Origin of the sequence: Pseudomonas monteilii NBRC 103158 = DSM 14164 (genome assembly GCF_000730605.1) — a bacterium.
Classification (GTDB): Bacteria; Pseudomonadota; Gammaproteobacteria; order Pseudomonadales; family Pseudomonadaceae; genus Aquipseudomonas; species Aquipseudomonas monteilii.
On the sequence record NZ_BBIS01000015.1, the window covers coordinates 1 to 57671 of the forward strand.

Genomic DNA, 57671 nt, shown 5'->3' on the forward strand with positions numbered 1-57671 from the left:
GCGGGCGGCGCTCGATGCCACAGCCGCCATCCTGCTAAAGGCATGCACCAGAAAACACACCTAAACCCCTTGGCTACGCACCCACTCCAGCAACGACTGAAGTGGAAACGCCCCGGCCTGGCGGCTGACTTCGCGGCCGTTCTTGAACAGCAGCAGGCTGGGGATCGAGCGGATGCCCAGTTGCCCGGCGAGGTTGCGGTTGGCTTCGCTGTCGAGCTTGGCCAGGCGGCAACGGCCGGTCAGTTGGCGGGCGGCCTGTTCGAAGGTGGGGGCGAAGGATTTGCACGGGCCGCACCAGTCGGCCCAGATGTCGACCAGCAGCGGCAGGTCGCCTTTGATCTGGCTGGAATAGCTGGCTTCGGTGAGCTCGAAGGGGGTGCTCAGCAGCACATCCTGTTTGCAGCGGCCGCATTTCGGGGCGTCACCCAGGCGCTCGGCGGGCAGGCGGTTGAGGCCGTTGCAGTGGGGGCAGGGGATTACCAGTGGGTCGGACATATCAATTCCTTGTGTTGTTTTTGCCGGCCCTATCGCCGGCTGAGCAATCATCAATCAAGAAGAGCAGCTGATTTCCAGATGCTTGCCCCATTCCGGCGGTCGCTCAGCGTAGGCTTGCATGCCGGCTTGTTCCTCGAACGGCCTGGTCAGCACCTGATGCAACCGCCGCACTTCACTGTAATCCCCCGCTTCGGCCGCTTCGATGGCTCTCTGGGCCAGATAATTACGCAGCACATACAGCGGGTTCACCGCATGCATCCGTTCACGGCGCCCTTCGGCATTACCGGGTTCACGCTCACAGCGGGCCAGATAATCTGCGCCCCAGGCATCGAAAGCGGCCAGGTCGATAAAATCATCGCGCACTAGGTTCAGCGCCTCGGCAACCGGCTGTTCGCCCAGCTTTCGGAAGAACAGGCTGTAGTCCACACCACCCCGCTGCATGCACTGCAGCAGGCGCTCGACCAGCGCCATGTCGTCATCCTCGGCAGTGGTCAGGCCCAGGCGGCGGCGCATGAGGTCCAGATAATGGGCCTGGTACAGGGGCAAGAAAAGCCCCAGTGCCTCCTTCAGGGGCTCCACCTCGATCACCGTGGTCAGGGCCTGTGCCAGCGCGCTGAGGTTCCAGTGGGCGATGGGCACCTGGTTGGCGTAGCTGTAGCGGCCACGGTCGTCGGAGTGGTTGCAGATGAAGTTGGCGTCGAAGTCATCGAGGAAGGCGTAGGGGCCGAAGTCGAAGGTGATGCCCAGGATCGACATGTTGTCGGTGTTCATCACCCCGTGGCAGAAACCATAGGCCTGCCAGCGGGCGATCAGTTCGGCATTGCGCTCGACGATGGTGCGGAACATGGCCAGGTACGGTTGCTCGGCATCCTGGCATTCAGGGTAGTGCTGCTGCAGTACATGATCGATCAGCACGCGCTGCTGCTCAGGCTGTTTGGTGTAGTAGAAGTATTCGAAATGGCCGAAGCGCACATGGCTCTGCGCCAGGCGGGTGAGCATGGCAGCGCTTTCGCGGGTTTCGCGCCATACCGGGGTGCTGGAGCCGACCACGCACAGCGCACGGCTGGTGGCGATGCCAAGGGCGTGCAGGGCTTCGGAGGCCAGAAACTCGCGGATCGACGAGCGCAGCACAGCGCGGCCGTCGCCCATGCGCGAATACGGGGTCTGGCCGGCCCCCTTCAGGTGCAGGTCCCAGTGTTCGCCTTTGTCGTTGAGCACTTCAGCCAGCAGCAGGCCACGGCCATCGCCCAGGCGCGGGTTGTAGGAGCCGAACTGGTGGCCGGAATACACCATCGCGCGTGGGTCGGCTTCTTCCCACAGTTTGTGGCCGCTGAACAGCTCGGCGAACACCGGTAGGTCGGCCTGGGCGGGGTCGAGGTCGAGCAGCGCCATGGCCGACTCGCTCGCAACGACCAGGCGCGGGTCTGCGATGGGTTCTGGCAGGACCTGGGTAGAGAACGCATCGCCCAGGCGGGCGAAGCGGTTGTCGAAGGTGAGTTGGTCGAGGGCTTTCACGGGCTGCTCCTGAGATTCAGCACAGAATAAAGCATTCGAGCCCACTCAGGCCGGTGCAGTGCCATCCGGTTTGGGCTGCTCCATCGGAATCAGCTGCTGTTTGCCGCCGTTGGGGTCCATCAGGAATACCTCGACCTGGCGCACCGAGATCTTGATGTTGTGCGCCTTGAACTCGCGGCTGATGTAGCGGTTGATCTCGTCCAGCGTCGGGTTGCGGTCGCCCAGGTCGCGTACGTGCATGCGCAGTTCGTGGTCCAGCGAGCTTTCGCCGAAGTTGAGGAAGTACACGATCGGTTCAGGGTCCTTGAGCACCCGTGGGTTCTCATGCGCACCTTTGAGCAGCAGGTCACGTACCAGGTCCAGGTCGGAGCCGTAGTCGATGCCCAGTTTCAGCGTCACCCGGGTAACCGTGTCGGTCAGCGACCAGTTGATCAGCTGGCCGGTGATGAAGGTCTTGTTGGGGACAATGATGTCCTTGCGGTCGAAGTCGGTGATGGTGGTGGCGCGGATGCGGATCTTGCTGACCGTGCCGGACAGGTTGCCGATGGTGATGGTGTCGCCAATGCGCACCGGGCGCTCGAACAGGATCATGATGCCAGAGATGAAGTTGGCGAAGATTTCCTGCATGCCGAAGCCCAGGCCCACCGACAGTGCAGCCACCAGCCATTGCAGCTTGTCCCAGCTCACCCCCAGGGTGGACAGGGTGCTGACGATACCGACGCCGACGATGGTGTACGACAACAGCGTGGTGGTGGCGTAGGCGCTGCCCTGGGCCAGGTTCAGGCGTGACAGCACCAGCACTTCCAGCAGGCCCGGCAAGTTGCCGGCCAGGGCGAAGGTGATACCGACGATCACCAGCGCACCCAGCAGGTCGCCAAGGCTGATCGGTACCATGCTGGCGGCGGCGCCGGTGCCGCTGGTGTATTCGTAGAGGACGAAGTTGTTGAGGTAGGCGAACACTGAAATCAGGTCTGCCCACACCCAGTACAGGCCGGCGATGAAGCCGCCGAGCAGGGCCAGGCGAATCAGGCGCAGCGATTGCTGGTTGACCTGCTCGATGTCCAGCGTCGGCTCTTCGGTGATGACTTCGCCATCCAGCCCTTCCTTGGCCGCCGCCCGCTTGCTCAGCGCCCGCTGGTAGGCCAGGCGCCGTGCCGCGACCGACAGGCCACGCACGAATGCAGCCTCGATCACCAGCCAGAACAGCAGCAGGTACAGGGTGTAGATCAGCCGGTCGGTGAGTTTCAGTGCGGTGTAGTAGTAGCCGAAGCACACGGCGACGAACAGGGCGATGGGCAGGGCGGTGAAGGCCACGCCCACTGCCTTGCGGAACAGTGAAGTGTCGCGGTGTGCCGGGCTGCTGAGCAGCAGGCGGCTGAGCAGCCAGGCCATCAGTGCGTAGCACGTCAGCACCACGCCGATCCCCAGCACGTCGTCGGCCAGCGCCGAGGGCTGGTGCTCGGCCACCGCCACCACACCGACCAGCGCCAGCACCACGGTGCCCAGGCGGCGCACCCAGCCGCGCAGGAACTCGACCTGCGGCTTGTGCCAGCGGAAGTGGATTTCGGCCACGCCACCGGGGGCGAGGATGCGGTAGGCGGTGTAGAACACCAGCCAGGCCTGGGCCAGTTGCCAGAGGGCGGCGCCCAGGTTGGCGTTCTGCCCGCGGGCGTCGATCTGCAGGGCGTAGCTGCACAGCGCCAGGCCAAGGCTGACCGGCATTGCCAGCAGGATATTGATGAAGATTGCCTGGGGCGTGTGCCACTGGCTGTCACGGCGGAAGTGGCCGATGTCCTGGTGTACCTTGCCCAGCCGTTGGTACAGGTACTTGCGCCGCCATAGCAAGGCGCCAATCACCAGCAGCAATGGCAGGAACAGCAGCGGGCGCTGGCTGAGGCCGTCGGCCAGTTCTTTCAGGCCCGAGCCCCACGGCAGGTTGGCGACCTGGTCGGCCAGGCGCTCTGGCACATAGCTCAGCCAGTCCCAGTCCAGCGGCTTGTTGCTGGGGATCCAGAACATCTGCTCGTCGAGGGTGGTGCGCAGGCTCTGCGCGGTGCCCAGCAACTGCTTCTGATTGAGCTGCAGGGTGATCGATTCGTTCAGCAGCGCCGACAGCTCGCGGTTCAACCGCTCCAGCAGGTCGCTACGGTTGATGGCCACTTCCAGCAGGGCCTTGCGCAGTTGAGGCGTCACCTCTTCCTGCGGTTGGGCAGCCAGCAGCTTGTCGACGTAGGTGACCGGGCTGCTCATTTGCTCGCGCTGCTGGTTGACCTCGAACTGGTACAGGCGGGTGTCGGCGATCTGGTCGGCCAGGTCGCGGTCGACCTTCAGGTGCGGCAGGGTCTGCTTCTGCTTGTAGAGGATCTTGGACAGCAACAGGCTGCCCTTGAGCACGTTGATCTGCTCGTCCAGTGCCTGGTCGGCCTGGGTCAGGCTGTCCAGTTGCTGTTTGGTGCGCAGGTTCTGCTGGGTCAGTTCGTTCAGGCGGTCGGTACTTTTCAGCAGGTAGTCGGAAAGCTTGAGGTTAAGCGCGCTTTCGGTGGCCAGCAGGCTGCTGCCGCCGGCCTTCTGGGCTTCGATGGACTGCTGGGTAACCGCCTCCTGAGACTGGGCTAGGCGCTTGTCGTTGATCAGGGTCTGCAGGTCCTGGATTTCCTGCTCCAGGCGCGTAGCGCGTTCGATCAGCAGGTCGTGGCGGGCGTTGCCCAGGTCTTGCAGCAGGCTGTTGCCGGCCAGCTCCTGGCGGCGCAGCAGGGTCAGCGCATTGAGCGAGGCCAGCTCGGCATTGAGCTGGTTGCGCTGGTCGGCGTTGATGGATTTGCCGCCGTCCTTGCCGGTTTTCAGGATGTTGTTGATCTGCTGGGTACGGGCCTGGCTGTTGCTGATTTCGGCCTGGGCGCGTTCCGGGCGGGTTTGTGAATTGATGATCAGGCTGTTGGCTTCGGACAGCGCCTTTTGCAGCTCGCCCTGCTGGGTGTTGCGTTCGCTGAGCATTTGCTCAAGCTGCGGCACGCTCAGCGTGGCATAACGCTGGGCGACAGGCTGGGGCTTGCTTTCCTTGAGCCTGGCGAGCTCTTTCTGGCTGTCGCTGGTTTCTTTCGGGGCCCCGGCCAGCTGCTGCTTCAGCGCGGCAAGTTTCTTCTCGCTGTCTTCCTTGCTGGCGAGCTGGCTCAAGGTCTGTTCGAGCACCTGCTGCAGGGCCTTCTGGTCGGCCTCAGGCAGCTTGCGCTCAGCGATCTTGTCGAGGCTGTTCTGGATGCTGGCGGTGGTCGGCGCCTCTGCGGCAGTGGCCGCAAAGGAAAGGGACAGGCACAGCCCGAGCAGGGCTGTGCGAAGGTACACGCGCAGGGACATAGGCAGACTACTTGTGGATCCGGCAGAAACGAAGTTTAGAGGAACAATCCTGGTCCGGGTCGCGTTCCTTCGGGGAATCTGACGCCCACTTTCTGGATCTTGTTCCCGTCCATGGTCGCCACGGTCCAGATCGTGCCATGCCATTCGACCTGGTCACCTACTACTGGAGCGCCTCCGACCTTTTGTCGGATGAACTGCGCCAACGGCATTTTCGCGTCCAGGCCATCGAGTTTCAGGCCGTACAACGCTGCCACTGCGCCCAGTTCGGCATCGCCTTCGAGCACGAAATCGCCGAAGAAACGCAGGTCCAGGCCACGCTGTGGCGCCTGGCTGAACAGTTTGCCCAGGGCCGGCAGGTTGTGCTCGTGGCCGATCACGCAGAGCATGTCGCCTACTTCCAGCACGGTACTGCCCGACGGGTGCAGCAGTTGCTCGTTACGGAACAGGGCGGCGATCCGCGTGCCTTCGGGCATTTTCAGCTCGCGCAGGGCCGCGCCGATGCACCATTTTTCGGCACCCAGGCGGTACACGAACAGCTCCCACTCGCTGGTGATGTGCACTTCCAGGGCAGAGCGGGAAATCGGTGCCGGGTCTGGCGGTACGGTCACTTTCAGCAGCTTGGCCATCCACGGCAGGCTGGTGCCTTGCACCAGCAGCGACACCAGCACGATGAAGAACGCCAGGTTGAAGAACAGCTGGGCGTCCGGCAGGCCGGCCATCAGCGGGAACACCGCCAGAATGATCGGTACCGCGCCGCGCAGGCCGACCCAGGAAATGAAGCCTTTCTCGCGGCCATGGAAGGCCTTGAAGGGCAGCAAGGCAGCGACCACCGACAGCGGCCGCGCCACCAGGATCATCCACAGCGCCAGGCCCAGCGCCGGCAGGGCGATGGGCAGCAGGTCGTGCGGGGTGACCAGCAGCCCCAGCACCAGGAACATGCCGATCTGGGCCAGCCAGGCCATGCCGTCGAGCATGTGCAGGATGCCGTGGCGGCTGCGGATCGGCTTGTTGCCCAGCACCAGGCCGCACAGGTACACGGCGAGGAAGCCACTGCCGTGCAGGGCGTTGGTCAGCGAGAACACCACCAGGCCACCGGCCACCACCAGGATGGGGTACAGGCCGCCGGCCAGGTTGATGCGGTTGACCAGTTGCAGCATCAGCCAGCCACCGCCCAGCCCCAACAGGCCGCCAATGCCGAATTCGCGCAGTAGATGGCCCAGCAGGCTCCAGTGCAGGCCAGTCTGGCCGCTGGCGATCATGTCGATCAGGGTGACAGTGAGGAACACCGCCATCGGGTCGTTGCTGCCCGACTCGATTTCCAGCGTAGCGGTAACCCGCTCGTTCAGGCCTTTGCCGCCCAGCAGCGAGAACACCGCCGCAGCGTCGGTAGAGCCGACGATGGCGCCGATCAGCAGGCCCTGGATCAGGCTGAGGTTGAACAGCCAGGCGGCGACCAAGCCGGTGAGGGCGGTGGTGATCATTACCCCGACCGTGGCTAGCGACAGCGCCGGCCACAGTGCCACGCGAAAGCTTGCCACCCGTGTGCGCAGGCCACCGTCGAGCAGGATCACGGCCAGTGCCAGGTTGCCCACCAGGTAGGCGGTGGGGTAGTTGTTGAAGATGATGCCGCCACCATCCACACCGGCGACCATGCCGACGGCGAGGATGATGACCAGGATAGGGATGCCCAGGCGCGACGACAGCGAGCTGACCAGGATACTTGCACCCACCAGCAATGCGCCGATCAGGAACAGGCTATTGATGGTGCTTGCATCCAAAGGCAGGTACTCCGAAACAGCGGGGGAAGGGACGTGGTAGCGGATTTTTCAGCAAAAGCTAGCAGGTCGCGTGCCAATCGATTCTAACCTGAGGCTGATGCGGGCTGTAAAGCGATACCGCACTGTAGTTACGGCTTGCGGATGTAGTGGTGCCCCCCACAGTCAGGCAGCCGAGTAACATGAACGATAAACAACGCCTCCCTCTTGCCCAGGTGGCCCAGCGCCTGCTCGGGCAATTTCCAGATCTGCACGGCATGGCGCGCGAGGCGGCGGGCCATGTGCTGCGCCACCAGCTGGGATACTGGCTGGACCCGGACACGCTCTACTGGCATGAATTCAAGTCAACGGCCAACAGCTCCCGCAGCTACACCGGCTGGCGCCACCGTGGGCCGCCGCGGCGGTCGCTGAGCCTGACCGAGCTGGTTATCCAACGCTTCAGCCCTCAGCAGCAGACTGCTGCCGATGAGTTGAGTGTCTACGGCGGTTTCTACCGGGTGGATGCCAGCCATAGCGATTATGACGAGCGTAACGAAGTGCGGCTCGACCCGCAGGCGATGCTGAAGGCGTTCTGGCAAATGGATTTTGCGGGGCGCTACAGCGAGGCACTGAGCCGTTTTCGCGAGCAGCGTGGCGAAGATTACTGCGTACTGGCCCGCGCTCGCTTTCTTGCCGCTGTCGGTCAATCCGTGCTGAGCGAACCTGAGCGGCGTGAACTGCTGGCGGCAACACTCCGTGTGACGAAGCTGCCGAGTAGCCTGAAAGCCTTGCGCGAGGATTACCCTGCAAATGCCCGGGGTGGCTGGTGTGCGCTGTCCGGCCATGCCCCTGATGCCAAGCCACTGTTCCTGTACACGCTCAAGACCGGTAGAGCGTGCGCTTTTCTACCCGCTGCGCAGGATGTGCTGCTGGTATTTGGCGGCCGCCAGGCGTTACAGGCTTGGATTGCAGCGCATGCTTTTTCGAATGACACGCAGCGGCAAGCTGTTGTGGGTGACCTGTTCATTCGTGTTCGTGAGATGTTCATGGATGCGCTGGTCCATGAGGCCCACGAACGGCTGACCACCAATGCACAGCTGCGCAAGGCCGAATGGCTGGCTGGGTTGCAGGCTGCAAGCATGTTGATTGCGCCGATGGCGCCACTGGGTTGGCCAGTGATCCTGACGTCGCTCGGGCTTGGCACTGCGAGCCTGGCCCTGCACCTGGACCGTGCGCTCAATGGCAAGGCGGCCTGGCGCACGGCTGCCTGGTGGGCGGTGGTTGTGGATGTGCTGTTCATTCTGCTCGATGCGGCAATGCTGCGTGCCAGTGAGCTGTTCACCGATGCCCGCCTGCCGCCACGCGTGGCAGGCCAGGCGCAAACCGTCGTTGCCAAGGTGGACTGGGCGCGCTACATGGCACCGGCTGCAGACGAGTTGCTGGCCATGTCGGATCAGGCCTTGGCTCGCCAGGCCGCTTTGCTTGGAGCGGTGCCTTGGGCCGATCTCGACAGCGTAGGTGCCGGCGGTGCTTATCTCGATGCTTTCAGTGAGCCCTACCCGGTTTACCGCGATGAGCATGGCTTTGGCTCGGCCGCCATTGCCGAATACACCAGCTCGCCGGAGCGCTACAACAACTTGTGGCAAGGTTTGCCTTTGGAAGGCTCGCGTGCAGAGAGCATCCAGCGCAGCCACGACCTTGCACATGCGCTTGGGCAATTAGGCTTGAACAATCAAGTGCGGCTGTACCGTGCGGCGTCCGGCCTGCGTGGTTCTGGCATACCGACGACAGGCGAGGGTGCCCTTGCAGTGGGCGACGTGTTGGTGACCAGCGATTTCACGTCGTTCACAGAAAACCCTTATGCCCTGTGGGAGGTGTTCAACGACCCGCAGACCCAGGCGAGCGGCAAGGGGGCTTTTGGCGACAATGCGTTGGTGTATGTGCTGGAGCCGGGTGAGAACGTGCAGGCAATGCCGATCGGGCCGTTCTCAAGGCGTCCGGACGAGGCAGAGTCGCTGATGATGCCGGGGCGTTATTTGCAGGTTGAAAAGCTGACGCCGGTGAAGGGAGGCAATCATCGCTTCATGGAAGTGTGCCTGAAGGCACTGGCGCGGGCGCCGGAGGGGGCGAGGGTGCGTGAGATGCGCACGGGGGCCTTGTTCGACCGTCAGGTGATGGCTGAACGATTGGGTGTGGAGGATGACGGGTTGATGCGTACGTTTTTTGCGGTACCGACGTGACACATCTTTGATGTCAGCCAATCAAGTGATTTGGGGCTGCAAAGCAGCCCCATTAGTACTGCTGTCAGCCTTGCTTCACTTCACGCATCGGCTTGCCCTTCACCGGTGCATCGCCCGCCACGTAGTACTTGGCGGTGCTGCGCGGCAGCGGCTTGCGTCCACGGATCTTGTCCGAGATTTTCTCGGCGATCATGATCGTGGTGGCGTTGAGGTTGCCGGTGATGATCAGCGGCATGATCGACGCATCGACCACACGCAGGCCCTTCATGCCGTGCACACGGCCTTCGCCGTCGACCACTGCCATGTCATCGGTGCCCATCTTGCACGAGCAGGACGGGTGGAAGGCAGTTTCGGCGTGCTCGCGGATGAACTTGTCCAGTTCTTCGTCGGTTTGCACGTGGGCGCCCGGGCTGATTTCGCGGCCACGGTACGGGTCCAACGCCGGCTGGGCCATGATTTCACGGGTCAGGCGGATGCCGTCACGGAATTCCTGCCAGTCCTGCTCGGTGGACATGTAATTGAACAGGATGCTCGGGTGTTGGCGCGGGTCCTTCGATTTGACCTGGATGCGGCCGCGGGCAGGGGAGCGCATGGAACCCATGTGCGCCTGGAAACCGTGTTCCTTCACGCCATTGGAGCCGTTGTAGTTAATGGCCACTGGCAGGAAGTGGTACTGAATGTTCGGCCATTTGAATTCAGGGCGGGTACGGATGAAACCGCCAGCCTCGAACTGGTTGCTGGCGCCGATGCCGGTGCCGTTGAACATCCACTCGGCACCGATGGCCGGCTGGTTCCACCACAGCAGCGAGGGGTACAGCGACACCGGCTGGGTGCAGGCGTACTGCAGGTATAGCTCCAGGTGGTCCTGCAGGTTTTCGCCAACGCCCGGCAGGTCGTGCACCACCGGGATGTCGAGGCTTTCCAGCAGGGCACGCGGGCCGACGCCGGAACGTTGCAGCAGTTGCGGCGAAGCGATGGCGCCGGAGCTGACGATCACTTCCTTGCGCGCACGGGCTTCAACGCGCTCTTCGCTGTCGCCGACCAGGTAGGTCACGCCAACGGCGCGCTTGCCGTCGAACAGCACGCGGTCACTCAGGGCGTGGGTGACGATGGTCAGGTTCGGGCGCTTCTTGGCCTGGTCCAGGTAGCCACGGGCGGTGCTGGAACGGCGGCCGTTCTTGGTCACGGTACGGTCCATGGGACCGAAGCCTTCCTGCTGGTAGCCGTTGAGGTCTTCGGTGCGCGGGTAACCGGCCTGCACGCCGGCTTCGATCATGGCGTGGAACAGGGGGTTGTTGCCCGCTTTTGGCGTGGTCACGCTGACCGGGCCTTCGCCGCCGTGATAGTCGTTCGGGCCGATGTCGCGGGTTTCGGCTTTACGGAAGTACGGCAGGCAGTCCAGGTAGGTCCAGTCTTCCAGACCTGGCAGTTCTGCCCAGCCGTCGAAGTCCATGGCGTTACCGCGGATGTAGCACATGCCGTTGATCAGCGACGAGCCGCCCAGGCCCTTGCCGCGGCCACATTCCATGCGGCGGCCGTCCATGTACGGCTCCGGGTCGGTCTCGTAGGCCCAGTTGTAGCGGCGGCCCTGCAGCGGGAAAGCCAGTGCGGCTGGCATCTGGGTGCGGAAGTCGAAGCGGTAGTCGGGGCCACCGGCTTCCAGCAGCAGTACGGTAACGCCGGCGTCTTCGGTCAGGCGGGTCGCCAGGGTGTTACCGGCGGAGCCTGCGCCGACGATGATGTAATCGAATTCTTGGGACATGAAAGTACCCTCGTGTTGGCGGTGATCAGGGAGCGGGAACGCCCGTGCGCAGCGGCACGGGCGTGGCTGGACTGGGCCTTAGAAGACCGAGTTGTAGCCGCCCAACTCGACCTGGACCGACTTGATGCGGGTGTATTGAGCCAGCGAGCTGACGCCGTTCTCACGGCCGACGCCCGACTGCTTGTAGCCACCGACCGGCATTTCGGCCGGCGATTCGCCCCAGGCGTTGATCCAGCAGATACCGGCTTCCAGCTTGTGGATGATGCGGTGGGCGCGGGTGATGTCGTTGGTGCACACACCGGCGGCCAGGCCGTACTCGGTGTCGTTGGCACGACGGATCACTTCTTCTTCGGTTTCGTAGGTGAGGATGCTCATCACCGGGCCGAAGATTTCTTCCTTGACGATGGTCATGTCGTCGGTGCAGTCGGTGAACACGGTCGGGGCCACGAAGGCGCCCTTGGCGAAGTCACCGGCAGTCAGACGCTCGCCGCCGCACAGCACGCGGGCACCTTCTTCTTTGCCCTTGGCGATGTAGCCCAGCACGTTTTCCATGTGCGGGAAGCTGACCAGCGGGCCGAAGTTGGTGTTTTCGTCTTCTGGGTTGCCAACGCGAATGCGGGCAACGCGCTCGGCGATCTTGGCTTCGAAAGCCGCTTTCATCTGCGCAGGGATGAACACGCGGGTGCCGTTGGTGCACACCTGGCCCGAGCTGTAGAAGTTGGCCATCATGGCGATGTCGGCGGCCTTGTCCAGGTCGGCGTCGGCGCAGATGATCAGGGGCGACTTGCCGCCCAGTTCCATGGTCACTTCCTTCAGCGACGAGCTGGACGCGCTGGCCATGACCTTCTTGCCGGTGGTGGTGCCGCCGGTGAAGGACACTTTTTCAATGCGTGGGTGCTCAGTCAGCCAGGTGCCGACTTCGCGGCCGCTGCCGGTCAGGACGTTGAACACGCCGTTTGGCAGGCCGGCCTCGGTGTAGATCTCGGCCAGTTTCAGGGTGGTCAGCGAGGTGACTTCCGACGGCTTGAAGATCATCGCGTTGCCAGCGGCCAAGGCCGGGGCGGACTTCCACAGGGCGATCTGGATCGGGTAGTTCCAGGCACCGATACCCACGGTGACGCCCAGCGGCTCGCGACGGGTGTAGACGAAGGACGATTCGCGCAGCGGGATCTGCTCGCCTTCGATGGCCGGTACCAGGCCTGCGTAGTATTCCAGTACGTCGGCGCCGGTGACGATGTCGACATAGCGGGTTTCGGAGTACGACTTGCCGGTGTCCAGGGTTTCCAGCATGGCCAGCTCGTCGTTGCGCTCGCGCAGGATGTCGACGGCGCGGCGCAGGATGCGCGAACGCTGCATGGCAGTCATCGCTGCCCAGACTTTCTGGCCGCGCTCGGCGCTTTCCACAGCCTTCTCGACGTCAGCCTGGGTGGCACGCTGTACGTGGGCGAGGACTTCGCCGGTGGCCGGGTTGATGGCTTCGAAGGTGGCATCGCTGCCAGCGTCGACGTAAGCGCCATCAATGTAGAGTTTTTGCGTTCCGAAACGGGCCATAGTGTCCTCGCAAGTGCAGTGTGTGGTTTGGCTTGCGCGTCACGCTCCAGCCGGGTTGGCAAGGGCCGTGCGCGGTTGTTCAGCGGCCTGGTCGTTTGTACCCAGGGTGTGCTGTTTAGCCAGTTGTAGATCCATGTATTCGTAAGCAATCCGTATCGCCTGGTCGGTGTCGAATGCATCACCCGACAGGGCACCACGCAGCCACAGGCCATCGATCAAAGCTGCCAGGCCGCGGGCTGCCTTGCGCGCATGGTAGAGCGGCAAGGCGCGGCGGAACTGGCAGCACAGGTTGGAATACAAGCGGTGGTCGTTGATCCGCTGCAACCTGTGCAAATCGGGCTGGTGCATGCTGGAAGCCCAGAAGGCCAACCAGGTTTTCATTGCCGGGCCGTTCACCTGGCTGGCATCGAAGTTGCCCTCGATGATCACTTTCAGGTGGGCGCGCGGGCTGTCGTCCTTCAGGGCCTGGCGACGTGCTCGAACACCTTCGTTGAGCATGTTCATGATGTAGCCCATCGTCGCTGCAATCAGGCCGTTCTTGTCCCGAAAGTAGTGACTGATGATGCCGTTCGACACACCGGCCAAACGGGCAATCAGCGCAATGCTGGCGTCCCCCAGACCGACCTGATCGACCGCCTGTAACGTGGCTTCGATCAACTGCTGGCGGCGGATGGGTTGCATACCGACCTTGGGCATCTTGCTATCTCCTCAGGCCTGCGAGCAGACGACGGGCGGCTGACTCGGCGAAGGCCAGTCTATTTTGTTTTGATTGAACGTTCAATCAATAAAGAATAAGCTCTGCGACAATTTGTGCCATTGACAGTTTTTCAGGCGGTCGAGAAGGCACGAGTTGACACCCCAGGAAATCGCGTAACCCCCGGAATACAAGGCGTTGACGGGCATGAGCGATGCGAAATGCAGATTCTGCCGTACGGTCACTGGCCCTGCGACAGGCCCTTGGAGCGGGCGGGGTGATCTGTGACGAATGCGCGCACCTCTGCCGAGGTGTGGCTTTTTCAGCAGGCCACCTGTCTGTTTTTTTGCAACGTATCGATTCGGGATCACGGTTTCCAGGGTGCTTTTATAACACCTGATGCAGTGGGGATATTCCACCAATTGCTCGGGAAAGACTGATTAGCCTCCACAGCCGCACTGCCCGGAGCATTCGTGCAATGAGTTCTGCCTCACTTACCAAGCCCCCCGCCGAGAGGGTACGGGTCAACCGCGTGGTGTTCTTCACCTCCGCGCTGATGATCCTTGTTCTGACTGCCTTGCTGATCGCTGTACCCGAAACCGCCGGCCAGGTGCTGGGCGTGGCCCAGAAATGGCTGACGCGCACCTTTGGCTGGTACTACATGCTGGTGATTTGCGGTTACCTGCTGTTTGTCGTCTACCTGGCCTTCTCCGACTACGGCAGCCTCAAGCTGGGCGGCAAGGACGACCAGCCGGACTTCAGCTACGGCGCCTGGGCCGGCATGCTGTTCTCGTCCGGTATCGGTATTTCGCTGCTGTACTTCGGCGCGTCCGAACCGCTGGACCACTACTTCAACCCACCGGAAGGCACCCCGGCCAGCCTCGAAGCTGCGCGCCAGGGCCTGCAACTGACCTTCCTGCACTGGGGCCTGCACGGCTGGGCAATCTATGCCCTGGTCGGCCTGGCCGTGGGTTACTTCGCCTACCGCCACAACCAGCCGCTGGCACTGCGCTCGGCGCTGTACCCGCTGGTGGGTGAGCGTTGGGTCAAGGGCGCTGCCGGCAACGCCGTGGACATCTTCGGCATGTTCGTGACCCTGCTGGGCCTGGTGACCAACCTGGGGATCGGCTCGATGCAGGTGTCTTCCGGCCTGGAATACCTGTTTGGCATGGACCACAGCAAGACCAACCTGCTGGTGGTGATCCTGGTCATGGCCGGTGTGGCCACCGTGGCGGCGGTGTCGGGTGTGGAAAACGGCATTCGCCGCCTGTCCAACCTGAACATCATGCTGTTCAGCGGCCTGCTGATCTTCGTACTGCTGGGTGGTGAAACCCTGCACCTGCTCAACGGCTTCGTGCAGAACATCGGTGACTACCTGAACGGCATCGTGCTGAAAACCTTCGACCTGTATGTGTATGAAGGCGAGGCGGGCAAGTCCGAGCGCTGGCTGGGCCTGTGGACCGTGTTCTACTGGGCCTGGTGGATTTCCTGGGGCCCGTTCGTCGGCATGTTCATTGCCCGTATCTCCAAGGGCCGCACCGTGCGCCAACTGGTGATGGGCGTGCTGCTGATCCCGCTGGGCTTTACCCTGGCCTGGCTGTCGATCTTCGGCAACACCGCGCTGGACCTGGTGATCAACCAGGGCGCCGTGGAGCTGGGCAAGACTGCGCTGGAACAACCGTCGATGTCGATCTACCAGCTGCTGGAATACTTCCCGGCGGCCAAGATCGTGATCGGTGTAGCGGTGTTTGTGGGCTTTGTGCTGTTCCTCACCCCGGCCGACTCAGGCGCGGTGATGATGGCCAACCTGTCGTGCAAAGGCGGCAAGGTCGACGAAGACGCCCCGCACTGGATGGTGGTGTTCTGGTCGGTGGTTATCACCCTGGTCACCATCGGCCTGCTGTTTGCCGGTAACTTCGAAGCCATGCAGACCATGGTGGTGCTGGCGGGCCTGCCGTTCTCGGTGGTGCTGGTGCTGTTCATGTTCGGCCTGTACAAGGCCATGAAGCAGGACGTGGCGGTGGAAAGCGAGCGCGCCGAGCTGGCCGCCCGTGGCCGTCGCGGCTTCAGCGAGCGCCTCACCCAGCTGGAGCTGCAGCCGACCCAGGCCGTGGTGCAGCGCTTCATGGACAAGCAGGTTAGCCCGGCGCTGAAAGAAGCGGCCGCGCAACTGCAAACCCTGGGCTTCGAAGTGGAAACCCGTGTTGGCCAGTCGCGCAACATGATGGGCCTGCGGGTGATGATGGACGAGGGTAACCCGTTCGTTTACGAAGTCAGCCTGGACGGCTACATGGCCGCGCCGAGCGAGGCGCCGGTGGAAGGCGAGCCGGAAGTGCGCCAGCGCTTCTACCGTGCCGAGGTGTACTTGCACGACGGCAGCCAGGAGTACGACCTGATGGGCTTTGCGCCGGAGCAGATCGTGCGTGATGTGCTGGACCAGTTCGAAAGCCACCGCCAGCTGTTGGGGCGTGTGTATAGCTGATGGCTGTTGAGGTAAAAGAAAACCCGCTCACCTGAGCGGGTTTTTTATTGGGCCGCGTTGTAGCCCCTGCTTCTCAGCGATTGGTGTAGCGGCCATTCTTGCCATGCCCAGGCATCGCTTGGTTGCTTCGCAGAGCAATCATTTGGCTGAGCTTGATCAGTTCGATGCCTTGGCCTCTGAGCTGTGGCAGTGCCCGCTCCAGCACATCGAGAGTCTGAGGATAAGGGTGCCCGATCAACACAGCCGAACCCTGCTTGCGCGCCAGGGCGATGCCTTGCTGCAACTGCCCGCTGATGGCCTCGGTAGTGCGCACATCGTCGAGGAACACATCACGCGAAACGTGGGCCAGGCCGATGCGCTGGGCTTCGGCAGCCGCTACGGTGGCCGCGCTGGTGCGGCTGTCGACGAAGAACAGGTGACGTTGTTGCAACTCACCCATCAACCAGGCCATGGGCTCACGCTGGGCGGTCATCCGGCTGCCCATGTGGTTGTTGATGCCGGCGGCGAATGGCACCTTGGCCAAGGCTTCGTCCAACCTGCTGGCCAGGACCGGCAGCGGCAACTCGGGGTGCCAGGCATAGGGACCGGTCGCAGGGTCCATCGGCATGTGCAGGATCACCGTCTTGCCAGCTTTGTGTGCCTGACGAGCGAAATCGCTGGCATGCGGGGTGTCGGGCATGATTGCCATGGTCACCGGGCCGGGCAGGGCGAGGGTGCGGCTGTCCCGCTCGGTGCTCTGGCCCAGGTCGTCGATGATGATGCTCATGTAGGCCTTGTTGGCCGGTGCCGCTTGCGCGACCCCGGCCAACAGGCAGAACAACAGACACAGCAGATACCGCATAGGGTGAATCACTTGCCTGAGGTGATGTTCAGTCCTTTGAGCAGGCTCAGCGCCTGGCTCAACTGGAAGTCGTCATCCTGTGGGCGCTCTTTGCGCTTGCTGCTGCCGGTCGGGCGGTCGGCGCCGCCGTTGCCGTTGCCCAGGTGGCCCTGCAGGTCGGCTTCCTTGAAATTGTCGGTGTCGACTTCAGCGGTGAGCTTGGCCGGACGCACTTCGATATCGGGAACGATGCCCTGGGCCTGGATCGAGCGGCCATTGGGGGTGAAGTACAGCGCGGTGGTGAGTTTCAGGGCACGGTCGTTGGCCAGCGGCAACACGGTCTGCACCGAGCCTTTGCCGAAGCTGTCGGTACCCATCAGCACGGCGCGTTTCTGGTCCTGCAGGGCGCCGGCGACAATCTCGGAGGCCGAGGCACTGCCGCCGTTGATCAGCACTACCAGTGGCACGCCTTCGCTGGCGTCGGCCGGGTCGGCGGAGAAGCGCAGTTCGGAGTTGGCGATGCGGCCTTTGGTGTAGACGATCAAGCCCTTGGTCAGGAAGTGGTCGGCCACTTCCACCGCCGATTGCAGTACGCCGCCCGGGTTGTTGCGCAGGTCCAGCACGACGCCGCGCAGCTTCTTGCCGTTGTCCTTGCGCAGCTTGGCCAGGGCCTTGCCCACTTCGTCGCCGGTCTTGACCTGGAACTGGGTGATACGGATGTAGCCGTAGTCGTTTTCCAGCAGCTGGCTCTTCACGCTCTTGACCTGAATGACCGCGCGGGCCAGGGTCACGTCAAACGGGTTGCCGCCGTCGCGCACCAGGGTCAGGGTGATTTTTTCGCCAACCTTGCCGCGCATCTTGTCGACCGCTTCGGTCATGGTCTGGCCGCGGGTGGGGGCGCCGTTGATCTTGACGATCAGGTCGCCGGCCTGCACGCCAGCCCGGGAGGCCGGGGTGTCATCGATAGGCGAGACCACCTTGATGAAGCCGTCTTCCTGGCCCACTTCGATGCCCAGCCCGCCGAACTCGCCGCTGGTGCTTTCCTGCAGCTCCTGGAAGTCCTCGGGGCCGAGGTAGGCCGAGTGCGGGTCAAGGTTGCTGAGCATGCCTTTGATGGCGTTTTCCAGCAGAGTCTTGTCGTCCACTGGCTCTACATAGGCCGCCTTGATGCGGTCCATGACCTCGGCGAAGGTGCGCAGCTCTTCCAGCGGCAGTGGCGCCTTGGCCGTGACCTCGGTGGCAGGCACTGCGGCGGCCTTGGCCGGCTCGGCAGCGATGGCCAGGGGCGCACCGACCGCCAGGGCGATGGACAGGGCCAGCTGGGTGAGACGAGGCGAGTGCAGCATGTCGAACGAACTCCTGATCCTGTAAGCGCTCCCTGGGGAGCATCGGCGCAGCACTCAGGCTACGCCGTAGAAATTTGACTAGCCCCGGCACCATTGCGAAGGGTCGGTCGGCCGGCCCTGCTGGCGGATGGCGAAGTACAAGCCTGCCGCGTCCTGGCCGCCGCTGTCGCCAACGGTGGAAATGGCTTCACCGGCCTTGACGATATCACCGGCGCTCTTGAGCAGGCTCTGGTTGTGGCCGTACAGGCTCAGGTAACCGTTGCCATGGTCGAGAATGACCAGAAGCCCTGCACCGCGCAACCAGTCGGCGAACACTACACGCCCGCCGTGCACCGCACGTACCTGGGTGCCTGGGTTGGCGCTGATCATCACCCCGTCCCATTTGGCACGGGCATCGCTGCCGCGGGCATCCCCGAAGCGTGCCAGCAATCGACCGTTGACTGGCCAAGGAAGTTTTCCCCGTGCGGAAGAAAATGCACCGCCATAGCTTGCGCCGTCGGTGGAAACCATCGGGCCGAGCGTGGTACGGGCCTTTTTCGGTGGCTCCACGGGTTCCTTGGCTTGTTCGCGGGCGGCGGCGGCGGCCAGGGCTTCCTGCTGGCGGCGCTTTTCCGCTTCCTGCTGGGCCAGCAAGGCTTTCTTGCGCGCTTCCTCGGCTTCGCGGGCCTGACGGGCCAGGGTTTCCTCGATGGTCTTGAGGACTTTGGACAGGTCGGCCTGGTCCTGCTCGCGGGCCTGCAACTTCTGGTCGCGGTCCTTCATGTCGCCATTGAGCTTGGCCAGCACCTGCTGGCGCTTGCCGCGCTCGGCTTCCAAGGCCTGGCGGCGGCTGTCGAGGTCGGCGCGCTGGGCCAGCAACTGCTCCTGCTGGGTGGCAATTTCCTGCTCGACGTTGCCCAGCTGGCGCAGGGTCTCGTTGAAGGTGCGCAGTTGTTCCAGGCGCGCCTTGCTGATGTAGTCGTAGTAGGTGAGGGTGCGGGCGAACTTCTCAGGGTTCTGCTGGTTGAGCAGCAGCTTGAGGTATTCCTCGCGGCCGTTGTTCTGGTAGGCCGAGCGGGCCTGGATGGCGATCAGCCGTTGTTGTTCAACGCGGGCGCTCTGGAGTTTTTTTTTCTCGGTATCAAGGCGCTCCAGATCGCCCTCGGTCTTTTTTAGCTCTTGCTGCAGCGCCTCCACCTGTTTTTCGAGGTTGCCGATGTCGGTCTCGGTGGCTTTGAGGTCCTTTTGCACACCGGCCTTTTCTTCCTGGAGCTTGCCCAGCGTCTTCTTGAGCTCGGCAATGTCCTGGCGGGTGGCGTCCAGTTGCTGCTGGGTCTGCGCACGCTCATCGGCGAAGGCCGGGCTGAGCAGGCAAGACAGGGCTAGGAGAATCAGGGCGCGAAGCATGGGGTTTGGCGTACCAAGGATGGAGACTGGCCTAGTATGCCCGCCCGGGCGGGCAAAAAAAACGCCTCGCTGCGGGTGCAGAGGGGCGTTTGTCCGGAATTCATGTGCAAAGGGGCTGCTTTGCAGCCCCAACCCACCGAATCAGGCGTCAACCAGGATCGAGGTGCCGGTCATTTCCACCGGCTTCTCAAGCCCCAGTAGCTTCAGCATGGTCGGTGCCACGTCGGCCAGCACGCCGCCATCACGCACTTTCACGTTGCGCTTGCCCACATAGATGAACGGCACCGGCTCGGTGGTGTGCGCGGTGTGCGCCTGGCCGGTGCATTCGTCTTCCATTTGCTCGACGTTGCCGTGGTCGGCGGTGATCAGCGCTTCGCCGCCCACCTTGTCCAGCGCTTCAACGATGCGGCCGACGCAGCCGTCCAGGGCCTCGACGGCTTTCACGGCCGCCTCGAACACGCCCGTGTGGCCGACCATGTCGCCGTTGGCGTAGTTGACCACGATCACGTCATAGCGTTGCTGCTCGATGGCTTCGACGATGCGGTCGGTCACTTCCGGTGCGCTCATCTCCGGCTGCAGGTCGTAGGTAGCAACCTTCGGCGATGGAATGAGGATGCGTTCCTCGCCTTCGAACGGCTCTTCGCGGCCGCCGGAGAAGAAGAAGGTGACGTGAGCGTATTTCTCGGTTTCGGCGATGCGCAGCTGGGTCTTGCCGTTTTTCGCCAGGTACTCGCCCAGCACGTTGTGCAGGCTGGTCGGGGCGAAAGCCGCAGGGGCCGGGATTTTGGCCGAGTACTGGGTCAGGCCGATGTAGGCCGCCAGTTTTGGCAGGCGGGCACGCGGGAATTCGTTGAAGTCGGCTTCGACGAACACGCGCGACAGCTCGCGGGCACGGTCGGCGCGGAAGTTCATGAAGATCACGGCATCGCCGTCTTCGACCTTGACCGCTTCGCCAACGCGGGTGGCCTTGACGAACTCGTCGCTCTCGTCGCGTGCGTAGGCCGCTTCCAGCCCAGCCAGCGCGGTGTCGGCGGTGTATTCGGCGGCGCTGTCGACGATCAGGTTGTAGGCGGCGCTGACGCGGTCCCAGCGGTTGTCGCGGTCCATGGCGAAGTAGCGGCCGATCAGGCTCGCGATGCGGCCCTTGCCCAGTTTGGCGAAGGTGGCGTCGAGCAGTTCGATGGACGACTGCGCGCTGCGCGGCGGGGTGTCGCGGCCATCGAGGAAGGCGTGCAGGTAGATTTTTTCTGCACCGCGCTGCGCGGCCAGTTCGGCCATGGCCACCAGATGGTCCTGGTGGCTGTGTACGCCGCCATCGGACAGCAGGCCGAGGATGTGCACGGCCTTGCCGGCACTGGCGGCCTTGTCCACGGCGCCGGTGAGCACGGGGTTTTCGAAGAATTCGCCGTCACGGATGGCCTTGGTCACCCGGGTGAAGTCCTGGTACACGACGCGGCCGGCGCCGAGGTTCATGTGACCGACTTCGGAGTTGCCCATCTGCCCGTCCGGCAGGCCGACATCCATGCCCGAACCGGAAATGAGGCCGTGCGGCTGGCTGGCGCGCAGGCGGTCATAGACCGGTGTGTTGGCGGCGTAGATGGCGTTGTATTCGGGGCTTTCGCTGTGGCCGAAGCCATCCAGGATGATCAGGACCAGGGGTTTGGGCGTACTCGTCATCAATCAAACTCACGGTTGTTCAAAGATGATAAAGACACGCATTTTAGGGCAAATCCGCCACCAGCGGCGAATATTCGTCCTGTTGCCTGACCAGCGCGCCCGATGTAGCAACATGAAGGTACCTTTCCGGCCGGCCTGTCGGGCTTTGGTGGCACTGGGGGGCTGTGTATACTGGCCGGCATTTTCAATCGCCTGGAACACCGCTGATGGTTGCTCACCTGATTCAATTCGCGACAGATCACTACATCCTGGTTGCGATCTTCGTTGTTCTGCTGGTCCTGCTGCTGCTCAATGAAATCCGCCGTGGCGGCCAGAGCCTGAGCAACGGCCAGCTGACCGCCCTGGTCAATGCCGACAAGGGTCTGGTCGTCGACATCCGTACTGCCAAGGAATATGCCGCCGGCCACATCGTCGGTGCGATCAACATTCCGCAGGACAAGCTGGCCACCCGCATGAGCGAGCTGGACAAGCACAAAGAGAAGACCCTAATCGTCGTCGACGCAATGGGCCAGCAGTCCGGCACCCACTGCCGCGAACTGCTCAAGGCTGGCTACACCGCTGCCAAACTGAGCGGTGGCGTTTCCAGCTGGAAAGCCGATAACCTGCCCCTGGTGAAGTGATATGAAGCCCGTCATCGTCTATTCCAGCGACTACTGCCCCTACTGCATGCGCGCCAAGTACTTGCTTGAGAGCAAAGGCGTGGCCTTCGAGGAAATCAAGGTCGACGGCAAACCGCAGGTGCGCGCCGAGATGAGCCAGAAGGCCGGCCGTACGTCGGTGCCGCAGATCTGGATCGGCAGCACCCATGTCGGTGGATGCGATGACCTCTATGCCCTGGAGCGCGCCGGCAAGCTCGACGCGCTGCTGGCGGCCTGATTTGCACTGCATTCAAAAACATTAGGATAAGGATCTGCCATGACTGACCAACAGACCAACGGCGCTGCTGCAGAAGACAACAGCCCACAGTTTTCCCTGCAGCGCATCTACGTGCGCGATCTGTCGTTCGAAGCCCCGAAAAGCCCGCAGATCTTCCGCCAGAGCTGGGAGCCGAGCGTTGCGCTGGACCTGAACACCAAGCAGAAAGCCCTGGAAGGCGACTTCCACGAGGTGGTGCTGACCCTGTCGGTTACCGTCAAGAACGGTGACGAAGTAGCGTTCATCGCTGAAGTACAGCAGGCCGGTATCTTCCTGATCGCCAACCTGGATGCAGCTTCGATGAGCCACACCCTGGGTGCGTTCTGCCCGAACATCCTGTTCCCGTACGCCCGTGAAACCCTGGACAGCCTGGTGACCCGCGGTTCGTTCCCGGCCCTGATGCTGTCGCCGGTCAACTTCGACGCACTGTATGCGCAAGAACTGCAACGCATGCAGGAAGCGGGCGCTGCGCCGACTGTGCAGTAATCACTGCCGGTATCAAGAAAGCGCCTCTCGGGGCGCTTTTTTATTGCCTGTGCGGGCCTCTTCGCGGGGCAAGCCCGCTTCCACAATGGTTTGGCGTACACATTTAAATGTGGGAGCGGGCTTGCCCCGCGAAGAGGCCGTTCCTGCCCATGCATCAACTGCCGGCAAACGCATTCTGCCGCCACGCCTCATACACGGTCACCGCCACAGTGTTCGACAGGTTCAAGCTACGGCACCCAGGCCGCATTGGCAGGCGCAGGCGCTGCTCAGCCGGCAAGCTGTCCAGCACCTCGGCTGGCAACCCGCGGCTCTCTGGCCCGAACAGGAAGGCATCACCCGGTTGATAGGCCACTTCATGGAACGGGTGCGAGCCCTTGGTGGTAAAGGCGAACAGCCGTGGATTGCCCAGGCTTTCCAGGCATCCGGCCAGGCTCTCATGGCGCTTGAGCGTGGCATACTCGTGGTAGTCCAGCCCCGCACGGCGCAGGCGCTTGTCGTCCAGTTCGAAACTGATGGGTTCGATCAGGTGCAGGTGGCAGCCGCTGTTGGCGCACAGGCGAATGATGTTGCCGGTATTTGGCGGAATTTCTGGTTGAAAAAGGATGACGTGAAACATGCACGGCTCCAAGCGTGAAGATGACGGGCATTCTACCCCTGAACCGGACGTGCGTTCGAAGGCCTTCCCACGGATGATGCTGTCGCTGGCGATCGTTGGCGTCATGGTCGGGTTGATGATTGGCCGCCTGACAACGCCCGAAGAGCGGGTGTTGCAGCAGGTGGAGGTGGTGCAGGACGGCCTGGACCTTTGGTTCAATGAAGAACCGCAGCTGCACGGCGAGAACGTGGAAGGGACGGTTGCGTTGCTGTTCCAGGCCCAGGGCAAGGCCCAGCAAGGGCAATTGAGCCTGGCGGGGAAGCCAGTTAGCTGGCGGGTGCAGAAGAGCAAGGAAGGCTTGTTGCTGACAGTGGTGGCCGCGCGTCCCCTGCACGGCGAGTGGGCCGGTACAGAGGACGCTGGGCGTTGGCGTGTGCAGGTGAAGCTGCACGAATAAAAGAGGGGATATCCCGGCCTGCCTGTACCAGGGTCCCCAAAAGGGGTACTGCGTGTTGCGTGTAAAGGGGGGATGTCCCGGCCTGCCTGTACCGAGGTCCCCAAAACGGGCGGTGTTGCGAATAAAAGAGGGGTTCACCCGGCCTGCCTGTACCAGGGCCCCCGAAACTGGGTATGTATTAGGTATTGCAGGGGGCGTGCCAATTTTGCAAAGCCCGTAAATATTGGGCTTTGAGGGGTATTTGGCCGGTTTTTGAGGGGATTTGTGCCTTCCAGAGGTGCATTGGGCACAGGATCGGTGCATCGGTAGGCTGAAATGGCTGGGGCCGCAAAGCGGCCCCAGGGATCTTGCAGGATTACCGAGAGTTAGTGGTCGTCACCTTCCTCGTCATCACCGCCCGCCACATTCATCCCCAGCTCCTTGATCTTGCGGGTCAAGGTATTACGCCCCCAACCCAGTAAAAGCGCCGCATCCCGGCGCCGACCGGCGGTATGCTTGAGCGCCGTCTCGATCATGATCCGCTCAAAGCTCGGCACCGCGCTGTCCAGCAGGTTCGACTGCCCGCGCGCCAACGCCTGGTCGGCCCACTGGCGTAAGGCCTGCTCCCAGTTGGTGACCGGTGCGGCGTCCTGCGGCAGGTTTAGCAGTTCAGGCGGCAGGTCGCCGATCAGCACCTCTCGGCTGGAGGCCATCACGGTGATCCAGCGGCAAGTGTTCTCCATCTGCCGCACGTTGCCCGGCCACGGCAGGTTGCGGATGAACTCTTCGGTCTCCGGCTTGAGAATTTTCGGCTCCACCGCCAGCTCCTGGGCGGCGCGGGCGAGGAAATGGCGGGCGAGGGCGGGGATGTCCTCACGGCGGTCGGCCAGCCGAGGAATATGGATGCGAATCACGTTCAGGCGGTGGAACAAGTCTTCGCGGAACTTGCCGGCCTGCACCAGCGACTCCAGGTTCTGGTGGGTCGCGGCAATGATGCGCACATCGACCTTGACCGGCACGTGGCCGCCAACGCGATAAAACTCGCCATCGGCCAGCACCCGCAGCAGGCGGGTCTGGGTGTCGGCAGGCATGTCACCGATTTCGTCGAGGAACAGCGTGCCGCCATCCGCCTGCTCGAAGCGGCCCCGGCGCAGGTTGGCGGCACCCGTGAAGGCGCCTTTCTCATGGCCGAACAGTTCGGACTCCATCAAGTCCTTGGGGATGGCGGCCATGTTCAGGGCAATGAACGGCGACGCCGCACGCGGGCTGTGGCGGTGCAGCGCATGGGCGACCAGCTCTTTACCGGTACCCGACTCACCGTTGATCAATACGGTGATGTTGGAGTGGCTGAGGCGGCCGATGGCGCGGAACACCTCCTGCATGGCCGGTGCTTCGCCGATGATTTCGGGTGTGCGCGCCAGGTTCTGTGGCACATCCAGCCCTTGTTGTTCCTGGGCATGCTGGTTGGCACGTTTGACCAGCGAGACAGCCTCGTCCACGTCGAACGGCTTGGGCAGGTATTCGAAGGCACCCCCCTGGTAAGACGCCACGGCGCTGTCCAGGTCGGAATGAGCGGTCATGATGATGACCGGTAGGCGTGGGTGCTGCTCGCGAATCTGTGCCAGCAGGTCGAGGCCGCTGGCACCCGGCATGCGGATGTCGGAAATGATCACGTCCGGTTGCTGGCGCGCAAGGCGGCCCATCACACCATCTGCGCTGTCGAAGCTCTGGGTGGTCATGCCTTCCTGTTGCAGGGCTTTTTCCAGTACCCAGCGGATGGAGCGATCATCGTCGACGATCCATACGGTTTCACTTCGGCTCATGAGGCGGTGGCTCCTTGTTCCAGAGGCAGGTAGATCGAAAAGGCGGTGTGGCCTGCGTGGCTTTCACACTCGATCAGGCCCTGGTGCTGGCTGATGATGTTCTGGGTAATGGCCAGGCCCAGCCCGGTACCGTCGGGGCGGCCACTGACCATGGGATAGAAGAGGGTGTCTTGCAGTTCCGGCGGGATGCCCGGGCCGTTGTCGATGATTTCCACCCGCGCCACCAGACGATGGCGCACATGGCCGATGGTGAACTGGCGCAAGGCGCGGCTGCGCAGGGTGATGCGGCCCAGGCGCAGCTCGTTCTGCGAACTGATTGCCTGCATGGCGTTACGCACGATGTTGAGGACGGCCTGGATCATCTGTTCGCGGTCGATCAAGACGTCCGGCAGGCTCGGGTCGTAATCGCGCACCAAAGTGATGCAACCCTGGCTTTCGGCCTCGACCAGGCTGCAGACCCGCTCCAGCACTTCGTGGATGTTGGTCATGGCCAGCGACGGCAGCTTGTTCGAGCCGAGCATGCGGTCTACCAGGTTACGCAGGCGGTCGGCTTCTTCGATGATTACGTTGGTGTAGTCGCGCAGGCCTTCCTCGGGCAATTCGCGTGACAGCAACTGCGCCGCGCCACGGATGCCGCCGAGGGGGTTCTTGATTTCGTGAGCCAGGCCGCGCACCAGCATCTTGGTGGTTTCCTGTTTGCTCAGCTGGGCCTCTTCCTTGGTGATACGCAGCAGCCGGTCGCGCGGGTGAACCTCCAGCAACAGCAGGGTCTGGCCCTGGTTGAGGATGGGGGTTACCGCGTAGTCGACTGTGATGGTCTGTCCGGTCAGCGAGGTGAGCTGCGCTTCGCGCTTGGTGAACGGGTGCGCCTGTTCGACCGCCTGGCGCAACGAGCTGAGCGCTTCGGTCGACTCGGTGAACAGCTCGCTGATGAACTGCCCATGGCTACGTTGCCCGCTGACAGCCAGCAGCATTTCCGCAGCCGGGTTCATGTACTCCAGGCGCAGCTCGGCATTGAGCAGCAACGTGGCGGTGGTCAGGTTGTCCAGAAGCAGACGGTGCTGTGCATCGCTGATGGTCATAAGGCGTCGTTGACCTCTTTTGGCGCTTGCCTGGCACTGCTTTGGCCAGGGCCAGGTGCGGTGGCCCCGCCGATGCGAGGCTCTCTACCTGCAAGAAATGCAAGAAACAAACCAAAGCTCCGAAAAGAAGCGGGATTTGCCGATAATGGCCTGTATCTGCGCAAATTCGGATCAGAAACTCTGGATGAAACGTTTCATCTGAACCAGATTGGGGAGCAAATAGGGGCATGGCGCTTTGTTATGCACCAAGATAGAGCATAGCGTGGGTGAGGTGATTTCTGTGTGGCGCAGAAACGAAAACGGCCTCCCGAGGGAGGCCGTTCCTGATCATGTCATCGGCGCGAGGCGCCGATCAGATCAGCAGCTGTAGTACAGCTCGTATTCCAGCGGGTGCACGAAGGTACGGACCTTGATCTCTTCTTCCGATTTCAGCTCGATGAAGGCATCGATGAAGTCGTCGGAGAACACGCCGCCCTTGGTCAGGAACGCACGGCCTTTGTCCAGCTCTTCCAGGGCTTCTTTCAGGCTGCCGCACACTTGCGGAATGTCCTTGGCCTCTTCTGGTGGCAGGTCGTACAGGTTCTTGTCGGCAGCATCGCCTGGGTGGATCTTGTTCTGGATGCCGTCCAGGCCGGCCATCAGCAGGGCCGCGAAGGCCAGGTACGGGTTGGCCGATGGGTCCGGGAAGCGTGCTTCGATACGGCGGGCTTTCGGGCTGCCGACGTAAGGAATACGGATCGAGGCGGAACGGTTACGCGCCGAGTAGGCCAGCATTACCGGGGCTTCGAAGCCTGGTACCAGACGCTTGTACGAGTTGGTCGACGGGTTGGTGAAGCCGTTCAGGGCCTTGCCGTGCTTGATGATACCGCCGATGAAGTACAGGGCGGTGTCGGACAGGCCGGCATAGCCTTCACCCGAGAAGGTGTTCTTGCCGTCTTTCCAGATCGACATGTGTACGTGCATGCCCGAACCGTTGTCGCCGTACAGTGGCTTCGGCATGAAGGTGGCGGTACGGCCGTAAGCGTCGGCAACGTTATGCACGACGTATTTCAGGGCTTGTACTTCGTCAGCCTTCTTCACCAGGGTGTTGAACTTGACGCCGATTTCGTTCTGGCCGGCAGTCGCCACTTCGTGGTGGTGAACTTCAACGGTCTGACCCATTTCTTCCAGTGCGTTGCACATGGCAGTACGGATTTCGTGGTCGTGGTCGAACGGCGGAACCGGGAAGTAGCCGCCTTTCACGCCTGGGCGGTGGCCTTTGTTGCCGCCTTCCACGTCAGCACCGGTCATCCACGAGCCTTGCTCGGAGAAGATCTTGAACATCGAGCCGGAGATGTCCGACTGGAACTTCACTTCGTCGAAGATGAAGAATTCTGGCTCGGGGCCTGCGAATACGGTGTCACCGATGCCGGTGCTCTTCAGGTACTCTTCGGCGCGCTTGGCGATTGCGCGTGGGTCACGATCGTAGCCCTGCATGCTCGACGGGTCGACGATGTCGCAGGTGATGATCAGGGTTGGTTCTTCGGTGAACGGGTCCAGCACGGCGGTTTCGTCAACCGGCATCAGGATCATGTCGGAAGCTTCGATGCCTTTCCAGCCAGCGATGGAGGAACCGTCGAACATCTTGCCGACTTCGAAGAAGTCCTCGTCCAGCGCATCACGCGACGGCATGGTCACGTGGTGCTGAATGCCTTTGGTGTCCGTGAAACGCAGATCAATCCACTTGACGTCATGATCTTTGATGAGTTGAACCGACTTCGACATGTTGTCCTCCGGATGGTCTAGAGCGCGGTGGGCCGCTGCCCTGGAAAAAGGGTGTTGCCGGGCGCGGATAGTCGGCCAAGCTTACCTGCCTCACAAGGGAGCAAATTGCATGCCAGTGCCCGAAAATGGCGAGGGCGGGATAAAAGGGGGCGTTTGCGGGCATTTGGCGCGCGGGTGATGGCGAAAAATGCACCCTTAAGATGCGGGCTTTGGTATCAATGCACCAAAGAAGTGCATTGCTTGATTTGTGTGGCGCCTGGGCGATCGATCTCACGGGCACCGCAAAACCCCCGCCTTGCATTTATCTGAAAGCTTCTGATCAAAAGTTGGTCAAATCCTGAGCAATTTCCGCTATAATTCGCGCCCCTCATTTTCGGCAGGCCCTGCGCGCGCTGTTAACCAATGAAACTTATCGTCAAAGTCTTCCCAGAAATCACCATCAAGAGCCGGCCGGTGCGCAAGCGCTTCATCCGCCAGCTCGGCAAGAACATCCGCAACGTGCTCAAGGACCTCGACCCTGAGCTCGCGGTCGATGGTGTCTGGGACAATCTCGAAGTGGTCACCCGCGTCGAAGACGAGAAAGTCCAGCGCGAGATGATCGAGCGCCTCACCTGCACGCCGGGTATCACCCACTTCCTGCAGGTAGAGGAATACCCGCTGGGTGACTTCGACGACATCGTCGCCAAGTGCAAGCACCACTTCGGCCACTTGCTGGCCGGCAAGCACTTCGCCGTGCGCTGCAAGCGCGGTGGCCACCATGACTTCACCTCGATGGACGTCGACCGCTACGTCGGCAGCCAGCTGCGCCAGCAATGCGGCGCCGCCGGCATCGAGCTGAAGAACCCTGAAGTGCTGGTGCGCATCGAAATCCGCGACCAGCGCCTGTACGTGATCCACAACCAGCACAACGGCATCGGCGGTTACCCGCTGGGCGCCCTGGAGCAGACCCTGGTGCTGATGTCCGGTGGTTTCGACTCCACCGTGGCGGCCTACCAGATGATGCGCCGTGGCCTGATGACCCACTTCTGCTTCTTCAACCTCGGCGGCCGTGCCCACGAGCTGGGCGTGATGGAAGTGGCCCATTTCCTGTGGAAAAAGTACGGAAGCAGCCAGCGTGTGCTGTTCATCAGCGTGCCGTTCGAAGAAGTGGTCGGCGAAATCCTCAACAAGGTCGACAACAGCTACATGGGCGTCACCCTCAAGCGCATGATGCTGCGCGGTGCCGCGCACATGGCCGACCGCCTGCAGATCGACGCGCTGGTCACCGGCGAGGCGATTTCCCAGGTGTCCAGCCAGACGCTGCCGAACCTGTCGATCATCGACTCGGCCACCGACAAGCTGGTGCTGCGCCCGTTGCTGGCCAGCCACAAGCAGGACATCATCGACCAGGCCACCGAAATCGGCACCGCCGATTTCGCCAAGCACATGCCAGAATACTGCGGCGTGATCTCGGTAAACCCGACCACCCACGCCAAGCGCCACCGCATGGAGCATGAAGAAAAACAGTTCGACATGGCCGTGCTGGAGCGCGCCCTGGAGCGCGCCAAATTCATTTCCATCGACCATGTGATCGATGAGCTGGGCAAGGACATCGAAATCGAGGAAGTGGCCGAAGCGTTGCCAGGCCAGATCGTCATCGACATTCGTCACCCCGATGCCCAGGAAGACGAACCCCTGGCGCTGGAAGGTATCGAAGTCCAGGCCATGCCGTTCTACGCGATCAACAGCAAGTTCAAGCACCTGGACCCCACGCGCCAGTACTTGCTGTATTGCGACAAGGGTGTGATGAGCCGTTTGCACGCACACCACCTGCTCAGTGAGGGACATGCCAATGTGCGTGTTTATCGTCCGACATAAGACGCCGGGGCTGTATGGCGGCAGTATCCGCCATCGCCCTCCCGACCGCCGGGCCCGCTGAGCCTTAAACAGTACATATTGGCCGCCTACACTGGGCGGCAACCAAATCCTCTGATCGAGATACACTTGTGATCGAAAATCTGCGTAACATCGCCATCATCGCCCACGTTGACCATGGTAAAACCACCCTGGTCGACAAACTCCTGCGTCAGTCCGGCACTCTGGAGCGTAACGAGCTCAACGACGAGCGCGTCATGGACTCCAACGACCAGGAAAAAGAGCGCGGTATTACCATTCTGGCGAAAAACACCGCCATCAACTGGAACGGCTACCACATCAACATCGTCGACACCCCCGGCCACGCCGACTTCGGTGGTGAGGTTGAGCGTGTAATGTCGATGGTCGACTCCGTGCTGCTGCTGGTCGACGCCCAGGACGGCCCGATGCCGCAAACCCGCTTCGTGACCAAGAAAGCCTTCGAAGCCGGCCTGAAGCCAATCGTCGTGATCAACAAGGTTGACCGCCCGGGCGCACGTCCTGACTGGGTTCTGGACCAGATCTTCGACCTGTTCGACAACCTCGGTGCTACCGACGAACAGCTGGACTTCAAAGTCGTCTACGCCTCGGCCCTGAACGGCATTGCCGGCCTGGACCACACCGAAATGGGCGAAGACATGACCGCCCTGTACCAGTCGATCGTCGACAACGTACCTGCACCGTCTGTTGACCGTGACGGCCCGTTCCAGATGCAGATCTCCGCACTGGACTACAACAGCTTCCTCGGCGTTATCGGCGTTGGCCGTATTGCCCGTGGTCGCGTTAAGCCGAACACCCCGGTTGTTGCCATCGACACCAACGGCAAGAAGCGTAACGGCCGTATCCTGAAGCTGATGGGCCACCACGGCCTGCACCGTGTAGACGTTGAAGAAGCCCAGGCTGGCGACATCGTCTGCATCAGCGGTTTCGACGAGCTGTTCATCTCCGACACCCTGTGCGCCCCGGATGCGGTAGAAGCGATGAAGCCGCTGACCGTTGACGAGCCGACCGTTTCCATGACCTTCCAGGTCAACGACTCGCCGTTCTGCGGTAAAGAAGGCAAGTTCGTCACCAGCCGTAACATCAAGGACCGTCTGGACAAAGAGCTGCTGTACAACGTTGCTCTGCGCGTTCAGGAAACCGATTCCCCTGACAAGTTCAAGGTATCGGGCCGTGGTGAGCTGCACCTGTCGGTTCTGATCGAAACCATGCGCCGTGAAGGTTTCGAGATGGCCGTAGGCCGTCCTGAAGTAATCATCCGCGAAGTTGACGGCGTGAAGCAGGAACCGTTCGAGAACGTCACCATCGACATCCCTGAAGAATCCCAGGGCAAGGTGATGGAAGAGATGGGTCTGCGTAAAGGCGACCTGACCAACATGGTTCCGGATGGCAAGGGTCGTGTGCGCCTGGAGTACAACATTCCAGCCCGTGGTCTGATCGGCTTCCGTAACCAGTTCCTGACCCTGACCAACGGTGCAGGCATCCTGACCTCGATCTTCGATCGTTACGACACCATGAAGTCGGGCCAGATGTCCGGCCGCCTGAACGGCGTTCTGGTTTCGGTCGAAACCGGCAAGGCGCTGACCTACTCGCTGGAAACCCTGCAGGCGCGCGGCAAGCTGTTCGTCGAGCACGGTCAGGAGATCTACAACGGTCAGATCATCGGCCTGAACAGCCGTGACAACGACCTGGGCGTGAACCCGACCAAAGGCAAGAAGCTCGACAACATGCGTGCTTCGGGCAAAGACGAAGTCATCGCCCTGGTACCGCCAGTTCGCCACACCCTGGAACAGGCCCTGGAATTCATCCAGGACGACGAGCTGTGCGAAGTGACGCCTAAGTCGATCCGTCTGCGCAAGAAGATCCTGGACGAAGGCGAGCGTACCCGCGCTGCCAAGAAAGCCAAGAACTGAGTTAGCTCAGGCTGAATGAAAACGCCCCCGGTCGAAAGGCCGGGGGCGTTTTTTTATGCCTTCAGGAATTGTGCTGCCCTCTTCGCGGGCAAGCCCACGAAGCGGCACTTGAAGGCTAACGATCAGCGCCCAACCACCTTGGGCTTGTACGCACAATACCCCGGTCGCGGCCCAACCTTGGGGTGGTTGCGACAGGTATCCGGGCGCTTGTCATAAATGGTGCACAGCCGGCTCTTGCGATCCAGGTACATGCAGTCATCGTTGCTCATCCGGGTCAGGGTGAAGATGCCCGACTTCTGGTTGAAGCGCTCGATGATGCCTTCCTTCTGCAGGCGTTTGGCCACGTTTTTCGGCGGCTCGTCTTTTTCGAACTCGTCTACCACGCCGATACGGATCAGATCCTTGATCTTCACCTCCACCGGCAGGGTGCAACAGGTCGAGTGGCAGCCACCGCACATGTGGCTGGCATAGCGCTGCCAAGTCTCCAGGCGGTCGACTTCGGCGGCGGCGATCAGGGTCGTTTTCATCGTTATAGGGTGGATCACGGTCTTGGGGCGCGCGATGATACCGGAATTGTTCAATTTATGAACAACCTTTTGCCGGAATCGCAGAGTGGGCATGAAAACTGCGAACCGTAACTGTCACTCCCGGTCGAAGGGTCTAGTCTCAACAATCTCCCTCCGCTTTCGTCAACTTGCCCGAGGATGTCGCATGTCCCAGGAACCCAAAGCACGTGACGCCGAAGTCGCGGATTTTCGCGCCGCCGTACTGAACAAGCTGACCTATGCGGTTGGCAAGGACCCGGAGCACGCCTTCGACCATGACTGGTTCGAAGCCATTGCCCTGGCTGCGCGCGATCACATGGTCGACCACTGGATGGACCATACCCGCCAGGCTTATCGACGCAGCCAGAAGCGGGTCTACTACCTCTCCCTGGAATTCCTTATCGGGCGCCTGCTTTACGACAGCCTGAGCAATCTGGGGCTGCTGGACATCGCCCGCGATGCACTGGAAGGGCTGGATGTGGACTTGGAGCGCATCCGCCTGCTCGAACCCGATGCCGCGCTGGGTAACGGAGGCCTTGGCCGGCTGGCAGCATGCTTCATGGAAAGTATGTCCACCTTGGGCATTGCCGCCCATGGTTATGGCATCCGTTACGAGCATGGGCTGTTCCGTCAGGCCGTGGTCGATGGCTGGCAGCAGGAGCAGACCGAAAACTGGCTGGATTTCGGCAACCCGTGGGAGTTCGAGCGTGCCGAGGTGATCTACCCGATCAGCTTCGGCGGCAGCGTTGAAACCTTGAGCGATGATAGCGGTGCCCAGCGCCAGGTCTGGTCGCCGGGTGAAACGGTGCGGGCGGTCGCCTACGACACGCCCGTTGTCGGCTGGCGCGGGTCCAGCGTCAACACCTTGCGCTTGTGGCGTGCGCGGGCGCTGGAAGAGCTGCACCTTGAACGCTTCAATGCAGGCGACCACCTGGGGGCCGTGGCCGAAGTGGCGCGGGCCGAGAGCATTTCTCGCGTGCTGTACCCGGCGGACAGCACCGAGGCGGGGCAGGAACTGCGCCTGCGTCAGGAGTACTTCTTCGTGTCGGCTTCGTTGCAGGATTTGCTCCGCCGTCACCTGAACATGCACAAAGACCTGCTCAACCTGCCCGATGCGGCAGCCATCCAGCTCAACGACACCCACCCATCGATTGCGGTGGCGGAGTTGATGCGGCTGTTGGTGGATCAGCATGAAATACCGTGGGAAAAGGCCTGGGAGCTGACTGTCGGCACGCTCGCCTACACCAACCACACGCTGCTGCCCGAAGCCCTGGAAACCTGGCCGGTCGCGCTGATGGAACGCATGCTGCCCCGGCACATGCAGATCATCTACCTCATCAATGCCTACCATATCGACTCGCTGCGCGCCAAAGGCCTGCACGATTTCGACGTGCTGCGCGCCGTGTCGCTGATCGAGGAAGACAACGGCCGCCGCGTGCGCATGGGCAACCTGGCGTTTCTTGGCTCGCACAGCGTCAACGGCGTGTCGGCGCTGCACAGCAAGTTGATGAAGAGCACCGTGTTCTCCGAGTTGCACAAGCTTTACCCGCAGCGTATCAACAACAAGACCAACGGCATTACCTTCCGCCGCTGGTTGTACCAGTCCAATCCTCAGTTGACCGACATGCTGGTCGAGGCGCTCGGGCCAGAGCTCAAGGACGACCCTGAAGGGCGGCTGGCTGGCCTGGTGCCGTTTGCCGACAAGCCTGGTTTTCGCAAGCAGTTCGCCGCCCAGCGCCTGCACAGCAAGCGCGCCCTGGCCAGCATCATCCAGGACCGCATAGGCGTTACGGTAAACCCCGAGGCGTTGTTCGACGTGCAGGTCAAGCGCATCCACGAGTACAAGCGCCAGTTGCTCAACCTGCTGCACACCGTGGCGCTGTACCAGGCCATACGCAACGACCCCGGTACCAACTGGGTGCCGCGGGTGAAGATTTTCGCCGGCAAGGCGGCAGCCAGTTATCACCAGGCCAAGTTGATCATCAAACTGGCCAACGACATCGCTCGGGTGGTGAACAACGACCCGACCGTCCGTGGCCTGCTGAAGGTGGTGTTCCTGCCCAACTACAACGTCAGTCTGGCTGAAAGCATCATCCCGGCGGCAGACCTTTCCGAGCAGATTTCCACGGCCGGTTATGAAGCCTCCGGTACCAGCAACATGAAGTTCGGGCTGAACGGCGCGTTGACCATCGGCACGCTGGATGGCGCCAACGTGGAGATGTGCGAACAGGTGGGCGCCGACAACATGTTCATCTTTGGCCTGACCGCCCAGCAGGTCGAGGCGCGCAAGAAGGCGGGTGATTTTGGTGCCAGTGCGGCGATTGCTGCGTCCAACCGCCTGAATGACGTGCTGCAGGCGATTCGCAGCGGTGTGTTCTCGTCGGACGACCCTTCGCGCTACGCCGGCTTGATCGACGGGCTGGTGGCGTATGACCGCTTCCTGGTGTGCGCCGACTTCGATGCCTACTGGGATGCCCAGCGGCGGGTCGAGGAACTGTGGCACACGCCGCAGGAGTGGTGGCGCATGGCGGTGCTGAACACGGCGCGGATGGGGTGGTTCTCGTCGGACCGGACCATTCGGGAATATGCCACCGAGATCTGGAAGGCTTTGGATTGATGTGAGGCCATTCGCGGGCGCGCCCGCGAATGGGCCCACAACCAGACCACCGGCCTGGTGAAGGCTGAACTACCGACCTATTGTGCCGTCAGAGAGCCGTGGCGAGTCTCATCACTCGCTAGCCTGCAACTCTCCCTGTAAACTGCGGGGGTTTTTCATCCCCCCCAATCCGTTCGGAGCCATACATGTCCCGCGTTACCCTGAGTCGCTATCTGATTGAGCAGACCCGCAGCAACAATACCCCTGCCGATCTGCGCTTCCTGATCGAAGTGGTGGCGCGTGCGTGCAAGGAAATCAGCCATCACGTGTCCAAAGGCGCCCTGGGTGGTGTGCTGGGCAGCATGGGCACTGAAAACGTGCAGGGCGAAGTCCAGAAGAAACTGGACGTGATTTCCAACGATATCCTGCTGGAAGCCAACGAGTGGGGCGGCCACCTGGCCGGCATGGCGTCCGAAGAAATGGACAACGCCTACCAGATCCCGGGCAAATACCCGAAAGGCGCCTACCTGCTGGTCTTCGACCCGCTGGACGGTTCGTCGAACATCGACGTCAACGTGTCGGTCGGTACCATCTTCTCGGTACTGCGTTGCCCTAACGAATACCTGAGCCAGAACGAAACCCTGAACGAAAACGCCTTCCTGCAGCCAGGCACCCAGCAGGTCGCCGCCGGTTACGCCATCTACGGCCCGCAGACCATGCTGATCCTCACCCTGGGCAATGGCGTGAAGGGCTTCACCCTGGACCGCGAGCTGGGCAGCTTCGTTCTGACTCACGAAAACATCCGTGTGCCGGAAAGCACCGCCGAATTCGCCATCAACATGTCCAACCAGCGCCACTGGGAAGCCCCGGTACAACGCTACGTGGGCGAGCTGCTGGCAGGCGAGACCGGCCCGCTGAAGAAGAACTACAACATGCGCTGGATCGCCTCGATGGTGGCCGACGTGCACCGCATCCTGACCCGTGGCGGCCTGTTCATGTACCCACGTGACGCCCGTGAACCAAGCAAGCCGGGCAAGCTGCGCCTGATGTACGAAGCCAACCCGATGTCCTTCATCATCGAGCAGGCCGGCGGCGCCTCCACCAACGGTTACGATCGCATCCTCGACATCAAGCCAGAAAGCCTGCACCAGCGCGTGTCGGTGATCCTCGGCTCGAAGGAAGAGGTCGAGCGCGTTACCGCCTACCACAAGGAGTAAGTCATGCTCGCACCTTGGCAGCCGTTGCTGGAATGGTGGTTCGGTTGGGGCACCAGTCCCCAGGCCGTGGCTGACGAGAAGAGCACGCTGTGGTTCGGCAAGCATCACGATGCCGATGCCCATGCGCTGTTTGGCGACCTGACCGAGCAGGCCTTGGCCGGCGGGCTCGACGAGTGGCAGCAAAGCCCGCAGGGCTGGCTGGGCCTGCTGATTCTGCTGGACCAGCTGCCGCGCATGATCTACCGCGACACGCCGCGCGCTTTCGAGGGCGACCGGCGTGCCCAGGTGGTGGCCATGCAGGGCCTGCAGAAGGGCTGGGACTACCAGTTGCTGCCCATCCAGCGGGTGTTCGTGCTGCTGGTGTTGGAGCATGCCGAGGTGCTGGACTGGCAGAACCTGTGTGTCGAGCGTTATCAGGTATTGCTCAACGAGCAGCCAGAGGCCCATCGCCGGCTGTTCGAAGGCTTCCTCGACTATGCCGAGCAGCATCAGCGCGTGATTGCCCGGTTCGGGCGCTTCCCGCACCGCAATCTGGTGCTGGAGCGGCCGAGTACCAGTGAAGAGATGGACTTTTTGCTGGAGCCCGGGTCCAGGTTCTGAGGCATTGGGCCTGCTGCGCAGGCTGTCGTGACGCAAGGCCGCTCCTAAAAGGGGCGGCCTTTTTTATTGGGCGATGACTATTACTTTGTGATTAATCGCACGGTAGTGGCCACCCGACCAATGGTGTAGGGGTAAATGGGGTGGAGTAGGGAACCTGGGAGGGTTTTTTCCGTCGAAGGTCACTGCAGGCCACTCGCCTGTATCCCCTCTCCAGGAGTGTCCTTCATGTCGTTGCGTTCCCTCGCCCTGTTGTCGCTGTGCGTCGTCCTGACTGCCTGCAGCAAGATCAACCAGGAAAACTATTCCAAGATCAAGGCCGGTATGAACAAGGCCGAGGTCGAGCAGTTGCTCGGCACGCCGACCGAGTGCTCTGGCGCGTTGGGCATGAGCAGCTGCACCTGGGGGGACGAGAAGAGCTTCATCAGCGTGCAGTACGCCGCTGACAAGGTGCTGATGTATTCAGGGCAGGGTCTCAAATGAGGCGTGCGTACCTGCTGATGGGGGTGTGCCTGGCGTTGCTGCTGGGCGGTTGTGCAGGCTCCGTGCACGACCCGCTGGCGCCGAAAACCGCCGGCAATGTCGACCTCAAGCGCTATCAGGGCAAATGGTTCGAGCTGGCACGCCTGCCTATGCGCTACCAGACCGGCTGCGAGCAGTCCGAGGCGCACTACAACCTCAAGCCGGATGGCAGCTTTGGCGTGCTCAACCGCTGCCGCACCATGGGTGATGAATGGCTGCGTGCCGAGGGGCACGCCAGCATTCAGGAACCGGGGCATACCGACAAGCTGTGGGTAGAGTTCGACAACTGGTTTACCAAGCTGGTGCCGGGCGTGGCTCGGGGCGAGTACTGGATTCTGTACGTGGATGACCGTTACCGCACGGCGGTGGTCGGCAGCCCGGATCGCAAGCACCTGTGGATTCTGTCGCGTACGGCGACATTGCCGGCGTGGGAGCGTGAGAACCTGTTGTCCAAGGCTCGGCAGCAGGGGTATGACACCAGCCGCTTGATCTGGCGGGCGTCTGATCAACAGATTGTAAAAATGCACTGATTTTTGGGGCTGCAAAACAGCCCCAGTACACTCAACCCAAAAGCTGCCGCAATACCTGAGCAAACGCCCGCGCGCTTTCCTCTTGCTGTGCATGCCGCCCTTGGCGCACTACCCACTGCCCATTCACCATCACATCCCGCACCTGGCGATCGCCACCTGCAAACAGCCAGCGGTTAAGAATGGCATCGCCATCCGCCAGGGCGATGTAAGGGTCCTGCCCGTCGAGCACCAGCCAGTCGGCACGCTTGCCCACGGCCAGCTCTCCAATCCCTTGCCCCAGTGCCTGCGCACCACCTGCCAGTGCTGCGTCATACAGCGTGCGCCCGACCATCGGCTGGTCGGCGCGGTACAGGCGGTTACGCCGCTGGTCACGCAGGCGCTGGCCATATTCCAGCCAGCGCAGTTCTTCCACCACGCTCAGCGACACATGGCTGTCTGAACCAATGCCCATGCGCCCGCCCTGCGCCAGGTAGTCCACCGCCGGGAAAATCCCGTCACCCAGGTTGGCCTCGGTGGTCAGGCACAGCCCGGCCACGGCACCGCTGCGGGCCATGGCGGTGACTTCATCCGGCTCGGCATGGGTGGCATGCACCAGGCACCAGCGATGGTCGACATCCACATGTTCGTACAGCCATTGCAGCGGGCGCAGGCCGCTCCAGGCCAGGCAGTCGTCCACTTCCTTCTGCTGCTCGGCGATATGGATATGCACCGGGCATTGCTTGTCGCTGGCCGTCAGCACGTCGGCGATCTGCCCAGGCGTTACCGCTCGCAGCGAGTGGAAGCACAGGCCCAACTGCTGTGCAGGTTGCGCGGCCAGGATCGGGGACAGTTGTGCCTGCAGTTGCAGGTACCCTTCGGTGGAATTGATGAAGCGCCGCTGCCCGTCGTTCGGTGCCTGGCCGCCGAAGCCGGCGTGGCTGTACAGCACCGGCAGCAAGGTCAGGCCAATGCCGCTGTCGGCCGCAGCCGCGCTGATGCGGCGGGAAAGCTCCGCCGGGTCGGCGTAGGCCTTGCCGGCATTGTCATGATGCACGTAATGAAACTCGGCTACCGAGGTGTAGCCGGCCTTGAGCATCTCGATGTACAGCTGGCGGGCGATGACCTGCAGCTGGTCCGGGGTGATCTGCCCGACCAGGCGGTACATCAGGTCGCGCCATGTCCAGAAACTGTCGTTGGGGTTGCCAGCGACTTCCGCCAGGCCTGCCATGGCGCGCTGGAAGGCATGCGAGTGCAGGTTGGGCATGCCGGGCAGCAACGGGCCGGCCAGGCGTTCAGCACCTTCGGCCGAAGCGCCCGGCTCGATGCTGACTACATGGCCATCGCTGGCGACCTCGATACGGACATGGTTGGCCCAGCCCGTTGGCAGCAGGGCGCGTTCGGCGAAGTAGACGGACATCGGTAAAATCCTGTTATTGTTAACTTGTATATACATATACAGGCGTTTGCCTGCCGGGTAAACTGCGGCAAGCTACCGCTCATTCCATTGCAAAGGACTCAACGCCGTGCCGACACCTCCTGTCTCCGCGCTGGTTGCCCAGATGGGCGAGGGCCCGGCGCCGCTGTATGCCCGGGTCAAACACATGATCGTCCAGCAGATCGACAACGGCAGCTGGCCGCCCCACCACCGGGTTCCCTCCGAGAGCGAACTGGTCAGCGAGCTGGGTTTCAGCCGCATGACCATCAACCGCGCCCTGCGCGAGCTTACGGCTGAAGGCCTGCTGGTGCGCATGCAAGGCGTGGGTACCTTCGTGGCTGAGCCCAAGGGCCGATCGGCGTTGTTCGAGGTCAACAACATTGCCGACGAAATCGCCGCGCGCGGCCATCAGCATAGCTGCCAGGTCATTACCCTTGCCGAAGAAGCCGCCGGCTCCGAACGGGCCCTGGCCCTGGACATGCGTGAAGGCCAGCGGGTGTTCCACTCGCTGATCGTGCATTTTGAAAACGGCGTGCCGGTGCAGATCGAGGACCGCTACGTCAACGCGGCCATTGCCCCTGACTACCTCAAGCAGGACTTCACCCGGCAGACGCCTTACGCCTACCTGTCCCAGGTGGCGCCGCTGACCGAGGGCGAGCACGTGGTCGAGGCCATCCTGGCCGAGCCGGACGAATGCACCCTGTTGCAGATCGAGCGGGGCGAGCCTTGTCTGCTGATTCGCCGCCGCACCTGGTCCGGCCGCCAGCCGGTGACCGCTGCACGGTTGATACACCCCGGTTCCCGTCATCGCCTGGAAGGACGTTTCAGTAAATGAGCCAACTGCAGTTGTTGCGTGCGCAGGATTACCCGCGCATGCCGTGGAAGAACGGTGGCGGTTTCACCGAAGAAATTACTCGCGACAGCGGTGAAGGGCTGGACGGTTTTGGCTGGCGCCTGTCGATTGCCGATATCGAGGAGTCGGGCGGGTTTTCCACGTTCGCCGGCTACCAGCGGATCATCACTGTGCTGCAGGGCGATGGCATGCGACTGCTGGTCAATGGCCAGGCCAGTCGACCGTTGTTGCCGTTGGATGCCTTTGCCTTCAGTGGCGAAAGCCAGGTCAGCTGCAAGCTGCTGGGCGGGCCGATTCGCGATTTCAACCTGATCTATGCACCGCAGCGGTATCGGGCGCGGTTGCAGTGGTTCGATGGCACCAGCCGGTTGTACAGCTCGGCGTCGACGGTGTTGTTGTTTGCGGCCAGTAGCCAGGTTGAGGTGACCATGGCAGGGCGCGAAACGCAGCGGTTGGGGTTGCATGACTGCCTGCGGCTCGAAGGCAATGACGAATTGCTTGGGCTGGAGGTTCAGGGGCGGTTCTGCCTGATCGAACTCATTTCACGTTGAGATATCCGGGGCCGCAAAGCGGCCCCAGCTTTTTCAGCCGTTCAGCGGATCAGTCCAAATATTTTGGTTGTCCATGCTTGTACATACAAGTAAAGGTGTGTTTGTATATTGACCACGACATACCCGCCCGCGGACGACCGCAGAGGACCTTTCCCGTGACCGACAACAACAAATACCGTGACGTTGAAATCCGTGCCCCACGTGGCAACAAGCTGACCGCCAAAAGCTGGCTGACCGAAGCGCCACTGCGTATGCTGATGAACAACCTCGACCCACAGGTTGCGGAAAACCCGAAAGAACTGGTGGTGTACGGCGGTATCGGCCGCGCCGCCCGTAACTGGGAATGCTACGACAAGATCGTCGAAACCCTCACCCGCCTGGAAGACGACGAAACCCTGCTGGTACAGTCGGGCAAGCCGGTCGGCGTGTTCAAGACCCACAGCAACGCCCCGCGCGTGCTGATCGCCAACTCCAACCTGGTGCCACACTGGGCCAACTGGGAACACTTCAACGAACTGGACGCCAAAGGCCTGGCCATGTACGGCCAGATGACCGCCGGCAGCTGGATCTACATCGGCAGCCAGGGCATCGTCCAGGGCACCTATGAAACCTTCGTCGAAGCCGGTCGCCAGCACTACGGCGGCAGCCTGAAAGGCAAGTGGGTACTCACCGCAGGCCTGGGCGGCATGGGCGGCGCTCAGCCACTGGCCGCTACCCTGGCCGGCGCCTGCTCGCTGAACATCGAATGCCAGCAGAGCCGCATCGACTTCCGCCTGGAAACCCGCTACGTCGACGAGCAGGCCACCGACCTCGACGACGCCCTGGCGCGCATCGCCAAGTACACTGCCGAAGGCAAGGCCATCTCCATCGCCCTGCACGGCAACGCTGCCGAAATTCTGCCAGAGCTGGTCAAGCGTGGCGTGCGTCCGGACATGGTCACCGACCAGACCAGCGCCCACGACCCACTGAACGGCTACCTGCCAGCCGGCTGGACCTGGGAACAGTACCGCGACCGTGCGCAGACCGAACCGGCTGCCGTGGTCAAGGCCGCCAAGCAGTCGATGGCCGTGCACGTACAAGCCATGCTGGACTTCCAGAAGCAAGGCATCCCGACCTTCGACTACGGCAACAACATCCGTCAGATGGCCAAGGAAGAGGGCGTGGCCAATGCCTTCGACTTCCCGGGCTTCGTGCCGGCCTATATCCGCCCGCTGTTCTGCCGTGGCATCGGCCCGTTCCGCTGGGCGGCGCTGTCTGGCGATGCCGAGGACATCTACAAGACCGACGCCAAGGTCAAGGAACTGATCCCCGACGACGCCCACCTGCACCGCTGGCTGGACATGGCCCGCGAGCGCATCAGCTTCCAGGGCCTGCCGGCACGTATCTGCTGGGTTGGCCTGGGCCTGCGCGCCAAGCTGGGCCTGGCGTTCAACGAAATGGTCCGCAGCGGCGAGCTGTCGGCACCGGTGGTGATCGGCCGTGACCACTTGGACTCGGGTTCGGTCTCCAGCCCTAACCGCGAAACCGAAGCCATGCGTGATGGCTCGGACGCTGTCTCCGACTGGCCGCTGCTCAACGCCCTGCTGAACACCGCAGGCGGCGCCACCTGGGTGTCGCTGCACCACGGCGGCGGCGTGGGCATGGGCTTCTCGCAGCACTCGGGAATGGTGATTGTCTGCGACGGTACCGACGAAGCCGCCGAGCGTATCGCCCGCGTGCTGACCAACGACCCGGGGACTGGCGTGATGCGCCACGCCGATGCCGGTTACGCCATCGCCATCGACTGCGCCAAGGAGCAGGGCCTGGACCTGCCGATGATCACTGGCTGATCGCCGCGCTTTGGATCGCACCCCGCAAGGGGTGATACTGAACAACAAGAAGGAGCGCGCAGGCACCGAAAAACGGGCCTGCGGCTCCACGCGATTTGGAGTAGCAACGTGACCGAATTCACCCTCAAGCCCGGCACCCTGACCCTGGCCCAGCTGCGTGCGATCCACGCCGCGCCCGTGCGCCTGCAACTGGATGCCAGCGCCGCGCCGGCCATCGACGCCAGCGTTGCCTGTGTCGAGCAGATCATTGCCGAAGACCGCACCGCCTACGGCATCAACACCGGTTTCGGCCTGCTGGCCTCGACCCGCATCGCCAGCCACGACCTGGAAAACCTGCAGCGCTCGCTGGTGCTGTCCCACGCCGCCGGTGTCGGCGCGCCGCTGGATGACGACCTGGTGCGCCTGATCATGGTGCTGAAAATCAACAGCCTCAGCCGTGGCTTCTCCGGCATTCGCCGCAAGGTCATCGACGCGCTGATCGCCCTGGTCAACGCCGAAGTCTACCCGCACATCCCGCTGAAAGGCTCGGTGGGCGCGTCCGGTGACCTGGCGCCGCTGGCGCACATGTCGCTGGTGCTGCTGGGCGAAGGCAAGGCCCGCTACAAAGGCCAGTGGCTGTCGGCCACCGAAGCCCTGGCAGTTGCCGGCCTCGAACCGCTGACCCTGGCTGCCAAAGAGGGCCTGGCCCTGCTCAACGGTACCCAGGCTTCCACCGCCTACGCCCTGCGCGGTCTGTTCCAGGGTGAAGACCTGTACGCTGCTGCCATCGCCTGCGGTGGCCTGAGCGTCGAAGCGGCATTGGGCTCGCGTTCGCCGTTCGATGCGCGTATCCACGAAGTGCGTGGCCAGCGCGGCCAGATCGACACCGCCGCCTGCTTCCGCGACCTGCTGGGCGATTCCAGTGAAGTGTCGCTGTCGCACAAGAACTGCGACAAGGTCCAGGACCCGTACTCCCTGCGCTGCCAGCCGCAGGTCATGGGCGCCTGCCTCACCCAGCTGCGCCAGGCTGCCGAAGTGCTGGGCATCGAAGCCAACGCCGTGTCCGACAACCCGTTGGTGTTCGCCGCCGAAGGTGATGTGATTTCCGGTGGTAACTTCCACGCCGAGCCGGTGGCCATGGCTGCCGACAACATTGCCCTGGCCATCGCCGAAATCGGCTCGCTCAGCGAGCGCCGCATCTCGCTGATGATGGACAAGCACATGTCCCAGCTGCCGCCATTCCTGGTGGAAAACGGTGGGGTCAACTCCGGCTTCATGATCGCCCAGGTGACCGCTGCTGCCCTGGCCAGCGAAAACAAGGCCCTGTCGCACCCACACAGCGTCGACAGCCTGCCGACTTCGGCCAACCAGGAGGACCACGTGTCGATGGCCCCGGCTGCCGGCAAGCGCCTGTGGGAAATGGCTGAAAACACCCGTGGCGTACTGGCCATCGAATGGCTGGGCGCCTGCCAGGGCCTGGACCTGCGCAAAGGCCTGAAGACTTCCGCCAAGCTGGAGCAGGCGCGCAAGGCGCTGCGCAGCGAAGTGCCGCACTACGACCGTGACCGTTTCTTCGCGCCAGACATCGAAAAGGCCGTGGAACTGTTGGCCAAGGGTAGCCTGACCGGTTTGCTGCCGGCGGGTGTGCTGCCAAGCCTGTAATGCCCCTAGGGCCGCGTTGCGGCCCATCGCGAGCAAGCTCGCTCCTGTAAAGGCAACGCGTTCCCTTGTAGGAGCGAGCTTGCTCGCGATTGGGTTGCATGGCGGCCCCCTGATCTCACGACCACAAAAACAATTTAAGGACGTGACATGCAACAAGCTCCAGGTCTCAAGCGCGGGCTAAGTGCCCGCCACATCCGTTTCATGGCCCTCGGTTCCGCCATCGGCACCGGGCTGTTCTACGGCTCTGCCTCGGCCATCCAGATGGCCGGCCCGGCCGTGCTGCTGGCCTACCTGATCGGCGGCGCTGCCGTGTTCATGGTCATGCGCGCCCTCGGCGAAATGGCCGTGCATAACCCGGTGGCCGGCTCCTTCGGCCACTACGCCAGCACCTACCTCGGCCCCATGGCCGGCTTCATCCTCGGCTGGACCTACGCCTTCGAAATGGTCATCGTCGCCATCGCCGACGTCACCGCCTTCGGTATCTACATGGGCTTCTGGTTCCCGGAAGTGGCCCGCTGGATCTGGGTGCTGGGCATCGTCTTCCTGATCGGCGGCCTCAACCTGTGCAACGTCAAGGTGTTCGGCGAAATGGAGTTCTGGCTGTCGCTGCTCAAGGTCGGCGCTATCGTGGCGATGATCCTGGCCGGCCTCGGCATCATGGCCTTCGGCTTCAGCCAGGTGGGTACCGGGCATGCCGTCGGCGTCAGCAACCTGTTCGACCACGGCGGCTTCATGCCTAACGGCGTGGGTGGCCTGATCGCGTCCTTTGCCGTGGTGATGTTCGCCTTCGGCGGCATCGAGATCATTGGCGTCACCGCCGGTGAGGCCAAAGATCCGCAGCGCGTCATCCCCAAGGCGATCAACGCCGTGCCGCTGCGCATCCTGCTGTTCTACGTACTCACCCTGTTCGTGCTGATGTGCCTGTACCCATGGCCGCAGATCGGCAGCCAGGGCAGCCCGTTCGTGCAGATCTTCAGCAACCTGGGCATTGGCTCTGCCGCCGCCGTGCTGAACATCGTTGTGATTTCTGCCGCCATCTCGGCCATCAACAGCGACATCTTCGGCGCCGGCCGCATGATGTACGGCCTGGCCCACCAAGGCCACGCGCCACGCAGCTTCGGCAAACTGTCGAAGCATGGCGTGCCGTGGATGACCGTGGTGGTGATGGGCGCTGCACTGCTGATTGGCGTGCTGCTCAACTACCTGATCCCGGAGAACGTGTTCCTGCTCATCGCTTCCATTGCCACCTTCGCCACTGTATGGGTGTGGCTGATGATCCTGCTCACCCAGGTGGCTATGCGCCGCAGCATGAGCCGTGAGGAAGTGGCCCAACTCAAGTTCCCGGTACCGTTCTGGCCCTACGGCCCGGCCATGGCCATTGCGTTCATGGTGTTCATCTTTGGTGTGCTCGGCTACTTCCCGGACACCCAGGCAGCACTGATCGTCGGCGTGGTCTGGGTGGTGTTCCTGGTGGCGTCCTACCTGCTGTGGTGCAAGCCGCGTGCAGGGCAGGGCAAGCCGGCAGCAGAACCCGTAGAGCTGCACCGTTAGTAAAGGAGATTGTGCATGAGAACCCTCTGGCAGCATTGCCATGTGGCTACCATGGCCGAGGGCCGTTATTCGGCCATCGAGGACGCGGCCATCGTCACCCGTGCCGGGCTGATCGAGTGGATCGGCCCACGCGCCGAGCTGGCGCCGGTCGACGCTGACCGCACGGTGGACCTGGGCGGCGCCTGGGTCACCCCGGGGCTGATCGACTGCCACACCCACGCGGTGTTCGGTGGCAACCGTAGCGGTGAGTTCGAGCAGCGCCTGCAGGGCGTGAGCTATGCCGAAATTGCTGCCCAGGGCGGTGGTATCGCCAGCACCGTGCGGGCCACCCGCGCGGCCAGCGAGGACGAACTGTTCGCCAGTGCTCGTCAGCGGGTTCAGGCGCTGATGCGCGATGGCGTGACCACGATCGAGGTCAAGTCTGGCTACGGCCTGGACCTGGCCAACGAACGCAAGATGCTGCGCGTGGCCCGGCGCCTGGCGGACGAACTGCCGCTGGCGGTGCGGGCCACCTGCCTGGCCGCGCACGCCTTGCCACCGGAGTACGCCGGCCGGCCCGACGACTATATCGCGCATATCTGCGACGAGATGCTGCCAGCCTTGGCTGCCGAGGGCCTGGTGGACGCAGTGGATGCCTTCTGCGAACACCTGGCGTTTTCCCCGGCCCAGGTCGAGCGGCTCTTCATCAAGGCGTGTGAGCTGGGCCTGCCGGTCAAGCTGCACGCCGAACAGTTGTCGTCGCTGCACGGCTCCAGCCTGGCAGCGCGTTACCAGGCGCTGTCGGCGGATCATCTGGAGTTCATGACCGAGGAAGACGCCATCGCCATGGCCGCAGCCGGCACTGTTGCTGTGCTGCTGCCGGGCGCCTTCTACTTCCTGCGTGAAACCCAGTTGCCGCCCATGGATGCACTGCGGCGCCACGGGGTGAAAATTGCCTTGGCCAGCGACCTCAACCCCGGCACGTCACCAGGGTTGTCGCTGCGGCTGATGCTGAACATGGGCTGCACCTGTTTCCGCATGACCCCGGAAGAAGCGTTGGCTGGCGTTACGGTACATGCCGCCACGGCACTGGGCCTGGGCGACAGCCACGGCTCGCTGGAAGTGGGCAAGGTGGCCGACTTCGTCGCCTGGCAAATCGAACGCCCTGCCGACCTGGCCTACTGGCTGGGCGGCGACCTGCCCAAGCGCGTGGTGCGCAAGGGCAACGAAATCTCCAATTGAGCGAGGCACGATGGACAAGGTACTGAGTTTTCACCAAGGCCACCTGCCGCTGCTGATCAGCATGCCGCACGCCGGCCTGGGCTTGAGCAACGCGGTGCGCGACGGCCTGGTCGATGAGGCGCGCAGCTTGCCGGACACCGACTGGCACATCCCCCGGTTGTACGCCTTTGCCCGTGACATGGGGGCCAGCGTGGTCGCGGCGGAGTACTCGCGCTTCGTCATCGACCTCAACCGCCCGGATGACGACAAGCCGTTGTATGCCGGCGCTACCACTGGCCTGTATCCGGCCACGTTGTTCGATGGCGAGCCGCTGTTCAAGGATGGGCTGGCGCCCTCAGGTGAAGAACGCAAAGGTTATCTGGAGCAGATCTGGCGTCCCTACCACGGCACGATCCGCAGCGAGCTGGACCGGTTGCGCGAGCAGTTTGGTTACGCCCTGCTGTGGGATGCCCATTCCATTCGCTCGCTGATCCCGCACTTGTTCGACGGCAAGCTGCCGGACTTCAACCTGGGCACTTTCAACGGCGCCAGTTGTGACCCGGCATTGGCTGAGCGGCTGCAAGGCGTGTGCGCCAAGGTACAAGGTTACAGCCATGTGCTTAATGGCCGCTTCAAAGGCGGGCACATCACCCGGCATTACGGTGACCCGGCCAACCATATTCATGCTGTGCAACTGGAGCTGGCACAAAGCACGTACATGGACGAAACCGAGCCGTTTGCCTACCGGGAAGACTTGGCCAGACCGACGCAAGACGTACTGAAGCAGCTTCTGCAGGCGCTGCTGGATTGGGGCGCGGAGCGTTACAAGCGTTGAGTGGGAGGGGGCGACGCCATTGGCGTCGCCTTGCTTCATGGGGGCTCAGTCGTTGGCTACCTGCGCAATGGTCAGTTCGCGCAGCAGCTCCGCTTCCTCCTGTTCCTTGTCGCGTTGCAAGCCCTTTTGCAACTCCAGCTCTTGCGCAAGCGGATAGTCCGCGCCGGCCAGTTCGAGTACACGCAGGCGCAAGCGTGCCTCTATTTCGTCGAAACGGTCCGCATACTCGGCTCGCAGGCGTGCCGTCCAATCTGTATTTGCCAGCATGTAGTCGACAAGGGCATCACTGCGTTCAATTTTCCGAACCTTTTCCAGCACGCTGGAAAGCTCATTGCGCGCCAGGTTCGCAGCGCCACGAAAACGCATGCTGTCGGCGATCGGCAGGTCCAGTTCCTTGGCCAGTTCGCGGCGGTAGGCCAGGCGGACCGACACCAGGTCACCCGAGCCTGAGCGCTTGTTGGCCAGAAACTCCAGCTGGTCGATCCGAAATAGCTGCAACAAGCGCTGACGCAGCGTTTGCAACGTATCTCCCGCATCGACCAGCAATCGCTGACCCATCAGGTACAGCTCGATATTGTTGAACTCCTGCAAGGCACCATCGTGGCAGGTTTGCGAGCCGGTTTCCGGGTCTGGCAATGCGGCTGCGGCGATACTTTCCATCACCGGGCGCTCGGTATCGTTACTCGCCGCCACTACCAGCATCATGCGTACCCGTTCGCAGAAGCTGGTGCGTGTGTTTGGGTCCACATACGGCGCGGCATTGTGCAGCCGGCCGACCAGGCGCAACAGGTCGCTGCCTTCCAGCGTTTTCCAGCAGTCCTGCAGTGCTTCGTTCTGCAACTGATTACCAAGCATCCAGTCTTCCAACCTTGGGCGATCATCGCCCAACAGTGGGAAGTGCGGGTGGTCGAAGTCGAGTGATCCTTCGCTGGACGTTTCGACAAGCATGAGGTCGCCCGGGATATCCAAGGCAAATGAGTAACTGTGCTGGCTGTCCGAGAATGTGCGCACGCGCAAAATCGTTTCAAGCGGTAAAGGGTTGTCGAACAAGGCGATCGACGAAATCGGCATGGGATTGTTCAGGTTCGTGAGGATGTGCTCGGGTAATTGGGTGATGCTGTTGGCGCTTAGATCCAGCAGCTCAAGAGGCAGCAGGCTGTCGCACCAGTTGGGCCAGGCTTGCAGGTTCATGTTGGTCAGCGCGAGAGACTGCAGATTACTGGCCAAGCGTGCAGGTACCTGGTTGATAGTGCCCATGCGATTGCCCGACAAGTCCAGCGATGTCAGGTGCTCAAGCCTTGCCAGGGTTTCCAGCATGGCCTGATCGACTTCCAGGCCCATGTTGTGAAATTCCAGGTGCGAGAGTTGCGGGAGGCGTAGCAACGCAGATGTCAGAGAAGAGGTGGCTGCCTGGTGGGCATCGATGCTCAGTCGGGTGATGTTGGGGAAGCGGCTGAGCAGGTCATCAAGCTGTGAGGCGGTACCACGCAACCGTGTCAGGCTCATGGCTTGCACGCGCTCGGCAAAGAAGGATGGAAGCCGCCTGGGGAAATGCTCGATGGCTACATCTTCGAGTTGCAGGCGCAGGTACTGCTGGCCCTGTTCCTGCTGCTCCCAGAATTCGCTGATGGCGGTTTCGATGCTGTGTCGATCGGCCAACGCCGCCTGGGTCAGTGGGTTGCTTGAGCTTGAGGCCTGGGACCAGCCATCGATCGCATCACGCATTTGCTGCCGTTCGCTGCGAATACGCGTAAGTCTTGCAGCGAGCTCTGTTGGCACATCAACAGCAATGTTGGCCCGCTCGCTATGCGCCCTCAACAGCAAGCGTTGCAGGTGGTTTTCATTGAGGCTGTTGCCTTGAAGCGAGATCTCCGCTGTGTTGGGCAATCCGTCTGTGTCATTGAGCAAGAACGTGGGTAGCGACCTGAGGTTATTGTTGCGCAACGACAGGCGGGCTATACGGCCCAAGGCATCGCTGCCAATCCCGATAGGCCATTGAGCCAGCTGCATGCGGTCCAGCCCAAGGTAGTCCAGAGTCAGTTCGTGGAAACTTGGGCTGTTGTGTTGTGCCAGCCGGTTGCCACTCAGGTCCAGGTGCCTCAGTCGGCGAAGGCTGGCCAACAGGTTCAGGTCGTTTTCGGAGAGTGCGATGTTCTGGTTGGTCAGCACCAGCCTTTGCAGTTCGGGCGCGTTCTCAGTGATGGTGGGGACGCTGAAAAGGAAGGGCGAAGGTGTTGCTCTGGGGTCATAAGGCCTGCTGACCTCCAGCGATTCCAGCTGCGGTACCTGCCTGAGCAGGCGTTGCAGCAAGCGCTCGTTCTGGGCCCAGCCTGCAAGGGCTTGAGAGGGTAAGTCGAGCAATCTCAGGGAGCGAACGCGCGAACCGAAAAAATCAGGCAGATTCATCGGAACGTCGGCCAGGGGGACGCGCGTTATCTGTAGCTCCGCCGAGTGCTGAGTATCTTCCAGAGCGGTGTCATACCAATGCTGCAATATTGCGTCGCCCAAGCCTTCATAGTCGAGTGCAGCCTGCTCTGTCGCTGGCGTGATGGCTTCGCTCCAGTCCGCCAGTCTGCTTTGCAGCTCATTGCGCTGTTCCAGCAACATTTGCAAATGTTCGAAAATCTGCAAGCGGGTGCGCCCGGGGCTGGCGAGTGCCAGGAGTACCTGATCCGTCGACCGTCCCGTACGCGCTGGCAGACCTATTGCTTCTACTGCGTCCTTCAACTGTTGGTGGGTTACGCCTTGCGCAGCTTCGCTTCCACCACTGAGTGGGTAACCCAGGCGGCCATCGGCCAGGCGCATGGGCGAACGGTAGCCAGGACGTACGGGTTGCATACCCAGCACCACCCTCAAGGCCGGGCGGGGCAGCAGGGGGCTTGCTTGTACCAGGCGCTGCAACGCCTGCTGATCGGTGGCACCCAGCTGTGCCATGGCTGCTGGCAGCGCCTCATGCAGCGCGGCAAAAAGGTTTGGGTAGGCAGTCACTACCGTGCTCAGCTGGCGCTCATCGTGGACGATATACCCAGCCCTGGCATGGGTGATGGTTGTGTACGGGCGCGCGTCCGGCGGGCCGATGGCATGCTCCTGGGCCGGCCAGGACATGCGTTGGAACACTTGCAGTTTTGTCTCGGCGGGCCAGCCGGGGAGGTGCTGGAGCGTATGCATGATCAGGCGGTCGCTGTCCCAGCTTGGCACACAGGACAGGTACAACCCTTCATACGCGCGGGCCAGGCGGATGTGTTGCTGGTAAATGCGGATCTCCTCGCCAAGGCGCAAGGGCACCTTGCCGGTGTCGAGCATGTGCAGTTCGTGGGTGCTGGCGCTGCGTGCCAGTTCATCGATGACCGCGGCCGGTAGGGCAGGGTACGCCCGCTGGAGGGCGGCGGCACCCGGCGCCGGGCTGACAGGAAGGCGGGCATAGGCCCTGGCAAACTCGGCTTGCCAGGTACTGGCATCGGGCAGTTGGCTGACCGTTTCGTCCAGCTTGAAGCGTTGCATCGTGTCTTCCAACAAGGCCGGTAGCCGCTGGTTTTCCGCCAATGCCCTGCGCAGCACGTCTTCGTGGGTGTCGCTGACGGCGACAATGCGCTGCAGCGTCGGGTCGTCGAAATGCGCATTCAAGTGACCGATGCGGCGCAACAGTGCCATTCCCGACCAGCTCAGTGGCTTGTCCGTAATCTGCACCCAGGCCCCGGCACCGTTGTGCCGTACGGGTGGCCGGTAGCGGCGAGGGTTTTCCGGGTGTTGCAGGCGGTACTCACCTGTCGCTGGCGCCTGCTCGACGAGGTACCGGTTGCCGTTCAGCACCAGCCAGCGTTTGCCCTGGTGGTGCAGCAGGCCGTGTTCGTCCGGCATCAGGTCGTCGGGTAGCACTTGGGGGTTGTGGTACGGCGTAAGGTCTGGCTTCCACAGGCGCCGTTGGCCATCCGGTGTCTCGATGTCGTCCAGCTCCTCAATGAAGGAGGGGGTTTCCACCGGAATCCGCTCTACCTCGGGCGCTTCGATTTCGGGCTCCTTCACCCCTGGCCCTGCCTCGGCACCGCCCGCTTCGCCGCTTCTGGCACCTTTCAGCACCTTGGCCGCTGCGCTAAGGGCGGCCATTACCGCCACGTTTTCAATCACATCGATCATGTACCCGTAAGCGGTATCGCGCTCATCGTTTTCCCACGCTTCGATGCCCTCATACACCTCATGGGCCAGTTGGACCACACACACGGCGAGCATCAGCTCACCCAGCCCAGGCACGAAGAACCCGGCGATGTTCAGCGCCGTCAGCACGCGGCCGGCGATCAGGTCCCGGTGCGCCTGGGCAGTACGCCGGTCGACGATTTCGGTCGGTATGGCGTGGTACAGCACATCCTTCTCGTGGCGTTGGGCTTTCTGGAACGCCATCACGCCCTGGAAGGCATGGGTGAAGGGCTGTGGGACCGGGCGCAGGGTGGCATGTGGGTCCGGGACCGGCTCATGCAAGCCGCGCGTGCTCCAGCCGAGCGGTGTGAGCCGTTCCTTTAGGCGGGCAAGTATCGGCGCTTTGTCGCGGTCGGCGAGGTGCTTGTCCAGGTAATGGAGGTTGGCGTGGAGCCTGTCGCGCAACGCGTCCTGCAAGGCTTCCCAGGTGGCGAACTCTTTTAGCGGTGTCGTGCTGTCCTCGGGGATGTACAGGGCCATGGCCGAGTGCCCTGCAGTTTGCAGGCTGATGAGCGCAACGCCAGTCAGCTCGGCCTCCCACAGGTTAAGCAGGCTGAACGTCACGGGCGAGCGGGCCTGTGGGGCTTGATCGAGCGGCGTGGCAAGGGCCGCGGTGTAAAGCGCCTCGCTGATGTCGCCTTTCAAACGGGCGAAATGCAGGGACTGCTTGTAGGCCGAGACTTCGGCCCGCCCCAGGGTCTCATAAACGGCCAGGGCAGCTTCATCGGCGCTGAGCAGTGCTGTGGCCGCAGGGTAATAGATGGCATGCACCAGCGCATGGTATTTACCGCCGATGTTCAGGGTACGGCACAGGTCGGCGAAGTCTTCGGCGCCTAGCCCTACCGCATTGGTGATCGGGACGGTGCCCATGAAGCGCCGGTGGTCGAGAATGACGGATTTCTTCAGCAGGGCATTGGGCGCATCCATGCCGTGCTCTGCACAGGCGGCCGGGTCGAAGTTCTGCAAGGCACTGTGCAGCAGCGAGCGGGTGGCCTGGTTGATCGCCTGGCGAGCGTCGCTTGCGTGGGCAGTGTCGATCAGGCGGGCATCGACCAGGTATGTGTTGCGAACATCAAGGTCCAGCCCGAATCGCTGCCTGATGGCGTCGGTCAAGGCTTGGGCAGCGTAGGTTTCCAGGTCGGGGAGTTGCTCGAACAGTTTCTGCACCTGGGCCTGGTGTTCACGGTGGCGGGCATGTTCCGCCTGCCATGCACGGGCAATTTCCGGGTGTTGCGCGATGGCTGTTGCCAGCCAGGCGGGTGCCTGCTGCCAGTTGCGCATCGCACGATGGGTTTCAGCAGGGGCTTGCCTGAGCCAGGCAGGGAGCCTGCGTTCGATGGTGGTGTAATGAATGCTGGGCGGTGCAGTGAGTGGTGTTGGCATGGACGGAGCCCTTGCAGGATAGGAGGCAAGGGACTATCGCTGGGCCGCTTGGCCGGCTGGGGGTAGATATATGTGTCCGCAAGGTTGGCCGTATCAGCGAGGACGGTGCTGAAAGTGCAATTCAGGTTTATGATGGCCCACGGCCGAATAATCCTCACACGGAGTGCGCAATGCAGACCCTGTACCCGCAGATCAAACCCTACGCCCGGCACGATCTGGCCGTGGAAGCGCCGCATGTGCTGTATGTCGACGAAAGCGGCTCGCCAGAAGGTCTGCCGGTGGTGTTCATCCACGGTGGCCCGGGCGCCGGTTGCGACGCCCAGAGCCGTTGCTACTTCGACCCCACGCTGTACCGCATCATCACCTTCGACCAGCGCGGCTGTGGCCGCTCCACGCCACACGCCAGCCTGGAGAACAACACCACCTGGCACCTGGTCGAGGACCTGGAGCGCATTCGTGAGCACCTGGGTATCGACAAGTGGGTGCTGTTCGGCGGTTCCTGGGGCTCCACCCTGGCCCTGGCCTATGCCCAGACCCACCCCGAGCGCGTGCATGGCTTGATCCTGCGCGGCATCTTCCTGTGCCGGCCGCAGGAGATCGAGTGGTTCTACCAGGAAGGCGCCAGCCGAATGTTCCCGGACTACTGGCAGGACTACATCGCGCCAATTCCGCCGGATGAGCGCGGCGACCTGGTCAAGGCCTTCCACAAGCGCCTGACCGGCAATGACCAGATTGCCCAGATGCACGCCGCCAAGGCCTGGTCCACCTGGGAAGGCCGCACTGCCACCCTGCGCCCCAACCCGCTGGTGGTCGATCGCTTCTCCGAGCCGCAACGTGCGCTGTCGATCGCCCGCATCGAATGCCACTACTTCATGAACAATGCGTTCCTCGAGCCGGACCAGCTGATCCGCGACCTGCCGAAAATCGCCCACCTACCGGCGGTTATCGTGCACGGCCGCTATGACGTGATCTGCCCGCTGGACAACGCCTGGGCACTGCACCAGGCCTGGCCGAACAGCGAGCTGAAAGTCATCCGCGACGCTGGCCACGCGGCTTCCGAGCCGGGTATTACCGATGCCTTGGTGCGTGCGGCCGACCAGATGGCCCGGCGCCTGCTCGACCTGCCTCTGGAAGAAGCATGAGGGGCCTGCTCCAGCGCGTGCGTGGTGCGCGGGTTGAAGTCGCGGGCGAGGTGGTCGGCGCCATCGACCAGGGTTTGCTGGTGCTGGTGGCCGTCGAGCCTGAAGATTCCCGTGAACAGGCCGATAAGCTGTTGCACAAGCTGTTGAACTACCGTGTGTTCAGCGACGAGCAGGGCAAGATGAACCTGTCGCTCAAGGATGTCGGTGGCGGTTTGTTGCTGGTGTCGCAGTTCACCTTGGCGGCGGACACCCGCAACGGCATGCGCCCGAGCTTCTCGACGGCAGCGCCACCGGCCCTCGGCGCCGAGTTGTTCGACTATCTTTTGCAGCAGGCAAACGCGCAGCACACCGACGTGGCCAGTGGCCGTTTCGGTGCGGATATGCAGGTGCACCTGGTCAATGATGGCCCTGTAACATTTATGTTACAAATGTGAGCTCAAAAAACCCTTTGTTTATAGGAAAACAAGGGGTTTTGTACGATAAATAGTTGTTCCAGCCTGATGCGTTGTCACGCGACCTGCTGGATAATCGCGCGCTGCATGGACCTGCGTTCGCAGGTTCGTTTCACTCTGACTCGAGCATTGTCTGGATCCGTTTGGGGAATCATTACGCCCTCACGGGGTCCGAACAGTGCTCGCCAACCCGGCATTTGTCGCTGGCCGTTGGTTTCATGATCTGTTTTCGGCGAGGGTTGCTCGTGATTGTTAGTCCCCAAAAAGCATCAAGAATCCCCGGAACCGGGCTGCGCAAGGCTTTGATGGCCAGTGTGGCACTGGTAGGCCTGATGAGCGCGGGCCAGCTGTGGGCATTCAATCTTGACGATGTTGCAGCCAAGGCAAAGGATCTGGCCGGCCAGAAGTACGAAGCACCCAAAAGCAACCTGCCGGCCGTATTCCGCGACATGAAGTTTGCGGACTATCAGAAAATTCATTTCCTGCAGGAAAAGGCCGAGTGGGCCAAGGACAAGACCCCGTTCAAGCTGTCGTTCTATCACCAGGGCATGCACTTCGATACCCCGGTGAAAATCAACGAGGTCACCGCCACCAAGGTCGAGGAAATCAAGTACGACCCGAGCCGCTTCGAGTTCGGTGACGTGCCACACGACCCGGAAACCACCAAAAACCTGGGTTACGCCGGTTTCCGCGTGCTGTACCCGATCAACAAGGCCGACAAGCAGGACGAGATCATGACCCTGCTTGGCGCCAGTTATTTCCGCGTGGTCGGCAAGGGCCACGTGTACGGCCTGTCGGCCCGTGGCCTGGCCATCGACACCGCGCTGCCATCGGGCGAGGAATTCCCGCGATTCACCGAGTTCTGGGTCGAAAAACCCAAGCCGGCCGACAAGCACCTGGTGATCTACGCCCTGCTGGATTCGCCACGCTCCACCGGTGCCTACAAGCTGACCCTGCGCCCGGGCAACGATACCGTGGTCGACGTACAGTCCCAGGTCTTCCTGCGTGACCAGGTCAGCCGCCTGGGTATTGCCCCGCTGACCAGCATGTACTTGTTCGGCCCTAATCAGCCGTCCAAGGTGCTCAACTACCGCCCGGCCCTGCACGACTCTGAAGGCCTGTCGATCCATGCCGGTAATGGCGAGTGGATCTGGCGCCCGCTGAACAACCCGAAACACCTGGCCGTGAGCAACTTCAGTGTCGAGAACCCGCGTGGTTTCGGCCTGATGCAGCGTCAGCGCGCCTTCAGCGACTACGAAGACCTCGACGACAACTACCAGAAACGCCCAAGCGCCTGGATCGAGCCGAAAGGTGACTGGGGTAAAGGTACCGTCGACCTGGTCGAAATCCCGACTGCCGACGAGACCAACGACAACATCGTTGCCTTCTGGAGCCCGGAAAAGCTGCCGGAGCCGGGCAAGCCGTTCGAGTACGCCTACCGCCTGCACTGGACCATCAACGAGGCGAAGTTCCAGGCGCCTGAGTTGGGCTCGGTCAAGCAGACCCTACGCTCCACCGGTGACGTGAAGCAGTCCAACCTGATTCGCCAGCCAGACGGCAGCGTGGCCTTCCTGGTCGACTTCGCCGGCCCGACCCTGGCCGCACTGCCGGAAGACACCGCCGTGCGCAGCCAGATCAGCGTGGGCGACAACGCCGAGGTGGTCGAGAACAATCTGCGCTATAACCCTGAGACCAAGGGCTGGCGCCTGACCCTGCGTTTGAAGGTCAAGGAAGCCAACAAATCGACCGAAATGCGTGCCGCGCTGGTGCGCGATGTGCCGGTCGAACCCGCCAAGCCTGCGCAGGACGCCAAGCAGGACAAGGCCGCAGCCAAGCATGCCAAGGCCGAGAAAGCCGTCAAGGCTGAGCAAACGGCCAAGGCCGAACAACCTGCCGCCGATGCGGCGCCCACCAACGGGGCCCCGGCCACCACCGAGAAGGTGTTGACCGAGACCTGGAGCTATCAGTTGCCTGCCGATGAGTAACTCAAGCGCAAGGCCAGTATCGCTTGGCGAGTACCTGGCCCACCTACCTCTGAGTGACGAGCAACGGGCGGAACTCGCCAATTGCACGTCTTTCAGTGAGCTGCACCAACGTTTGGCGGCCAAACCGGCCGCCGACGCTGCCGAGGCCGTGCAGGCCTCGGTGGGCCCGCGCCTGACCGTGGGCAGCGCCGCCGAGCTGGAGGACGCCGAAATGCTCGGCGTCGACGGCAGCGGTCGCCTGTGTCTGAAAATCGCCCCGCCGATCAAGCGCACCAAAGTGGTGCCAGAGCCTTGGCGCACCAACGTGCTGATCCGCATATGGCGGCGCATGACCGGCCGCACCAATGCGCCGCAGCCACCCAAGCGCGAGCTGCCGCCGGCGCGTTGGCGCACGGTCGGCTCGATCCGCCGCTACATCCTGCTGGCCCTGATGATCGGCCAGACCATCGTCGCCGGCTGGTACATGAAGGGCATCCTGCCGTACCAGGGCTGGTCGTTCGTCGACCTCGACGAAATCCTCAACCAGTCGCTGTGGGATACGGTGGTGCAGGTTTGGCCGTATGCCTTGCAAACCTCCATCCTGATCCTCTTCGGCATCCTGTTCTGCTGGGTGTCGGCGGGCTTCTGGACTGCGCTGATGGGCTTCCTTGAGCT

42 protein-coding genes (1 of these 42 running past the window's edge) are annotated in these 57671 nt (G+C 62.4%); 24 read left to right on the top strand and 18 right to left on the bottom strand.

The genetic code is table 11. The features are described from left to right. Window positions 1-60 precede the first annotated feature (60 nt). The 4 genes from trxC to PM2_RS09170 are packed head-to-tail and all read right to left on the bottom strand — an operon-like array spanning window position 61 to window position 7142. A complete protein-coding gene (trxC, locus tag PM2_RS09155; RefSeq protein ID WP_028698451.1) occupies window positions 61-495 on the bottom strand; it encodes a thioredoxin TrxC in 435 nt (144 codons plus the stop codon). 54 nt (window positions 496-549) lie between these two features. Further along, window positions 550-2010 carry a protein adenylyltransferase SelO gene (selO, locus tag PM2_RS09160; protein WP_016712482.1) on the bottom strand — a complete coding sequence of 487 codons (1461 nt, stop codon included), beginning with the start codon at window positions 2008-2010 and terminating at the stop codon, window positions 550-552. A gap of 45 nt (window positions 2011-2055) precedes the next feature. Beyond that, window positions 2056-5364 (bottom strand): mechanosensitive channel MscK, encoded by a 3309-nt coding sequence (gene mscK, locus PM2_RS09165; RefSeq protein ID WP_028698452.1) that lies wholly within the window; start codon window positions 5362-5364, stop codon window positions 2056-2058. A gap of 35 nt (window positions 5365-5399) precedes the next feature. Beyond that, window positions 5400-7142 (bottom strand): potassium/proton antiporter, encoded by a 1743-nt coding sequence (locus PM2_RS09170; protein ID WP_016712480.1) that lies wholly within the window; start codon window positions 7140-7142, stop codon window positions 5400-5402. A 179-nt stretch (window positions 7143-7321) separates the two neighbouring features. On the opposite strand from PM2_RS09170, the gene PM2_RS09175 reads away from it, so the two are divergent. Beyond that, on the top strand, window positions 7322-9358 hold the full coding sequence (locus PM2_RS09175; RefSeq protein ID WP_028698453.1) for a dermonecrotic toxin domain-containing protein: 2037 nt from the start codon (window positions 7322-7324) through the stop codon (window positions 9356-9358). Window positions 9359-9422: 64 nt separating this feature from the next. On the opposite strand, the gene betA is transcribed toward PM2_RS09175, so the two are convergent. From betA to betI, 3 genes are all read right to left on the bottom strand, one after another. Next, on the bottom strand, window positions 9423-11120 hold the full coding sequence (betA, locus tag PM2_RS09180; protein WP_016712478.1) for a choline dehydrogenase: 1698 nt from the start codon (window positions 11118-11120) through the stop codon (window positions 9423-9425). 78 nt (window positions 11121-11198) lie between these two features. Beyond that, the gene (gene betB, locus PM2_RS09185; protein ID WP_016712477.1) at window positions 11199-12671 is read right to left on the bottom strand and encodes a betaine-aldehyde dehydrogenase; all 1473 of its coding nucleotides are present in this window, start codon (window positions 12669-12671) and stop codon (window positions 11199-11201) included. 39 nt (window positions 12672-12710) lie between these two features. Beyond that, window positions 12711-13367 carry a transcriptional regulator BetI gene (gene betI / locus PM2_RS09190; RefSeq protein ID WP_016712476.1) on the bottom strand — a complete coding sequence of 219 codons (657 nt, stop codon included), beginning with the start codon at window positions 13365-13367 and terminating at the stop codon, window positions 12711-12713. A gap of 533 nt (window positions 13368-13900) precedes the next feature. Between betI and PM2_RS09195 the strand changes: the two genes are divergently transcribed. Continuing rightward, a complete protein-coding gene (locus PM2_RS09195; protein WP_230852945.1) occupies window positions 13901-15847 on the top strand; it encodes a BCCT family transporter in 1947 nt (648 codons plus the stop codon). A 73-nt stretch (window positions 15848-15920) separates the two neighbouring features. On the opposite strand, the gene PM2_RS09200 is transcribed toward PM2_RS09195, so the two are convergent. From PM2_RS09200 to gpmI, 4 genes are all read right to left on the bottom strand, one after another. After that, window positions 15921-16688, bottom strand: a complete 768-nt coding sequence (locus PM2_RS09200) for a divergent polysaccharide deacetylase family protein (RefSeq protein WP_028698454.1) — start codon at window positions 16686-16688, stop codon at window positions 15921-15923. A gap of 8 nt (window positions 16689-16696) precedes the next feature. Further along, window positions 16697-18013 (bottom strand): S41 family peptidase, encoded by a 1317-nt coding sequence (locus PM2_RS09205; protein ID WP_016712472.1) that lies wholly within the window; start codon window positions 18011-18013, stop codon window positions 16697-16699. Window positions 18014-18091: 78 nt separating this feature from the next. Then, the gene (locus PM2_RS09210; RefSeq protein WP_016712471.1) at window positions 18092-19399 is read right to left on the bottom strand and encodes a murein hydrolase activator EnvC family protein; all 1308 of its coding nucleotides are present in this window, start codon (window positions 19397-19399) and stop codon (window positions 18092-18094) included. 141 nt (window positions 19400-19540) lie between these two features. Next, on the bottom strand, window positions 19541-21076 hold the full coding sequence (gpmI, locus tag PM2_RS09215; RefSeq protein WP_028698455.1) for a 2,3-bisphosphoglycerate-independent phosphoglycerate mutase: 1536 nt from the start codon (window positions 21074-21076) through the stop codon (window positions 19541-19543). Window positions 21077-21282: 206 nt separating this feature from the next. On the opposite strand from gpmI, the gene PM2_RS09220 reads away from it, so the two are divergent. The 3 genes from PM2_RS09220 to secB are packed head-to-tail and all read left to right on the top strand — an operon-like array spanning window position 21283 to window position 22477. Then, window positions 21283-21696 (top strand): rhodanese-like domain-containing protein, encoded by a 414-nt coding sequence (locus PM2_RS09220; RefSeq protein WP_019098297.1) that lies wholly within the window; start codon window positions 21283-21285, stop codon window positions 21694-21696. 1 nt (window position 21697) lies between these two features. Beyond that, entirely contained in the window at window positions 21698-21952 is a 255-nt protein-coding gene (gene grxC / locus PM2_RS09225) for a glutaredoxin 3 (protein WP_003249204.1), read from the top strand. A gap of 39 nt (window positions 21953-21991) precedes the next feature. Next, the gene (secB, locus tag PM2_RS09230; RefSeq protein WP_016712467.1) at window positions 21992-22477 is read left to right on the top strand and encodes a protein-export chaperone SecB; all 486 of its coding nucleotides are present in this window, start codon (window positions 21992-21994) and stop codon (window positions 22475-22477) included. Between the two features lie 154 nt (window positions 22478-22631). Here the strand turns inward: secB and trmL are convergent, their stop codons facing one another. Beyond that, window positions 22632-23093 (bottom strand): tRNA (uridine(34)/cytosine(34)/5-carboxymethylaminomethyluridine(34)-2'-O)-methyltransferase TrmL, encoded by a 462-nt coding sequence (gene trmL, locus PM2_RS09235; protein ID WP_016712466.1) that lies wholly within the window; start codon window positions 23091-23093, stop codon window positions 22632-22634. On the opposite strand from trmL, the gene PM2_RS09240 reads away from it, so the two are divergent. Continuing rightward, on the top strand, window positions 23092-23529 hold the full coding sequence (locus PM2_RS09240; RefSeq protein WP_016712465.1) for a hypothetical protein: 438 nt from the start codon (window positions 23092-23094) through the stop codon (window positions 23527-23529). The genes trmL and PM2_RS09240 overlap by 2 nt on opposite strands. Before the next feature lie 365 nt (window positions 23530-23894). Here PM2_RS09240 and ntrC read toward each other — a convergent pair whose 3' ends face one another. The 3 genes from ntrC to glnA all read right to left on the bottom strand — a co-directional run bounded on the left by ntrC (window position 23895) and on the right by glnA (window position 28177). Further along, window positions 23895-25331, bottom strand: coding sequence for a nitrogen regulation protein NR(I) (ntrC, locus tag PM2_RS09245; protein WP_016712464.1), 1437 nt, complete (start codon window positions 25329-25331; stop codon window positions 23895-23897). After that, a complete protein-coding gene (gene glnL / locus PM2_RS09250; protein ID WP_016712463.1) occupies window positions 25328-26413 on the bottom strand; it encodes a nitrogen regulation protein NR(II) in 1086 nt (361 codons plus the stop codon). Before glnL ends, ntrC begins: the two co-directional genes overlap by 4 nt. A 357-nt stretch (window positions 26414-26770) precedes the next feature. After that, a complete protein-coding gene (gene glnA / locus PM2_RS09255; protein ID WP_016712462.1) occupies window positions 26771-28177 on the bottom strand; it encodes a type I glutamate--ammonia ligase in 1407 nt (468 codons plus the stop codon). 402 nt (window positions 28178-28579) lie between these two features. Here glnA and thiI point away from each other — a divergent pair, with 402 nt between their 5' ends. Further along, entirely contained in the window at window positions 28580-30034 is a 1455-nt protein-coding gene (thiI, locus tag PM2_RS09260) for a tRNA uracil 4-sulfurtransferase ThiI (protein WP_016712461.1), read from the top strand. A 128-nt stretch (window positions 30035-30162) separates the two neighbouring features. After that, complete coding sequence (gene typA / locus PM2_RS09265; protein ID WP_016712460.1) at window positions 30163-31983, top strand: translational GTPase TypA; 1821 nt, start codon at window positions 30163-30165, stop codon at window positions 31981-31983. Between the two features lie 122 nt (window positions 31984-32105). On the opposite strand, the gene PM2_RS09270 is transcribed toward typA, so the two are convergent. Next, window positions 32106-32510, bottom strand: a complete 405-nt coding sequence (locus PM2_RS09270) for a YkgJ family cysteine cluster protein (protein ID WP_016712459.1) — start codon at window positions 32508-32510, stop codon at window positions 32106-32108. A 184-nt stretch (window positions 32511-32694) separates the two neighbouring features. On the opposite strand from PM2_RS09270, the gene PM2_RS09275 reads away from it, so the two are divergent. The 5 genes from PM2_RS09275 (at window position 32695) to PM2_RS09295 (ending at window position 37990) form a co-directional block, all read left to right on the top strand. Beyond that, on the top strand, window positions 32695-35145 hold the full coding sequence (locus PM2_RS09275; protein WP_016712458.1) for a glycogen/starch/alpha-glucan phosphorylase: 2451 nt from the start codon (window positions 32695-32697) through the stop codon (window positions 35143-35145). A 185-nt stretch (window positions 35146-35330) separates the two neighbouring features. Beyond that, a complete protein-coding gene (locus PM2_RS09280) occupies window positions 35331-36341 on the top strand; it encodes a class 1 fructose-bisphosphatase (protein ID WP_016712457.1) in 1011 nt (336 codons plus the stop codon). Between the two features lie 3 nt (window positions 36342-36344). After that, entirely contained in the window at window positions 36345-36941 is a 597-nt protein-coding gene (locus PM2_RS09285) for a DUF924 family protein (protein ID WP_016712456.1), read from the top strand. Between the two features lie 225 nt (window positions 36942-37166). Continuing rightward, the gene (gene bamE, locus PM2_RS09290; RefSeq protein ID WP_003249234.1) at window positions 37167-37421 is read left to right on the top strand and encodes an outer membrane protein assembly factor BamE domain-containing protein; all 255 of its coding nucleotides are present in this window, start codon (window positions 37167-37169) and stop codon (window positions 37419-37421) included. Further along, window positions 37418-37990: a lipocalin family protein gene (locus PM2_RS09295; protein ID WP_016712455.1), complete on the top strand. Its 573-nt coding sequence runs from the start codon at window positions 37418-37420 to the stop codon at window positions 37988-37990. The genes bamE and PM2_RS09295 overlap by 4 nt, the downstream gene beginning before the upstream one ends. A 31-nt stretch (window positions 37991-38021) precedes the next feature. Here the strand turns inward: PM2_RS09295 and PM2_RS09300 are convergent, their stop codons facing one another. Further along, on the bottom strand, window positions 38022-39386 hold the full coding sequence (locus PM2_RS09300) for a formimidoylglutamate deiminase (RefSeq protein ID WP_028698456.1): 1365 nt from the start codon (window positions 39384-39386) through the stop codon (window positions 38022-38024). A 142-nt stretch (window positions 39387-39528) separates the two neighbouring features. On the opposite strand from PM2_RS09300, the gene hutC reads away from it, so the two are divergent. The 7 genes from hutC to hutG all read left to right on the top strand — a co-directional run bounded on the left by hutC (window position 39529) and on the right by hutG (window position 47864). Then, entirely contained in the window at window positions 39529-40239 is a 711-nt protein-coding gene (hutC, locus tag PM2_RS09305) for a histidine utilization transcriptional repressor HutC (protein WP_174244684.1), read from the top strand. Next, window positions 40236-40808, top strand: a complete 573-nt coding sequence (locus PM2_RS09310) for a HutD/Ves family protein (RefSeq protein ID WP_016712452.1) — start codon at window positions 40236-40238, stop codon at window positions 40806-40808. Before hutC ends, PM2_RS09310 begins: the two co-directional genes overlap by 4 nt. Window positions 40809-40963: 155 nt before the next feature. After that, window positions 40964-42637: a urocanate hydratase gene (gene hutU / locus PM2_RS09315; protein ID WP_016712451.1), complete on the top strand. Its 1674-nt coding sequence runs from the start codon at window positions 40964-40966 to the stop codon at window positions 42635-42637. 108 nt (window positions 42638-42745) lie between these two features. Further along, window positions 42746-44278, top strand: a complete 1533-nt coding sequence (hutH, locus tag PM2_RS09320) for a histidine ammonia-lyase (protein ID WP_019098304.1) — start codon at window positions 42746-42748, stop codon at window positions 44276-44278. A gap of 147 nt (window positions 44279-44425) precedes the next feature. Then, window positions 44426-45829 (top strand): amino acid permease, encoded by a 1404-nt coding sequence (locus tag PM2_RS09325; RefSeq protein WP_016712449.1) that lies wholly within the window; start codon window positions 44426-44428, stop codon window positions 45827-45829. Between the two features lie 15 nt (window positions 45830-45844). Further along, window positions 45845-47050, top strand: coding sequence for an imidazolonepropionase (gene hutI, locus PM2_RS09330; RefSeq protein WP_016712448.1), 1206 nt, complete (start codon window positions 45845-45847; stop codon window positions 47048-47050). 10 nt (window positions 47051-47060) lie between these two features. Then, on the top strand, window positions 47061-47864 hold the full coding sequence (gene hutG / locus PM2_RS09335) for an N-formylglutamate deformylase (protein ID WP_016712447.1): 804 nt from the start codon (window positions 47061-47063) through the stop codon (window positions 47862-47864). 45 nt (window positions 47865-47909) lie between these two features. Here the strand turns inward: hutG and PM2_RS09340 are convergent, their stop codons facing one another. Further along, window positions 47910-53438, bottom strand: a complete 5529-nt coding sequence (locus PM2_RS09340; protein WP_028698457.1) for a dermonecrotic toxin domain-containing protein — start codon at window positions 53436-53438, stop codon at window positions 47910-47912. A gap of 170 nt (window positions 53439-53608) precedes the next feature. Here PM2_RS09340 and pip point away from each other — a divergent pair, with 170 nt between their 5' ends. The 4 genes from pip to mdoH all read left to right on the top strand — a co-directional run. Continuing rightward, window positions 53609-54580 carry a prolyl aminopeptidase gene (pip, locus tag PM2_RS09345; RefSeq protein WP_016712445.1) on the top strand — a complete coding sequence of 324 codons (972 nt, stop codon included), beginning with the start codon at window positions 53609-53611 and terminating at the stop codon, window positions 54578-54580. Further along, on the top strand, window positions 54577-55014 hold the full coding sequence (dtd, locus tag PM2_RS09350; RefSeq protein WP_019098637.1) for a D-aminoacyl-tRNA deacylase: 438 nt from the start codon (window positions 54577-54579) through the stop codon (window positions 55012-55014). The genes pip and dtd overlap by 4 nt, the downstream gene beginning before the upstream one ends. 263 nt (window positions 55015-55277) lie before the next feature. Next, window positions 55278-57017 carry a glucan biosynthesis protein G gene (locus tag PM2_RS09355; RefSeq protein WP_211256841.1) on the top strand — a complete coding sequence of 580 codons (1740 nt, stop codon included), beginning with the start codon at window positions 55278-55280 and terminating at the stop codon, window positions 57015-57017. Next, window positions 57010-57671: the beginning of a glucans biosynthesis glucosyltransferase MdoH gene (gene mdoH, locus PM2_RS09360; RefSeq protein ID WP_028698459.1), read on the top strand. 1912 nt of this gene lie beyond the right edge of the window; 662 of the gene's 2574 nt are visible here — the first part of the coding sequence; it begins with the start codon at window positions 57010-57012; the stop codon falls past the right edge of the window. The genes PM2_RS09355 and mdoH overlap by 8 nt, the downstream gene beginning before the upstream one ends.

Bases quoted from the DNA above. Each gene is read 5' to 3' on its own strand.
- thiI (WP_016712461.1), top strand. From the start codon at position 28,580: ATGAAACTTATCGTCAAAGTCTTCCCAGAAATCACCATCAAGAGCCGG.
- hutC (WP_174244684.1), top strand. From the start codon at position 39,529: ATGGGCGAGGGCCCGGCGCCGCTGTATGCCCGGGTCAAACACATGATC.
- bamE (WP_003249234.1), top strand. From the start codon at position 37,167: ATGTCGTTGCGTTCCCTCGCCCTGTTGTCGCTGTGCGTCGTCCTGACT.
- ntrC (WP_016712464.1), bottom strand. From the start codon at position 25,331: ATGAGCCGAAGTGAAACCGTATGGATCGTCGACGATGATCGCTCCATC.
- PM2_RS09175 (WP_028698453.1), top strand. From the start codon at position 7,322: ATGAACGATAAACAACGCCTCCCTCTTGCCCAGGTGGCCCAGCGCCTG.
- trxC (WP_028698451.1), bottom strand. From the start codon at position 495: ATGTCCGACCCACTGGTAATCCCCTGCCCCCACTGCAACGGCCTCAAC.
- betA (WP_016712478.1), bottom strand. From the start codon at position 11,120: ATGTCCCAAGAATTCGATTACATCATCGTCGGCGCAGGCTCCGCCGGT.
- PM2_RS09310 (WP_016712452.1), top strand. From the start codon at position 40,236: ATGAGCCAACTGCAGTTGTTGCGTGCGCAGGATTACCCGCGCATGCCG.
- mscK (WP_028698452.1), bottom strand. From the start codon at position 5,364: ATGTCCCTGCGCGTGTACCTTCGCACAGCCCTGCTCGGGCTGTGCCTG.
- PM2_RS09270 (WP_016712459.1), bottom strand. From the start codon at position 32,510: ATGAAAACGACCCTGATCGCCGCCGCCGAAGTCGACCGCCTGGAGACT.
- PM2_RS09220 (WP_019098297.1), top strand. From the start codon at position 21,283: ATGGTTGCTCACCTGATTCAATTCGCGACAGATCACTACATCCTGGTT.
- pip (WP_016712445.1), top strand. From the start codon at position 53,609: ATGCAGACCCTGTACCCGCAGATCAAACCCTACGCCCGGCACGATCTG.
- grxC (WP_003249204.1), top strand. From the start codon at position 21,698: ATGAAGCCCGTCATCGTCTATTCCAGCGACTACTGCCCCTACTGCATG.
- glnA (WP_016712462.1), bottom strand. From the start codon at position 28,177: ATGTCGAAGTCGGTTCAACTCATCAAAGATCATGACGTCAAGTGGATT.
- hutI (WP_016712448.1), top strand. From the start codon at position 45,845: ATGAGAACCCTCTGGCAGCATTGCCATGTGGCTACCATGGCCGAGGGC.
- PM2_RS09295 (WP_016712455.1), top strand. From the start codon at position 37,418: ATGAGGCGTGCGTACCTGCTGATGGGGGTGTGCCTGGCGTTGCTGCTG.
- PM2_RS09325 (WP_016712449.1), top strand. From the start codon at position 44,426: ATGCAACAAGCTCCAGGTCTCAAGCGCGGGCTAAGTGCCCGCCACATC.
- betI (WP_016712476.1), bottom strand. From the start codon at position 13,367: ATGCCCAAGGTCGGTATGCAACCCATCCGCCGCCAGCAGTTGATCGAA.
- PM2_RS09240 (WP_016712465.1), top strand. From the start codon at position 23,092: ATGCACGGCTCCAAGCGTGAAGATGACGGGCATTCTACCCCTGAACCG.
- hutG (WP_016712447.1), top strand. From the start codon at position 47,061: ATGGACAAGGTACTGAGTTTTCACCAAGGCCACCTGCCGCTGCTGATC.
- secB (WP_016712467.1), top strand. From the start codon at position 21,992: ATGACTGACCAACAGACCAACGGCGCTGCTGCAGAAGACAACAGCCCA.
- PM2_RS09200 (WP_028698454.1), bottom strand. From the start codon at position 16,688: ATGCGGTATCTGCTGTGTCTGTTGTTCTGCCTGTTGGCCGGGGTCGCG.
- PM2_RS09280 (WP_016712457.1), top strand. From the start codon at position 35,331: ATGTCCCGCGTTACCCTGAGTCGCTATCTGATTGAGCAGACCCGCAGC.
- dtd (WP_019098637.1), top strand. From the start codon at position 54,577: ATGAGGGGCCTGCTCCAGCGCGTGCGTGGTGCGCGGGTTGAAGTCGCG.
- PM2_RS09340 (WP_028698457.1), bottom strand. From the start codon at position 53,438: ATGCCAACACCACTCACTGCACCGCCCAGCATTCATTACACCACCATC.
- PM2_RS09275 (WP_016712458.1), top strand. From the start codon at position 32,695: ATGTCCCAGGAACCCAAAGCACGTGACGCCGAAGTCGCGGATTTTCGC.
- glnL (WP_016712463.1), bottom strand. From the start codon at position 26,413: ATGACCATCAGCGATGCACAGCACCGTCTGCTTCTGGACAACCTGACC.
- trmL (WP_016712466.1), bottom strand. From the start codon at position 23,093: ATGTTTCACGTCATCCTTTTTCAACCAGAAATTCCGCCAAATACCGGC.
- PM2_RS09285 (WP_016712456.1), top strand. From the start codon at position 36,345: ATGCTCGCACCTTGGCAGCCGTTGCTGGAATGGTGGTTCGGTTGGGGC.
- betB (WP_016712477.1), bottom strand. From the start codon at position 12,671: ATGGCCCGTTTCGGAACGCAAAAACTCTACATTGATGGCGCTTACGTC.
- gpmI (WP_028698455.1), bottom strand. From the start codon at position 21,076: ATGACGAGTACGCCCAAACCCCTGGTCCTGATCATCCTGGATGGCTTC.
- PM2_RS09205 (WP_016712472.1), bottom strand. From the start codon at position 18,013: ATGCTGCACTCGCCTCGTCTCACCCAGCTGGCCCTGTCCATCGCCCTG.
- PM2_RS09300 (WP_028698456.1), bottom strand. From the start codon at position 39,386: ATGTCCGTCTACTTCGCCGAACGCGCCCTGCTGCCAACGGGCTGGGCC.
- PM2_RS09210 (WP_016712471.1), bottom strand. From the start codon at position 19,399: ATGCTTCGCGCCCTGATTCTCCTAGCCCTGTCTTGCCTGCTCAGCCCG.